Consider the following 55,134-nt stretch of genomic DNA (forward strand, 5'->3'; position numbering starts at 1 on the left):
CTTCGAGTCGGCGTCGGCCTTCTCCTCCACCTCGGCCTTCGAGTCGGCGTCGGCCTTCTCGTCCACCTCGGCCCTGGAACCGGCGTCGGCCTTCGAGTCGGCGTCGGCCTTCTCCTCCACCTCGGCCTTCGAGTCGGCGTCGGCCTTCTCGTCCACCTCGGCCCTGGAACCGGCGTCGGCCTTCGAACCGGCGTCGGTGTTCGTGGCCGGCTCCGGTGTGTTTGCAGTCGCGTCGGGCTCCTGACGCCGCTTCTCCGCGTCCGCGTCCGTGGCCGCCCCGCGTACCCATGCCGAGACCGCTTCGCGCAGGGCGGCGTCCTCCTTGGGCGTCTCCTGGGGTTCGGCGTCGGCCGTCTCAACTTCCGGCGGGGCGTCGGCCTGCGTCGGCTCGGTGGTCGCCGTCCGGCGTTTCACGTCCCGTACCGAAAGCACCTTCGTCGTGGTGTCCGTGCCACCGCTCGAGGAATCCTTTTCGCGGGCGACCGCGAGACGCGGATCGCGCGCCTCGGGAACCGAACCCGCGCTCCCCGACGTCGGTTCCGCCGACGACTCGCGCTGCTTCGACCTGTCGGGGGACTCGCCCGCCACCGATGCCTCCTCCATGCGCCGCACGCCTACACGCGCGCCCTGTCCGAACCATGTACCAGTGTCCTGTGTGAGGGCTTGGCCCCTGCGGTAGACGAGAACGACATACCTGCCGGTTCCCTCACGAACCGGTCACGCACCCTCGACAGACCAATGTGAGAGGGGTCACCCTGTCATTCATCCACGCGGGGAGGCATGGATGGGCAGGAGCCGCAGAACACTTCCGGAGGAGCTTCTGTTGCTGGCATTGGACCCGGCCACGGGTACCACTGCACAGCCGCAGTCGCTCGACCTCGGTCTGGCCGGAGCACAGCTAGTGGAGCTGGCGCTGGCCGGACGGATAGCCCCAGACGGGGATCGTATCGCCGTGGTGGTACCACGGCCGACAGGAGATCCGACTCTGGACTGCGCGTTGGAGTTGCTGCGAAGGCGCGGCGCTCCCGTGCGTGCCGTCCATTGGATCGGCGGGCCCCGGCTGGGGCTCCGCCAGACGTACCTCTCGCATCTGGAGCGGTGCGGCATGGTGCATGCCGTGGCCGGCCAGATGTGCGGAGTGCTGCCGACGACGCGCTATCAGGCGACGGACAACGAGATCAGCCGGGAGATCCGAGCCCGGCTGGATTCCGCGATCCGCACCGGTGTACCACCGGACCCGCGGACCGCGGCGCTCGCCGCCCTGGCGCACGCCGTCGGGCTCGGCAAGCATCTCTACCCCGGCAACGAGGGGCGTTCGTCCAGGTCCCGGCTGCGGGACCTGATCCGGCACGATCCGATGGGCGGGCTCGTCGCGCACGCCGTGATGGACGTGCAGAACGGTGCGGCCGCACAGCCGCGCCGTGGCCCGGCCTCGGCCGGCCGGCAGGCCGCGCCCGGACCCAGGCCCGCCGCGGAACCCGCACGCGGGGTTCCGATGCAGCCGCACCGCGGGTCCATGGCACGCGCCGTGGCCCACTGAGCCGTACCCCCGGTCCCCACACAGACCCGGTTCGGGAGCCGCTGGTTCGAGCGGGGCGGTGAGATCCCCATGATCTCGCCGCCCCGCTCGACTGCGTCCCCAGGAGCCCCTGTTGTTCGAGTCTGTGCCCGAACTGACGCGTACGCGCCGCATATCCACCGTTTGCCAGCGGTAGAAAGCCCCTTGGTGGCAGTCTGCTCAACAGCAGATACGCAAAGTGTTAAGCAACAGGCAGGCAGCCGGAGGTGCACGTCCCGTGGCGTCCAATGTCAATCCCACCGTCAGGCGACGCCGGCTGGGCCAGGAGCTGCGCAGGCTCCGTGAGCTCAAGGGCATGACGGCCGAAGAGGTGGCGGAGCGGCTGCTGGTGTCGCAGTCGAAGATCAGCCGGCTGGAGAACGGCCGGAGAAGCATCAGCCAGCGCGATGTGCGTGATCTGTGCGGGGTCTATGAGGTCGAGGACCAGCGGATCGTCGATTCGCTGATGGAGATGGCCCGGGACTCGCGGCAGCAGGGCTGGTGGCACACGTTCGGGGACATCCCGTACAGCGTGTACATCGGCCTGGAGACGGACGCGGAGTCGCTGCGGGTGTACGAACCACAGCTGGTGACCGGTCTGTTGCAGACCCGCGCCTACGCGGAGGCCCTGGTGCAGGGCGCGTTGCCGGAGACGTCGACGGCCGAGATCGAGAAGCGCGTACAGGTGCGCATGCGCCGACAGGAACGTATCACCGCCGAGAACAACCCGCTCCGGCTGTGGGTGGTGCTGGACGAGGCGGCGCTGCGCCGGGTCGTGGGCAGCAAGCTGGTGATGCGGGAACAGCTGGAGCACCTGATCGAGATGTCGCAGCTGCCGCACGTCACCGTGCAGGTGCTGCCCTTCGAGGTGGGCGCGCACCCGGGCCTCAACGGCCAGTACGCGATCCTGGAGTTCACGGACGCGGCCGACTCCAGTGTGGTGTACCTGGAGGGCGTCACCAGCGACCTGTACCTGGAGAAGGCGCAGGACGTGCAGAAGTACGCCGTGATGTACGAGCATCTGCGGGCACAGTCCCTCAATGTGGAGCAATCCCGGCAGTTCATTGCGGAACAGGCAAAAGCCTACGCGGAATGAGCTGTTGTGACAGAGGGCGCGGGATCGTACACCGTCGATCCACTCCAGTGGAAGGCTCACCTGGAATATGCCATCCGGTCGAGTGAACGACTCCTCCGGCGAGGGCAGTTGCCCGGTAGCGTCGATCACGCCAATCAGACGACAAGGTTGGCGTGAACCGCACTACCGCAACTCGCTACAGGAGTGGACATGGCACTGATTCAGGGCGCTTCGGAGACGTGGATGAAGTCCTCCTATTCCGCGGGCAACGGCGCCTGCGTCGAGGTCAAGTCGCCGACCACCGCCGAACTCGCCGTCCGCGACTCCAAGGTCCCCGAGGGCCCGATCCTGGCCTTCCCCGCCGACGCGTGGAACGCCTTCGTCACCTCGGTGAAGGCGTAAGGGGTCCTCCCTGACCCTCGTCCCTAGACACGCCGGACGACGCAGTCCGGCTACCACAACTGCACAGGCACCACCAGGAGAGCCCTCTCGACCAGTCGCCGTCCTTGCCGAGAGGGCACCTTCTGTTCAGGGCACGGTCACGCCGTCCCTGTGTACCGCGACACCGGGAACGCGACATCGCACACCGCGTCCTCGGGCCCAGCCGCCTCCCAGTCCGCGAAGTAGACCTCCCGGCAGGGGCCCGCCATCTCCAGGCCCTCCCCGGCCATCCACTGCTCCACCGCCTCGAAGGCGGCCAGGATCTGCGGGTGGGCCACCTGCGCCTTGGTGATCCGCGTGTAGGCCAGCCGCGCCGCCGGCTCCACCCGCACCCTCGTCTCCCAGGCACGGCCCTGCCGCTCGGCCCATTCCCGGGCCGCCGCTTCGTCGGCCACCGGTACACAGGACTCGGCCGGTCCGTCGCTCTCCATCGACACCTCGGCGTGGTAGACGACGTAGGGCGCACCCGTGACGCCCCCGCACTCCCGGGCGGCCGCCTCCAGCCGCCCCAGGGACGCGCCGATCCAGGTCGGCAGCTCGTCCGCCAGCGTGTGCCGCGACTCGGTGATCACGACCTGCGCCGGTACGTCCACGGTCTCGATCATGAACTTCTCGTACATCTCGGAGTTCCTCCCCGACAGTCGTCCACGGAGGTACTCGGCGAGGGTCCGCTGCCCGGCCACCCGGGCCTCCACGTCCGCCCAGTAGGCGGCGAGCCGGTCGGCGGCCTCGGTGCCCTCCACCCCGACCACCTCGGCGATCCGGGCGAGCGGCATGTCCAGCTGCCGCAGCATGGCCACCAGACGGGCGCGGTCGACCTGGTCGGCGCGGTAGTAGCGGTAGCCGCTGGTCTCGTCGACATGGGCCGGTGCCAGCAGGCCGAGCCGGTCGTACAGCCGCAGGGCCTTGGCCGACAGCCGGGCCCGCGCGGCGAACGCGCCGATGGTGAGCAGCTCCTCGTTCACCGTGCCATCCTCCGTCACCGGGCGGTTCCTCTCCGCCCGGTGACGAAGGACGTTCGTCCTTGTCCCAGGGACAAGGTCAAGCCGTGCTCAGCCGAGCCGGCCCTCGATGGCGGCGACGACCTCGGCCGACTCCGGCTCGGTCTGCGGCGAGAAGCGCGCCACGACCTCGCCGTCGCGGCCGATCAGGAACTTCTCGAAGTTCCAGCGGATGTCCCCGGTGTGGCCCTCGGCGTCGGCGAAGCCGACGAGCCGCTCGTACAGCGGGTGCCGGCCCTCGCCGTTCACCTCCACCTTCTCGGTCAGCGGGAAGGTCACGCCGTACGTCGCCGAGCAGAACTCGGCGATCTCCTCGGCGGTGCCGGGCTCCTGCCCGAGGAACTGGTTGCAGGGCACGCCCAGGACGGTGAAGCCCTGCTCGGCGTACCGCTCCTGGAGCTTCTCGAGGCCCGAGTACTGCGGGGTCAGACCGCACTTGGAGGCCACGTTCACGATGAGCACGGCCTTGCCCGCGTACTGCGGCAGGTTCGCGGAGCCGCCGGTGAGGGCTCCGATCTCGACATCCAGCACGTTGTGGTCAGTAGTCGTCATGCCCGGATGCTAGCCGCGGCGGGTTACGGACCCCTTGTCCGGCCTCGACCAGGAGGTCACCGGCGACGGTCCGCACGTACAGCACCGACCGCCCGGCCCGCCGCCGCTCCACCAGCCCCGCCTCCCGCAGCACCTTCAGATGCCGCCCGACCGAACCCAGCCCCTGCCCGGTCACGGCGGTCAGCTGGCTGGTGCTCATGGGGGAGCGCAGGAGCACGAGCACCCCGGCCCGGGCCGTCCCGAGCAGGGCGCCCAGACCTTCGGGCACCGCACGGGCGCCGACGCCGGCCAGGACACCGGTGCAGGGATAGACCACGGCGTACCGCTCCCGCTCCTCCCAGGACACCCACCCCGTCCGCTGCGCGGTCACCGGCACGAACACCAGCTCGGCGCCGGAGATCTCGCGCGGCGGATACTCGTGCGCGTTGACCTGGAACCGGTTGTCGCCGAGCCAGCGCGTCCCGCCCGGCCGCAGGGAGTCCAGCGCGCTCGCCCAGCCGCCCTGGCTCACCTGCGCGGTCCGCGCCACCACGTCCGCCTCCAGCACCCGCCGGCGCCGTCCCCAGGACGGCCGTACGGCCTGCGCCCATATCCACTCCAGCAGGACGGCCGCCCGCTCCGGCAGGTCGTCCCGGTCCAGTACGGCGGGCAGCGGACCGGCGAGGGAGGTGCGCAGGTGCGCGCGGGCGTCCGCGGGACGGGTGGCGCGGACCCGGGCGATCCCCTCCGGGAAGCTCTCGCCGTCGCGGGGTGCGGGCGTGAGGAAGTCGGCGATCCAGTCCCGGCCGAGCCCGGCCCGCACCAGCCGTGCCGTCACCGGGTCCGCGGCCAGCCGCGCCCGGTAGCCCGGCAGATGGGCGCGCAGCCACTCCTGCTCACCGGGGTGGGCGCCCTCGCCCGCGTGCAGCAGCTTCAGGCAGGCGAAGGTCTCGGCGAGCGGGGAGATGACGAACCGGCTGCGGGCGAGGGTGTCCGCGTTGAGCTGCCACCATCCCAAGGGATCCCCCCAACGGCCGGACGACCTTTCGCGGTACCGCGAAACAATAACGGGCCCGCGCCGGGCCGCCCGAGACTCCGGACATGCCCAGCTACCGATCCCTGTTCCGCACCCCGGAGTTCACCCCGCTGTTCCTCGGCGCCGCCGCCCAGAACGCCGCCGGGACCGTCGGGGGACTCGCCCTCGCCACGCTCGTCTACCGTGCGACCGGCTCCCCGCTGCTGTCGGCGGTGAGCATGTTCGGCCCCTCGCTGGCCCAGGTGCTGGGCGCGACCTTCCTGCTCTCCGGCGCCGACCGGCTGCCCCCGCGCACGGCCCTCGCCGCGATCGCGCTGACCTTCGCTGCCGGTACGGCGGTCCAGGCCCTGCCCGGCCTGCCGACCGGCGCCCTCTTCACCGTCGTACTGCTGCTGGGGCTGGTCGCCTCGCTCGGCGGCGGGGTCCGCTGGGGCCTGCTGAACGAGGTCCTCAGCAAGGACGGCTACCTCCCCGGCCGTTCGCTGTTCAACATGATGAGCGGTCTGATGCAGATCACCGGCTACGCCACCGGCGGCGCCCTGCTCGCCGCGTTCTCCCCGCGCGTCTGCCTGCTGCTCGCGGCGGCCCTGTATCTGACGGCCGGGCTCGTCCTGTGGCTCGGCCTGAGCAGCCGCCCGCCCCGGGCCGCGGGCCGCCCCTCCCCGTCGGCGACCTGGCGCACCAACGCCCTGCTGTGGTCCTCCCGGCCGCGCCGCCTCACCTATCTGGGGCTGTGGCTGCCCAACGGCATGGTCGTCGGCTGCGAGTCCCTCTATGTCTCGTACGCCCCGCACGCGGCCGGCACCCTGTTCGCCTGCGGGGCGTTCGGCATGTTCGCCGGGGACGTGACGGTCGGCCGGCTGCTGCGGCCCGCGGTGCGCCGCCGGCTGGCCACCCCGCTGCTGCTTCTGCTGGCGACGCCGTACCTGGTGTTCTTCGCGCACCCGCCGCTGCCCGTGGCGGCGATGTGCGTGACGGTCGCCTCCGCCGGTTTCGGCGCGAGCCTCGTCCAGCAGGAGCGGCTGATGGAGCTGACCCCCGGTGAACTGGCCGGGCAGGCCCTGGGGCTGCACTCGGCGGGCATGCTGAGCCTGCAGGGCCTGAGCGCCACACTGGCCGGGACGGTGGCCCAGGTCACCTCGCCCGCCGCTGCCATGACGGCGATGGCGGCGGGCTCGGTGTGCGTGACCCTGGCGCTGGCTACGGCTGCTCGACTGACTTTGGTGCGGCCTGCTGCCGGGCCTGCTCCGGAACGGTCTCCGTCCTGATCTCGGTGCCGATCTTCTGGGCGGCCCGGTCGAAGTACCGCAGCAGTTCGACGGGGAACGGCATCACCAGCGTGGAGTTCTTCTCGGCGGCCACCTCGACGACGGTCTGCAGCAGCCGCAGCTGCATGGCCTCGGGCGTGTCCGACATGATCCGCGAGGCGTTGGCGAGCTGCTGCGCGGCCTGGAACTCACCGTCGGCCGTGATGACCCGGGCCCGCCGCTCCCGCTCGGCCTCGGCCTGCCGCGACATGGACCGCTTCAGCGACTCCGGGAGCTGGACGTCCTTGATCTCGACCCGGTCGATGTGGACCCCCCCCAGCCGGCGGCCGGGCTGTCGATCATCAACGCGAGCCCCTCGTGCAGCCGTTCCCGGTCGCTGAGCAGGTCGTCCAGATCGCTCTTGCCGATGATGGACCGCAGGGAGGACTGGGCGACCTGCCCGACGGCGAAGACGTAGTCCTGCACCTCGATGGCCGCGCGCACCGGGTCGGTCACCCGGAAGTAGACGACGGCGTCCACCTTCACCGACACGTTGTCCCGGGTGATGCCCTCCTGGGTCGGCACCGGCATGGTCGCCACCTGTACGTTCACCTTGCGCATCCGGTCGGCGAACGGGACGAGGAAGGTGATGCCCGGCTGCCGGTAGCTGGGCAGCGCCTTCCCCCACCGGAACACGACCCCGCGCTCCACCTGGTTGACGACCCGCATCCCGCTCCTGAGCACGAGCAGCAGAAGCAGGACCACGACCACCACTGTGACGACGGTGCCTTCCATGGCACTCCCATCTCCGACGCGACGTCCGTCCGTCGCGGACATCGGGGAGGACACCGCGGCGGCCGGCGGATGCGCCCCGGGCGTCAGGGAAACGTGAAGAAAACGGCGGCGGTGTCGCCGGGGCGGCCGCGCGGCCGCCCCGGCGCCCCGGCACGCGGGCCGGGCTACGCCCGCCGGGCCCGCAGGATCCGGTCCATCCTGGCCTCCAGTTCGGTCCGCTCCCGCGCCGCGCGCTCCGCCTGGGCCCGCTGGTACTCGTGCTCCAGGCGGCGCATGCGGTCGGTGGCGTCCTGTTCCACCCGGTGGCGCTGCACCTCGTGCTCCAGCCGCGCGCAGGCCTGCTGCACCTGGAGTTCCTCGGCGTACAGCCGGCGGCTCGCCGTGCAGCGGGCGCCGAGGAGGGTGTCGTAGGTGGTGGCGCCGCTGAGCACCTTGGCCAGGACGGGCATGGCGTCCAGGCACAGCAGGAGCAGATGCAGGACGACCGTCAGGAAGAGGGCGAAGCCGTCCGACCGCGCGACCTCCTTCAGGCCGTGGGCCCGGGTGAGGATGCCGTCGGTGTCCAGGTCGGCGGCCCGTTGCCGGGTCTTGGTGTCGATGACCTTCTGCAGCAGCGGCTGGTAGTCGCCGGCCGCCTTGTCCTTGCGGGCGGCCAGGGTCTGGGACGTGCTGGTCAGGTCCGAGAGCTGCTTCTCGTACGTCTCGATCTTGCTGCTCGCGCGGTACTCGGAGGTGGCCTTGCGGGCCCGCTCGCAGGTGATGGTGACGTCCCGGACGCCGTTCCGCCAGATCCAGTACTTCGGGCCGCACAGCCGTTGCTCGGTGGCCATCTTGTCGCCGAGCGTCTTGTTGATCGCGTCGACCTGGGTCCGCAGCGCCGCCGCGCGGGCGGTGTTGCTCTCGATCTGCCGGGCCAGCTCCGCCGGCGAGCCCGCCACCTTCAGCTGGTAGCGGCCGCATGCGGGGCGGCCGGTGGTGGACGCGCCGTCCGTCGGGTTGCAGGAGACGAGCATGCCCCGGTACTCGGCCACCTTCTGCTCGTTGCCCACGGAGATCTCCTGGCGGATCTCCTTGTCGAAGATCTGGAAGAGGATCGGCTCGGCTATGAAGAGGCCGAGGAGCACCGAGAGAAAGAAGCGGATCCCCAGCGTCCATTTCTTGACCGTCGTGCCGTGGGTGCTGGAGACCAGCCAGCTGTCCAGGGCGAGGATCACCCAGAACCAGAGCACGGCCACGGCCATGACCGCCGGCAGCGGCAGGTCGGAGCGGAAGCTGGCGAGCGCCAGGGTCATGGAGAGCGCACCCAGCAGGGCCGTGTTCACCACGAGCGCGCCGTACCAGGTGTAGCGGGTGCGCTCCTCCGGCACCCAGGCGAGCAGCGGTTCCTCGATGCCGATCAGCCGGCGCAGCCGAGCCGCCGGACCGGGCACGAGCGGCGCCGGGCGGGCGGAACCCCGGTCGGCGTCGGCGGAGGCGTCGGCGGAAGCGCCGACCGAGGCATCGACGCAGGCATCGACGGAGGCGTCGGCGGCGACGTGGAGCGGGGTGTCAGTTGCCAAGGTGTGCCTCCTGGTTGGCGGGGTCGAAGCCGTCGTCGTCCTCGCCCTCGGGTGCGGCCGCCGCGTCCTTCGGGGCCTGCCGCGGGCTGCGGTGCAGCTCGCCCTTCACGTCCGCCGCGGGCGCCTCCCGCTGCCGCTGGTTGTACGACACGTCACCGACGCTGTTGATGAAGGCGCCCGCGTCGTAGGCCGTGCTGTCGAACAGCCCCCGGTCGATGGCCTGCCGGGTGAGGTCGGCGCGGGCCGCCAGCTGCTCCTTCGCCCACTCGCGCTCGTCCCGCTGCAGCCGCTCGGCGTCGGCGCGGTCCTCCTGGCGCCGGCGCAGCCGGTCCTCGTGGTCCAGGTCCCAGCGGCGGGCCTCCTCCGCGCGATCGGCGGCCGCCTCGTCGCGCTGCTCCCTGCGCTGCAGCTCCTTGCGCTGGTCGTCGCGCTCCACCTCCCAGCGGTGGTCGTCGCGGTCCAGGGTGCGCCGCCTCAGCTCCTCCTCGCGGTCGAAGCGGAGACGGTCGTCCTGGCGCGTGTGCCGGTCCTTCTCGGCCGCGTGCAGCCGCTTGAAGACCTCGTCGGCGTCGATGTCGCCGCTGCGCCAGGCCAGGAAGGCGGCGGCGAGCGGGTCGGAGCCGATCAGCTCGAAGTCCTGCCCGAGTTCGGCACGGGTGAACCGGTTGCGCTGCCCCTCCAGCGCGAGGTCGTGCTCCTGCTGCTCCGCGCCGCTGAGGCGCTCGTACCGGGTGCGCAGCGTGTCGAACTCCTGCCGGTTGCGCTCCTTGTCCAGCTCCTCCTCCTGCCGGTTGCGCTCCATGCGCAGCGCCTTCAGGTTGCGGATCTCCTCGCGCTTCAGCTCCAGCTCGGCCTCGCGCAGGGCCCGGTCCAGGGCCGCCTGCTGCTCCAGCTCCTCGCGCTGCCGGTCGCGCTCCCGCTCCCGGCGTTCGCGCGCCATGTCCTCGACGATCGCGGACATCTCCGCCGGCGTGAGGACCTCGATCAGGCCGTGCCGGGCCCGCATCCCGGACACGACGGCCGGGCGCATCTCGTGGTACGCGGTCAGCCGGGCGTCGATCCGGGCGCGTACGGCGGCGGAGTCGACGAACAGCAGATCGCTGCCGTCCTCGGTGAGCCCGGGCACCTCGCGCAGATGGGCGAGCAGCAGCGCCTCCACGTCGGTCACCCCGTCGCGCACCACGGCGCACGGGTCGGTGACCGTGCAGTAGAACCACGCCCGTACGGTGAACTCGCCCGCCTCCGCCGACGGGATCCGGGTCTCCACCAGCACGGGCACCTCGACCCGCCGGTCCACGACGGTGACCGAGCTGGCCCCCACCACCACCGGGTCGTCGGCGCCGAGCTGCCCCTGGTCCTCGACGTACTCCTCGCCGACCCGGAAGACCCGCACCTGGTGCGCGGCGAGCCGGGGCAGCTCGTCGTCGTCCCGCATCGCCCGTTTCTTCAGGATGCCGCCGCGTTTCTCCGGCCGCCCGTACTCCCGCTGCTCGACGAGCGGGTACCTCTCAGCCATGCCTGTCAGTCCTCCGTGCTCGGTACGGCGGTAAGGAAGGTGTCGATCAGGGGGGTGGTCACCTCGTCGGCACGCGCGGCGACCTGCCGGAGTGCCTTCTGCAGCTGCGGCCGGTCACCGCGGGGGAGGGCCGCACCGAGGGACCGGCCGAAGCGCCCGGCCACCTCCGTGGGGTCCGCCGCCACGGCCGGCAGGTCGCGCAGCGTGGCGTACAGACCGTGCACCGCCAGGGACCGGCGCGGCCGGTTCTCCAGCACGCCCGCCCACAACTCGCCGATCGTGTCCGTCTGCCGGGGCTCGCGCTCCAGGACCCCGGCGCACATCCGCCGGCCGGTGCGCGCGTCCCGCGCCCGCAGGACGGTCAGGACGGCGTCGAGGGTGTTCTCCTTGGGCTGCCCGGTCAGCGTGCCGCGCTGGGCCCGCAGCCGGTACGCGAGCGGCCGGAACACCGCGCCCGTGTCCTGCCCGCACTCCGCGAGGACCGCGACCAGACCCGCCAGCGCGAACGACGCGTCCACGGGCAGACCGCCGCGGCGGACGATCAGCCGCAGCAGGATGGTGACGGCGTCCGTGGGGAAGCGCACACCGAGCGCCCCGCTGAACGCCGCCGCGGCCGTCGAGCGCAGTGCCGGGTCGGGCGAGCGGGCCCAGTCGCGGGCGACACCCAGCGCGGTCGCGGCGAGGCTCTCGTCCAGGCACATGCACTGCAGCACCAGGGTGGCCGTGGACTGCCCGGCGGGGCCCGCGGCACCGCGCGCCCACGGGCGCAGGTAGTTGTCGGCGACCTCGTCGAAGGCGGGCCGGGTGAGCAGGGCGAGCCCCTGCGCGACGGACAGCTGCATCCCCAGGCCCGGCTGCGTGCCGATCAGTTCGGTCAGCCAGTCCCGTACGCCGTTCCAGAACGGTGTCGAGCGCTTGGTCCACAGCTCCTGCAGGGCCCACTGCCGGTAGTGGGAGTGTGGGAAGACCAGCGCGGTGCGGGTGAGCGCGCCGTCCTTGCGCTCCTCCACGCCGACCAGGGCATTGCGGCTCAGCGACTGCCGACGGTCGGCGGTCTGCCGGGCGGCCTCGGCCTGCTCCACCTCGCTGACCGGGGCCGGGAAGGCCGGGACCAGCCAGGACTCCAGCCGTTCCTGGCAGGTCTCGAAGTCGCGGTAGCCGGCGCCGTTGACGAAGGCCAGCGTGGTCACCTCGGCCCACTCCTGCGGCGTACGGTCGCGGGCGAACCAGTCGCGCACCGGCTGTGCCGCGCTGCTGCCGTACTCCTGCCAGACCCCGGCCGGTTCGGCGCCCCGCGCGATCCGCTCGGCGGCCGCGGCGACCTCGGCGATCCCGCACCCCGCGGGCATCAGGGCGACGGCCCGCTCGACGGCGTCCCGGGCGCACCCGGACCGCACCAGCCGCACCCGCAGCACGGCCGCGAGGTCGGGCAACCGCCAGGGCACGTGGCGCACGGACTCGACCGGGCCGCCGTCCGCCGGGTGCACGGTGGTGACGACCAGGTGGGCGCCGTGTTCGCGGACGGTGTCCCGCACCCGCCGCCAGTCGAAGTCCGCCGTCTGGGAGGCGTCCTCGTCCATCCGGTCGAGGAGCACATAGCCGACGCCCTTCTCGAACGCGACCCGCCCGCCCGCGAGGTCGTCCAGGCTGCGGCCCGGGGAGAGCACGACGTACTCCGTGCGCTCGGCGACCTCGGCGACGAGCGCCACCGCCGCGGACCGCTTGCCCGAGCCGGGCGGGCCGACCAGCACCACGACCCCGTCCCGCGCCAGCGCGTCCGCCGCCTCCTCGAAGCAGCGGGAGGGCTTGACGTACGGCGCGAGGATCGCGTCCGCCTCCCCGGCGTCGAGACGGCCGACGGCGCGCCGGCGGGCGTTGTCGGAGTCGGCCGTGCCGATGCCGAAGAGGGTCCGGGAGGCGTTGAGCTCTCCGTAGAAGAACTGGTTGACGTTGTTGTGGTGCACCTGGCCCGGGGGAGTGCCGGGGGCCGGGGCGGCCGCGTCCCGCTGCGGCTCGCCCTGGGGCTCCGCTTCCTCCGCGGCCGGCGGCTCGGGCGGGTCCGGCGGGGCCTTCGCCTCCGCCTCGCCCGGGGCGTCCGGCGCGTCCTGCGCCTCCCGTGCCCGCGGCCCGCCCTCACCCTCGGCGCTCTGCTCGCTGTGTTCCGTGTTCATCCTCAGCCGTCACTCAGGTCACTTGGAGATCCCGAAGACGGCTCCGTGGGCGTTGATGGTTCCGCCACTGAACACCTGAACTACCGTGTCCGAAGCGCGAGTTGGCGCACTGGGCGCATTCAGGGGGCGCGCGGAATCCGCCGTACCACCCCCCGCGCTCCCAGGCGCTCCCGTCGCGACCGCACCGCCGGCGTCCAGTGCGCCGCCCACGACCCCGCCGGCGCTCTCCCCGCCGAGGCCTTCGCCGCCGAGGTCGAGGGACTTCGCGTCGTACCCCGGCACCCAGATCCACGCCCGCCCCGCGTACTCCTTCTCCGCGATGCGCACCTCACGGAAGTCCTGCGCCCGGATGGTGGTGTACGCCTCGCCGATCACGTCGTTGAAGACGGTCGCGGAGACGGCGAGGGCCAGGCAGGCCTCCGGTGCCGCGGCCAGGGCCGCCCTGAGCACCTTGCTGTCGAGTATCCGGCCGATCTCGACCGGACCCCGGCCCTCGAAACCGTTGGCGGCCGGCGCGGCCGTACCGAAGTGCACGGCGGCCCGCAGCCGCAGCCACGCCTCGCGTACCCGGTTGCGGTTGAACTCGCGCAGCCCCGCGTCCAGATGGCGTATGAACGGGTCGACGAGGTCGGGCTCGGAAGCCCCCTCCGGCAGGACAGCGAACACCGAGTCCCCGCCGACCTGCGTCTCCCACCGCTCCCGCGCCAGTCCGGCCGCGACGGCCGCCTCGCCCAGCAACCGCTGAATGGCCTCCTGCAACTGCCGCTGCGTCACCACGTCGACGCCGCCGTACCCCTTCGCGTCGACCGCCAGCAGCAGTCTGCGACCGAACGTACCCATGCTCGAACTCCCCGCTCACTGAAGTGGAGCCGCCCCCCGGGACGGTGGGCCGGGCGCGCTCCGGAACACACCGGCGTCCGCTCCCCCGGTACGCGGACGCCGGTAAGCCAGTCGTACACGCCCCGTGCGCCGCGAACCCCGTCGAAATACGGGATGCGGAAAGATGCGGAAACATACCGGGGGCAACGCAAGTTACGGGCGGGTTCGGCCCGTTGGTGACCAAAGTGGCCCGTCGGCGCGGTGAAACCCGCAGAAATCCCGGGTCTTGCGACCCCTTTCCGGGCTCACTGGAGGTGACCCTCAGCCCACCGGCAGCCGAAGGAGCGAGCCGCATGCCGTCCACCGGTACCCGTGCGGACAGCCGTCCCGCGCAGTTCATGTTCACCTCCCTGCAGACCACCCACCAACACGCCGACACCAAGGCCGGGATCCTGGCCGCGGCCCAGGCCGCCCTGGTCGGCACGGCCGGTTCCTGGAGCCCGCCCGCCCTGCGCACCGCCCTGGCGGGCGGCGCGACGGGCGTGCTCGCCGGGGCCCTGCTGGCCCTCTTCCTGTGCGGGATGTTCGCCGGCGCCGGCTTCCTCGCCGCCACCTTGCGCCCCCGGGTGCTGCGCCCCACCGGCGCCAACCGCTACAGCTTCGTCCACCTCGCCTCGGGCCCCGACATCCTGCCCGCCCACCCCACCGGCGACGGCACCCCGGACCAGGAGCGCCGGGAACTGTCCCAGACGATCCGCTTCCTCTCCCAGGTGGCCGTCCACAAGTACCGCTGCGTCACCGCCGCGGTCACGTGCACGGCGGTGATGGGAGTGAGCGCGGGGTTGCTGGTGGTGCTGCGTCCGGTGCTGGGCTGAGGGGCGGACGGGTTCCGGGGCGGGGCCCAGCTGTCCGGTTGCCGGGGGGCCGGGCTGTGGAGGCGGGCGGACCGACTGCTGGGGCTCGAACTGCCGGTTGCCGGTGGACCGCTCTTGGATCCGGTGCGCGGCGAGTTGCCGGGTGGGGTGATCTCGGCGCCGGGCGGGGTGGTCTGGGCGTCGGCCGGTGAGCCCGCTGGATCGGTGAGCGGCATGACCGACAGCGGCGCGGCCGTCATCGGGCGCGGCGCGGTCGGCATGCGGCGCGACCCGGCTGACATGTGGCACAAATCGGCTGACATGGGGCGCGACTCGGTCGGCATGCGGCGCAGCTCAGCTGACACGGGGCACGGCTGTGCGGCCATGCGGCGCGGCTCAGCCGTCCGGTGGCAGGTCCGCCAGTTCCCTGAGGCGGGCCAGGTCCCGGATGACCGTCGAGCCGTACCCCGTCCTCAGCAGACCGTCCCGGCGCAGCTCGCGCAGCCCCTTGTGGACGGTCGTCTCGGCGGCACCGGTGAGCGCGGCCAGCTCCGGCTGGGTCAGCCGGCAGCCGAGGACGACGCCGTCCTCGACCGGATGGCCGTACGAGGTGCCCAGCTCCACCAACAGCCGGGCCAGCCGTACCTTCGCCGGATACCCCCGGAAGTCCAGCCGCCTGCGGTTGGCCCAGCGCAGCCGGTCGGCGATGATGCCGGTGAGGGTCAGGTGCACCTCCGGACGCCGGACCAACAGGGCGTGCAGCAGGCCCGGTTGCACCACCCGCGCGGACAGCGGGCCGCACGCCGTCACGGTGGCCGAACGCGGCGCCCCGTCCATGGCGGCCATCTCACCGACGCTGTCGCCGCCGACGCGGACCGCGAGCAGGGACTCCTCCCCGTTCTCCACGCGTGCCGTCACCTTGGCGAAGCCGGACAGCAGCAACAGCACGTGCCGGTCGCGGGCACCCTCGCTCAGCAGCACCTCGCCCGCCTCGTACCGCGTCGGCACGCCCAGTTCGAGCAACTCCTGCCGGGCCTCGGGCGACACCGCCCCCAGCAGACTGCGCGCGGGCCACTCCGCGGAGCTGTAGGCCATGGCAGGCTCCCTCCGGCCGGTCGGATCCGTTGTCCGTCGCCGCCCAGAATCCTGCCCGCTACCGCCCCCGGAGACAGGCGAATGCGCTATACGGCGCGAGTGCCTTGAGCGCCTCAGCAGAGACGGAGAGCGGGCGGGCCGGCAGGGAGGAAGGTGCTGCCGGGGCAGGAGACGGAAGGGGACGTCAGTTCTTGCTGCCGTCCACGATGACCGGCGTGCCGTTCGAGTCGGTACCGCACGGCACCGCGTACACCGGGTGGGCCTTCGCGGCCTCCTTGTATGCCTCCAGGCACTGGTTGTACAGCACCTTGTCGCTCAGCGACTTCTCGATGATCTTGTTGGCGCGGGCGACGCCCTCCGCCTCGATCCGCTTGCGCTCCGCCTCCGCCTTGGCCGTACGCGCCGCCTCGGTGGCCCGATCGGTGGCCTGCTCTTGCTGGATCTTCTTGTCTATCTGGTCCTGCAGCTTCTCCGACGGCCGCACATTGCGCAGGTTGACGGAGGTGACGTCGATCCCGCGTGGCGCCAGGCGCTTCTTGACGAGGTCGGCGATCTCCGCACCGATCTGCTCACGTGCGGATGCGTAACCCTCCTCGCTGGTGTGCTTCGCGAAGACGTTACGGATGATCTCGCGGCTGTCCGGCAGCACCAGCCGCTCCTCGACGGCTTCCTCGCTGCCCGCCAGCCGGTACAGCTCCACCGCCTTGGCCGGCACCACGGCCCACTTGATGGTGACGTCCGCGTACAGCACACCGCCCTGCGAGGAGCGGACCTCGACCACGTCCTTGTCGTTGAGGTTGAGGTCCACCGGCCGGGTGGAGAAGGCCGTGACGTCGGTGAACGGCGACCTGAAGTGGATACCGGAGGTCAGCGGCGTGCCGATCTTGCCGAAGGTCACCGGCACGCCCACCTCGTAGGCGCTCACGACGTGGACACAGGCGAAGGTGCCCGCCAGCACGCCCGCCACGGCGCTGAGCGCCGCCCCGAGCTTCCACCCCCGGGTGGTGCGGCCGCGGCCGACGAAGAAGAGCACCACTGCGGCTATGAGCAGCAGGATGGACAGCACGAACACGGATATCCCCCTCCGGAAACGTTTCCGCGCCACCTGGGCGCGGCCCCGGCGCATCGTAGCGACCTCCGGTGACGGCTGTACGAGCCCAGACAGAGAAAGAACCGCGGAGTCCCGTGAGCCTCGGTGAGCGCAGGATGACGAGGACCGGCACTACGTGCTCGCGGTAAGTCGCCGTCGTCCGCGGTCGTCGATGTCGCCTGCCGGCCCAACAGCTTCGGCACCGTGCAGCCTTGGTGCGGCTCGCTCGGTCGGCGGCCCAGACGCTTGCGGCGCTCTGCTTGGCTGCCGCGATGAGTTCTCCTCCTGCCAGGAAGGCTGTCGTTGGTCTGTATGGCCTGTCAGTGGCGACCGCTAGCGTTCTTGTGACCCGGTATCGCGGTGGGGCTGACTCGGAGGGGGGTCCTGGATGGGTGCCTCGGCCTGGGACTACTACGTGCCGTACCAGGAGGACCTCGGCGCCGCGCTGGAGGAGTTGCGGCACCGAGTGTTCTCCGCCGGCGACTACTTCTGGGTACGCGGCGCCGACGGGCTTCCCGAGGAGGATCGCCGCCCGCGACCTTTGACCCTGGACGAACTGTGGGCCGACGAGTGGACGCAGCACTCCGGCACCCACTCGGTGATCGATGTCTTCCACGTTCAGCGGGAAGACGAAGAGCCCGAGGCCTTTGCCGTACAGCCGGTGACGGCCGAGGAGGCCCGAAGGGTCACCGGCACCGAACGGCTGACCCGCGAACACGTGCCGGTGATCCAGGACCTCGCGCGCCGGCGCTGGTACGGCCGTTGCGCAGTGCTGCACGATGACCACGGGACGCCACAGGAGATCTACTTCTGGGGTTGGTCCGGAGACTGAGCCATCCACCTCAGGGGATCCGGCTGCGCGACGCCCGGCCCGGCACGGCCACTCTGCTCAGGTGCTGGTTCGGATCACTGCCCGCAGGCGCATCCAGCCGCTGCCGTGGTCTCCTCGGTGGCCTGGCTGGTGCAGCAGCCGTCGCCGGTGGCGCTGGGGTCGGCGCTCTTGCCGAGGGTGTCGGCGTCGGCCTTCACGACGTAGACCTCCCAAGGCTCCTTGCCGGGGCCGTGGACCCAGACCTTGTCCTGGAGGGCGTAGCAGCAGGAGGTGTCGTTCTCCTCGAAGGTGGCCAGGCCGGCGTCCTTGAGCCGGGTGGTGGCGGCGTCGACCTGGTCGGTGGAGTCGACCTCGACGCCGAGGTGGTCCAAGCAGGTCTCCTCGCCCGGCCGGCCCTCGATCAGGACGAGCTTGAGCGGGGGCTCGGTGATGGCGAAGTTGGCGTAGCCCTCGCGCCGCTTGGCCGGTTCGGTGCCGAACAGCTTCGAGTAGAAGGTGATCGACGCTTCCAGGTCACTGACGCGCAGGGCGAGCTGGGCACGGGACATGACACGACTCCCATCTGCTTACATTGATGTCTGTCGATACAGAGCTTGCGCCTTGGATCGAGAATCGTCAACATAGAAGCATGTCGAAGCAAGAACTGGTGGTGCTCGGGCAGGACACCCGGTCCGCTGCCTGCTGCCCGGGCCTGGTGACCGCACCCTTGGACGAGGACCAGGCGGCCGGCCTCGCGAAGATCTTCAAGGCGCTGGGCGACCCGGTGCGGCTGCGCTTGCTGTCGCTGATCGCATCGCGGGCTGGTGGCGAGGTCTGCGTGTGCGACCTGACCCCGGCCTTCGAGCTGTCCCAGCCGACGATCTCGCATCACCTCAAGCTGCTCCGACAGGCGGGCCTGATCGACTGCGAGCGCCGAGGCACCTGGGTCTACTACTGGGTGCTGCCTGGCACCCTGGACCAGCTCGCCGCGTTCCTCGCCACCGCGCAGAAGGCCGAGACGACCGCGTGAGCGCATCACTCGCGCGTCGCGCCCTCGCCGAAGCCGTGGGGTCGGCCGCCCTGGTCGCCGTGGTGGTCGGCTCCGGCATCCAGGCCACGGAGCTGACCCGTGACGTCGGCGTGCAACTGCTCGCCAACTCGCTGGCCACCGGGTTCGGGCTGGGCGTGCTCATCGCGCTGTTCGGATCGGTCTCCGGCGCGCACTTCAACCCGGTCGTCACGCTCGCGGCCTGGTTCACCGGCCGGCGCACCCCTGACGGGCCGACCCTTCGAGACGTGACCGCCTACCTCTCCGCCCAGACGGCCGGAGCGATCGGTGGCGCCGTCCTGGCCGATGCCATGTTCGCCGAGCCCCTGGTGCACTGGTCCAGCCACGACCGCTCCGCCGGTCACCTGTGGCTCGGCGAGCTGGTCGCGACCGCTGGTCTCGTCCTGCTGATCTTCGGCCTCGGACGTACCGGTCGCGCCCACTTCGCCCCGGTGGCCGTGGCGTCCTACATCGGCGCGGCGTACTGGTTCACGTCCTCCACGTCCTTCGCCAACCCCGCAGTCACCGTCGGCCGCGCCTTCACCGACACCTTCACCGGTATCGCGCCCGCCTCGGTCGGCCCGTTCATCGCGGCCCAAGTCGCCGGTGCCGTGGTCGGCCTGGGCCTGGCGGCCGCCGTGTTCGCACGGCCCGCACCCGCGACGATCGCCCCCGCCCCCGCCCAGGACGAAGCCGAACTCGCCGCCTCCCGCAGTTTCTGACCCGCCGCCCGGAAAGACACCCACCATGCCCTCTCCCACCGAGCGACCGTCCGTCTTGTTCGTCTGCGTCCACAACGCCGGGCGCTCGCAGATGGCGGCAGCCTTCCTCACCCACCTGGCAGGCGACCGCGTCGAGGTGCGCTCCGCCGGCTCCGCCCCTGCCGACACCGTGAACCCGGCCGTCGTCCAAGCCCTGGCAGAGCGGGGCATCGATATCTCGGCCGAGGTGCCCAAGGTGCTCACGGTGGAGGCGGTCCAGGCATCCGACATCGTGATCACGATGGGCTGCGGCGACACCTGCCCCGTCTTCCCCGGCAAGCGCTACCTCGACTGGGAACTCCCGGACCCGGCCGGGCAGGGAGTCGAGGCGGTCCGCCCGATCCGCGACGACATCGAGAAGCGCATCCGCGGCTTGGTCGACGAGATCGCCCCGGCGAGCTGACCATGGGCACGGCCACCGCATACCGCATCACCGCGATGGACGCCGAGCACGCACACCAGGTCCTGACGATCTACCGACTCGGCATCGACGAGGGCAACGCCACCTTCGAGACCACCGCCCCCACCTGGGAAGAATTCGACGCGGCCAAGCTCCCCCAGCACAGATACGTCGCCCTCGACGACTCGGGCAGGGTCCTGGGCTGGGTCGCTGCCGTGCCGGTCTCCGACCGATGCGCGTATGCCGGTGTCGTCGAACACTCGGTGTACGTCCACCCCGCCGCACGCGGCCATGGCATCGGCACCGCGCTGCTCCAGGAGCTGATCATGTCCACCGAAGCCGCCGGCATCTGGACGATCCAATCCGGCATCTTCCCCGAGAACACCAGCAGTCTCGCTCTGCACGCACGGGCCGGGTTCCGCATCATCGGCACGCGCGAACGCATCGGCCGGCATCACGGCGTATGGCGCGACGTCGTCCTGATCGAACGACGCAGCCTTGCCATCGCGTGAGAGCGGACGAGGACGGAGTCCCCTCTCAACGACGGCTCCTACCGTGATCCCGCAGCCGCGCGCGTGAAGTTCGCCGAGGTGGCGGAGTCCTGGCCGGCTGCGCAGATCCATCTCAAGCGTTCAACCGGGGCCGCCATCACGGCGTTCCCGACGTCCACGCAATCCCCAGGTGGGGCACCACTGCGCCGGACCGCATCCAGTTCGAGGACATCGCCGAGTGGCTCGCGGACCTGCTGTCCGGCGAGGCCACCGGCGGCAGAAGCGTACGGCCACCCCGTGAGCCGCCTCTTCAGAGCTTCCCGCCGATCTCGCACGCGCGGCACGGGGGCTGGCCGCAAGTGCACTGCATGAGGGCGTCGACGACCCCGCGGTCGTGGTAGAGGCACTCGTCTTTGCAGGTGTGCCGCGGAATGAACCCCGCGGGGATCTCGCCGGGCCACGGCTCGTGGCCGTCCCTGCACCGGGCGAACCGCTCGGGATCGGTGGAGTGCAGGTCGTGCATCTTCGACCGCGCCTCGTCCTCCAGGTGCCGCACGCGCTCCGCCAGGCTCTTGAGCTCGGCGGCGATGCCGGCGTAGTGGTCGGTGCCGGTCCTCACGTGTGCGGCCCGCAACGCCATCGCGGCGTTGCCGAGAAACCTGCTCGCATCCTGGAGGTCGGTCACGTGATGCATCTGAATGCCGTTCACGCCACGGACCCATACGGCGTCCATGCTGCTCACTGATCCACCTCCAAGAAGGAAAAACCTTATTTAAGGACATTAAGGACCCGGGTTGCGCCAGTCCAGGGGCTTGGAGGGTGATTCGGCCCACAGGAAGTGTGGGTGAGATGGATCTTCTTCCGTTCATCATCCACTTGACACGGAGATTTACGAGACGTCTCCTGGAAAGGACAAAGGAACGCGCCGGAGGCTGCTGATGGCAACCTACGAATATCGATGCACCCGCTGCGGAACCTTCGATGTGAAGTTGCCGATCGGCACGGCACCCAAGTCTTCGGGCTGTCCCGTTTGCGGAGGCACCGCACGGCGTGTGTACTCGGCCCCGTCTCTCGCGCGAACCTCAAAGGCGGTCGCCGCCGTCCATGCCCGCGAGGAGCAGTCCCGTGAGGCCCCGGAGGTGGTCTCCGAAGTGCCGCCCAGCAGGAGAGTGCGCAGGCAACCGCACCCCGCGCTCTCCAAGTTGCCCCGTCCCTGAAGGACTTGGGAGGTGCGTCCTGTGGCGAACGTGGGACTGCTCTTCGTCGGTGCGGTGCTCTTCCTGAACGGACTGCTCCTCCTCAAGAAGGTCGATCCCCGCTCGGCAGCGGTGTTCAACCTTTTCGTCGGTGCACTCCAGGTGCTGACGCCGACGTACCTCATCTTCGCCGCCGACAACGACCCCAAGAAGATTTTGGCGGCGTCCGGGATTTATCTCTTCGGATTCACCTACCTCTATGTGGGAATCTGTCTCCTGTCCGGTGTCGAAACCGATGGTGTCGGCTATTACTCGCTCTTTGTGGCAGTCGCCGCCCTGGGGTATTCGTTCGTCAATTTCCACCTCGCCAAGGACAACCCGTTCGGGGTGATCTGGCTCTACTGGGCGTTCCTGTGGTTCCTGTTCTTCCTGCTGCTCGGCCTCAAGTTGGACAGGCTCGGCGGCTACGTCGGCTGGGTCACGGCGATCGAGGGCTGGGTCACCGGCGTGATCCCCGCCGCTCTGCTGCTCTCCGGCTACTGGAAACACCCCGACGAGACCGCCATCGCACTGGGCGTCTTCGCCGTCGTCGTCTTCGCGGCGCTGTGGCCGCTCACCCGCGCATCGCGGCAACCAGCGCCCGCCACCACGACGCCGGCCGGCCCGGGTGCATCCGTGTGACCGATTCAGAAGGATCAAGGAAGCCGTCATGCCCGAAGTCAAGTTCACAGTGGACCAGAGCAAGTCCATGCGCGATCAGACCGTTCCGGGACACAACAGGTGGCATCCGGATGTTCCGGTCGCTGCCATGGTCCGCCCGGGGGACGAGTTCCGCATCGAATGCCGCGAATGGACCGACGCACAGATAGGCAACAACGACTCCGCCAACGACGTACGCGATGTCGACCTGAAGGCCACGCACATGCTGAGCGGGCCGATAGGCGTCGAAGGCGCGGAGCCGGGGGACCTGCTCGTCGTGGACATCCTCGACCTGGGGCCCGTACCGCAGCAGGTCGGGGCCGCACCCGGTCAGGGCTGGGGATACACCGGCGTCTTCGCCAAGGCCAACGGCGGAGGATTCCTGACCGACTACTTCCCGGACGCCTACAAGGCGATCTGGGACTTCCACGGTCAGCAGGCGGTGTCCAGGCACCTGCCCGGTGTCCGCTTCACCGGCATCACCCACCCCGGTCTCTTCGGCACCGCCCCTTCCGCGGACCTGCTGGCGAGCTGGAACAGGCGCGAGCAGGCGCTGATCGACACCGACCCCGACCGGATCCCTCCGCTGGGGCTCGCGCCCGATGCCGACGGGGGACTCGCGGGAAAGGCGACCGGATCGGATGCCCAGCGCATCCTCGAGGAAGGAGCACGCACCGTTCCCGCACGGGAGAACGGCGGCAACCACGACATCAAGAACTTCACGCGCGGCGCCCGGGTCTTCTACCCCGTCCACGTCAACGACGCCAAGCTGTCGGGCGGTGACCTGCACTTCAGCCAGGGAGACGGGGAGATCACCTTCTGCGGCGCCATCGAGATGGGCGGCTACATCGACTTCCACGTCGACCTGATCAAAGGCGGCATGGAGAAGTACGGCATCAACACCAACCCCGTCTTCATGCCGGGCAACGTCGAGCCGCGGTACTCGGAGTTCATGTCCTTCATCGGGATCTCCGTGGACCACGACACCGACACCAACTACTACATGGACGCGACGGTTGCCTTCCGCCGCGCCTGCCTCAACGCCGTCGAGTACCTGAAGAGGTTCGGCTACTCCGGAGAGCAGGCCTACCTGATCCTCGGCGCGGCCCCCATCGAGGGACGCATCAGCGGGATCGTGGACATTCCCAACGCCTGCTGCTCGCTGTACCTCCCCACCGCCATCTTCGATTTCGACGTCCGGCCCACCACCGCCGGCCCCACGACGGCCGACCGCGGCCAGTGCGCGGTCTCCACGGCCTGACCGGACACCGACGCCCGGCCGGACACCGACCGCAGGAGTTCAGCGGCTGGTGGCTCGCTGAGACTGGCGAGGCAAGCGAGGGAGGAGCGGATCCAGGAGAGGCGCTCGGTCCTGAGGGTGCGAGGCACCACTGCCGTCAAACCCTGCCGTCAAAGGCCCCGAACCAAGATCGGTCCGGGGCCTTTTCCCTGGTGCCCCCGGCAGGATTCGAACCTGCGACACTCGCTTTAGGAGTTCGATCTGCCCGCGGCTTGATCGCCCATCGCCTCGTGCGTCGGTGCTGTCCGCGACCGTTGTGTGTCGCCCTTGTTCGGGGTCGTTGATGTCAGCATTGGATGTCAGCGGAAGAGCTCCGGCACCGGACAGGCTTTCAAAGGCTCCTCCGGCCGGTCAGCCCGGCGCCATTACGGGCGCACCAACGGGCAGGAACAGACCGGGCCATGACGTCGCCAGCGTTCCCAACTGGCCGGCCGAAGGCTCAGTAGAACTTTCGGGAGGGCTGGGATGTCGGGCTGGGGCTGCCATCGGACTCGAGTCCGGCGACGCGCTGGTTGTAGTCGTCGACGCTGCCAGGCTTCAGCACGTAGTCCTCAATCTGGCCGTTCGACTGCGGCACCTGCAGAGTAAGAGCGTCGCCGTCGAGGGTGCCGGCGATGACCGTGCTACCTAGCGTCAACTTCACCGTGAGGGTGACCTTGGACCCCTTCAGCGTTCCCGTGACGACCGCACGCTGATGCTCCGGGCTGTGGTACTTCACCTCCGTCTCGTCGAGGGTGCCTGTGATGGTGCCGTTCTGCGTCTGGGTCTCAAGGAGGCTGACAGAGTTGTAGTCGCTGCCCACGAGCGTGTGGGGCAGCCCGGCGACCATCGCTGGCGCGATGGGCTCGGTACCGTGGCCGGAGCTTTTACCGGCGCCGCAGCCAACGGTTGTGAGTGCGCAGACGGCAGTGGCGGCGACGGCCGCACGTTTGTGAATCACGAAGCCCCCCAAGGCTGTTCAGTGCAGACTCTAGCCTCGGCAGGCCACGCCAGCAGGACGATCGACAACAGCCAGCAGGCCATGGGGCACCTCGGAGGGGTTTCTTCGAGGTGCCCCGCCGTAGGCCCGGCGGCCCTACACAAACCGGCGCATCCGTGGGTCCACCTTTCCCAGCGTGCACGCCCAGAACATCATGTCGATCATGCCGACGGTCAAGCGCAGCATCAGCCGAACCAGCGAGACCGCAAACCCCACCACTACCGGGCCGCTTTCCAGTCGGTGTCCAGGATCGCCGCATGCACAGCCGCGACGATCAAGGTGAACACCAGCACGCCACCCGACCAGTTCTTCGCGTTGCCAATCAGTGACGCGACCATCGGCGTCCCCCAGGCGAAGATGGCGTAAAGCGTGGGCACGTACATGGCGACGACCCGTCTCTTCGCCGCGATGAAGAACAACGGCGGCGCCAGCAAACCGGCAGACAGCACTACCACGACAACCCACACCACTTTGTGCAGCGTGGAGCCATACATGCGGGCTCGGATCGGCGCGTTGATGTACGGACTACTCATCGTCCCCCCAACTCAAGACAGAGACGCCAGTGTGACCCACAACACGACCGCCTGTGAGGAGATTGGCGAGGGCTTGCAAGACGTCCAAGGGCTCAGTGCTCCCAGGCGCCCGGCTTACTGTCCCGCCACTCCACCAAAGTTGGCGCAATGTGACAGGAGTCGGGAAGGCCGGGGACCAGCACAGCCCCGCACCGGAAGCACACGCACGGCGCTACGGATGGTGCCTCGTCGCTGGTTCGACGGAATGCAAGTCACGGTCCGGCTACGACGCCTTCACGCCACCCACACACACCGCATGATGCGTGCACTAGCCACAAATCATGGGGGGACCATGAGTGACGCCACACCACCACCCGCCTTCTTGCCGCCTCTCCCGCCCGAGCCGCCAACGCCAGCGAAGAAGAACCGCACCAACCTCGTGATCATCGGTGCCGCCGCCGCCGTGATCGCCGCTGTCGTAACCACGGGCATCGTGGTTGTGCAGTCCGGCGACGACCACAGCAAGCCGGCCGCCACCACCAAGACGACTACCCCGGCTAAGGACGTCGCGACCGCTGCCTCAGAAGACACCGAGCCGACTTACGACGAGGTCGACGCCGACAGCTTCATGATCAAGCTGCGCACCACCAAGCGGCAGTGCTTCGGGTCGGCTGGCTGCAACGTGACGGTCGAGCCGAACCTGACCTACCTGGGAGACAGTGAAGGCATCGACCCGGACGCCGTCTACGAGATCACCTATGAGATCCACGGCGACGAGTCTGGCCCGGTCATCGAGACGGCCGAGCTATCGGACCGGACGACTTTGAACTACACGCCGTCCATCATCAGCACTGCTTCCGCGGGTACGAAGGTGTCCGTAGAGATCACCGATGTCGCGGCGCAGGAGGGCTGAGGCGTCGCGTGTCAGACGTGTACAGGACTGGCCCCGGCGTCGGGGCGAGACCGTCGTCGTCCGCCTGGAGAAGGAGACCACCGCCGCAACCGCGAAGGAGTCGCATCGCGTTCTGCGCTCCGCGCTGTCCTCCGCCTGCCGTGAAGAGCTGATCACGCGCAACGTTGCCAAGCTGGTCGAGCCACCGCGCACGGACACCCCAGAGCTGCGTCCCTGGACTCTGGACGAGACGCTCGACTTCCTGGCGGCCTCCCGTAAGGACCCGCTCTATGCGGCCTTCGTGCTCGCTATCGCCATGGGGCTCCGCAGGGGAGAGATCGTCGGCCTCCGCTGGTCGGACGTCGACCTGGACAACCGTGTCCTCTACGTCCGTCACCAGGTCCAGCGTCGCCGTGGGGTCCTGTACGACGACGACCCGAAGAGCCGCCGCCGTCGCGCCATTCCGCTGCCCGCCCTCTGCATCGCGCCCCTGCGCTGGCACCGGATGCGGCAGGGAGCTGCCCGCGCCAAGGCGGGGGAGAGGTGGCACGAGTCGGACTATGTCTTCGCCACCCGGACCGGGCGCCCCGTCGAGCCGCGCAACCTCTACCGCTCCTTCACCCGCGTCGCCCAGTCCGCCGGCCTCCGCGTCATCCGGCTGCACGACGCTCGGCACGGCACGGCGACGCTCCTCACGGCGGCCGGAGTCGCGCCCCGCGTCGTGATGGAGATCCTGGGCCACTCCCAGATCAGCATCACCATGGACGTGTACACGCACGTCGTGCAGGACACCCAGCGCGAGGCCATGAGCCACATGGACAGGCTGCTGCGGAAGAGGCGCCCCGATCGCGGGTGACCGACCCCGTTGATGTCAGAAGTGGATGTCAAAGGCCCCGGACCAAGATCGGTCCGGGGCCTTTTCCCTTGTGCCCCCGGCAGGATTCGAACCTGCGACACCCGCTTTAGGAGAGCGGTGCTCTATCCCCTGAGCTACGAAGGCGGGGCTTGGGTGGAACTCGGTCAAGCCCTGAGCGATCCGGGTCGGGCTGCTGCGGTGACGTGCGGCGCGGAGGCCGCGTGGCACACAGCAGCGCCTGCCAGAGCGCTCGGTCCACAGGGTACCGGATCAGGGCTGGGGTGGGCGCTGATGTCTGTGAGGGTCATGCAGTGGGTGATCCAGCGTCATGCAGTGGGTGATCAGTGGGGGGTGTGATCACCGTCCTGGTTCCCGTGCGGGCGGCGGGGGCGTGTGGGCGGCGGCGGGTCACAGGGGCGGTACCGGTGTGAAGCGGGACGCGGTGCGTAGGTCGTCCTGGATTCGGTCGGCGGTCGCGCGCAGGTCGGGGAGCAGGTCGTGCACGCAGTCCTCCACGGTGCGCCGGGCCGCGTGGGTGGCGACGTTCACCGCGGCGACCGCCCGGCCCGCCCGGTCCCGTACCGGTACGGCGATCGACCGCAGCCCCGACTCCAGCTCCGCGTCGACGAGGGCGTACCCCTGGCTACGGATCTCGGCGAGCGCCGGGGACGGTGGTGCGGCGGTGTCGGCCAGCAGGACGCGGCCGAGGGAGGTCGCGGCGGCCGGCAACCGGGCGCCCACGGTGATGTGCACGGTCAGGACGCGGCTCGCGCCCGCCCCCGCCGTGTACTGGATCTCCGTACCCTCGCCCGTCAGTACCGCCAGCGCCGTCGGCTCGTGCAACCGGTCCGCGAGGTCCCGCAGATGGGGCTCGGCGAGGCGGGGCAGCGTGCTGCGCGACAGCGGCGGGAAACCCAGGTCGAGGACGCGCGGGGTGAGGGAGAAGGTGCGGTCGGGGCGGGCCGCCACCAGGCCGAGGTGCTCGTGGGTGAGCAGGGCCCGGCGGGCGGTGGCGCGGGACAGGCCGGTGGCCCGCGCCACCTCGGTCAGGGCGAGCGCCGGCCGGCCCTCGCCGAACGCGGTCAGCACGGTCAGTCCCCGGGCCAGGGACTCCACGAAGTCCCGGCCCAACTCGTGTTTGGAGGCGCTGGTCCACGCGGCCAGGCCGGTGGGCGGCGGCCCGGGCTCGGGCGGTGGCGCCGTGCGCAGCTCGGCCTCCATCGCCGCCACCGCCGTACGCAACCGGGGGAGCAGGGTGGTGTGCAGGCCGGCCGCCGAGTGCCTGCTGGTATGACTGACCACGCTCGCCACGCAGGCGACGCGGTCGGTGTCCGGTTCCCGTACCGGTACGGACACCGCGACCAGGCCCGGCTCGATCAGCTGGTCGTCCAGGGCCCAGCCGTCCCGCCCGGCCCGCGCCACACGCTCCGCGAAGTCGTCGGCGGCGGACGGGGAGCGGGGCGGTACGGCGGGGAAGGTCGCGTCCGCCGGGTCCTGGCGCCGCCGGGAACGCCACCGCTCCCAGTCCGTTTCCGTCCACTCGGCCGCGAACAGGGCGCCGGGCGCGGTGCGTTCGGCCGGGAGCAGGTCACCGATGCGGAAGCTCACGGACATCGCCCGGCGGCGGGTGGCCTGGTGGATGAAGCGGATGCCGTCGAGGTCGGCGACCGCGAGCGACACGGACTCGTCGAGTTCGTCGGCGAGGGCGTCGGCGTGCGCGCCGAGCAGTGCGGGCAGGCGCAGGGCGGCCAGGTAGGCGTTGCCCAGTTCCATCACGCGTGGGGTGAGGACGACGTCCCGGCCGTCGAGGCGGACGTGGCCCATGCGGGCCAGGGTCGCGGTGATCCGGTCGACCGTGGAACGGGCGAGCCCGGTGGCCCGCTCCAGCGCGCTCGGGCTCAGTGTGCCGCCCGCCTCCGTCAGCCGCCGCAGCACCCCGACGCCCCGCACCAGCGGCCCGACCACCTCGGCGGGCGGCCCGCTTGTCCGTGCCGGTGACGGGTCCGCCTCGGTGGGCGCCCCGACCGTCTCGGTGGCCGGTCCGATGCTGCCGACCGTCTCGGCCGACGGCCCGTCCTCGGCAGGGTCGCCGGAATCCTGGGCGGTCTTCGCGGGCATCGTCTCTCCGGTACGGCATACGGGCACGCCTACGGTAAACCCCGGCCGGCACCCATTCGGCAACCCCCGCCCTCACCCGCCGCCACATCCCGTCGGCATGCCCTCCGCGGACTCAGGCCGACATCCCTCCGCCAACCCCCGCCCTCACGCCCCGCCGCCACGCTCCTCCGCATGCTCGGGCCGACACCCCTCCAACCCAGCCCTCACCCGCCGCCAAGCCTCTCCGCGGACTCAGGCCAACACCCCCGCCACCCCCACCACCCCCGCCCCCTCCTCCCCCTACGCCGCCCCCCGCGTGACCCGCACCCGGTAGTTCCCCTCCTCGTCCGCCTTCAGTACCTGGACCGTGAGGGCGTGGCGGGGGTCCTTGAAGGTCTCGCCGGGGGAGAAGGGGGCGTCGGAGAGTTCGGCGTGGACGTTGGGGCTGCGGGTGCAGCCGCCGCTGCTCCGGTGGCTGTCGTAGACCGTGACCGGACCGCGTCCGGTGTCGACCGTGGCGTCGACCTTGTAGATCAGGATGCCCGGCCGGCACACCGTCTCGTCGTTGCCGCCCTGCGCGCGCAGCTCCAGCGCGTAGGCGGTCCGCGTGTCGATGGGTACGAGGATCAACTTCCCGCCGCCCGGCTTGTACAGCGGCGTCAGCATGTACTCCGCGCTCCCCGGCTTCGCGGCGCAGCCGATCTGGTCGCCGTCCAGCCAGCCCAGTTTCCACTTGTGCCAGCCGAGCAGGTCGTTGTTGGCGCCCCAGTCCTCGCTCATGATGTCCCAGTGCCCGACGGCGCCCCCGCCTTCCTGTGTGTACAGGTCGGGCAGGCCGAAGGTGTGGCCGTTCTCGTGCGGCAGCACGCGGTAGCCGGTGCGGGCGTAGGAGCCGGAGCCGTCGTCCTGGCGGGAGTAGACGAAGGAGGCGTTGGCGACGGGCACGCCGTCGGCGACCGGGGCCTCGTGGTTGCCGGCGAAGGTCACGGACAGCACGGTGTCCAGGGCGGAGGGTCCGGCGTTCGGGGTGACCAGCACGTTCAGCAGGTCGTACGAGCGGAAGTCCACCGTCGGGTCGGCGGCGGCCACGATGTCCTGCACCAGCTGCCGGTAGCCGGGGTCGAAGGGCGCGCCGCGCTCTATGCCGTACGCCTGGAATGTCTTCGGCATCCGCAACCAGGTGGTGATGGGTGTCTCGGGCCGGTAGTCGAGCCGGCCGTACGAGGCGTTGTGGAACCACTCCTGGGTCTGCGGGAAGAACTCGCTGAAGCGGTCCATGGCGTTGCCCTTGCCGGGCGCGTCGGAGAAGTCGACCATCAGGGTCAGGGCGCGGACCGTGCCCGTGGCGCGGGAGTAGCCGCGGGGGGTGGGGACGCCCTCGGTCATCTGCACGTCCAGACCGCTGCGGATCATGCAGGGGGAGAGCTTGGCGGAGCGGGCCAGGCCGATGGGCCCGGCGGTGGTGGGCGCCGGCAGATGTCCGGTCCCGGCCGAGGTGCTGACGGTGAGGGTCAGCGCGGTCACCACGGCGAGGGCGGCCACCCGGCGCGGGCGTATGCGGCGGCGAGGCGACTGCGGCTGCATGCATGGACCTCTCGCTCCACGGCAGCCGCCGATCTCCGGCTGCACCCTTGCGATCACCCTGTGTCGACGGGGTGGAGGGCGCGCGCTGGAGGAGACCGACCGTGGGAATGCCGGTCCGCAACGGGGTGAATCCCCGCGGATGATGAGTGTGGCTCAGGTCACAGCACTTCTTTTCGGCGGCGGGAAATAACCGGGGACCGTTTCCCCGTTTAGCCCTGTGTCCGAGCGAAACGGGGACTGCTTCCCCGGATCGCCCCCAACGCCTTCGAGGAGTACGCCGTGTCGACCGCGACCTCCCCCGCACCGCGCAAGGTGACCCGGCCGCGTGCCGACGCCGTGCGCAACCGGGAGCGGATCGTCACCGCCGCCCGGGAGATGTTCGTCGAGCACGGCCCGGATGTGCCGCTCGACGAGATCGCCCGCCGGGCGGGGGTGGGCAACGCCACGGTGTACCGCAACTTCCCGGACCGTGAGGCCCTGGTCCGCGAGGTCGTCTGCTCCGTCATGGACCGGACGGCCGAGGCGGCCGAGGTGGCCCTCACCGAGACCGGGGACGCCTTCGCAGCCCTGGAGCGCTTCGTGCACGTCGCCGCCGATGAGCGGATCAGCGCGCTGTGCCCGATGGTCTCCGCCACCTTCGACCAGCACCACCCCGACCTGGAAGCCTCCCGGGAGCGCGTCGAGCAGCTCGTCGAGGAGGTCATGGGCCGGGCCAAGGCGGCCGGGCAGCTCCGGGCCGATGTCGGCGTCGGTGATCTGCTGGTCGTCGTGGCCCAGCTGAGCCGGCCCCCGATGGGCACGGACTGCCTCCGGGGCGACCGCTTCGTCCACCGCCACCTTCAGTTGTTCCTCGACGGCCTGCGGGCTCCCGCCCGCTCCGCCCTGCCGGGCAGGGCCGTCACGCTCGAGGAGCTGCGCACGTCCTGATCCGTCAGTCCGGCACCGGCCGGTCCGACACCGATCGGCTCGGCACCGATCGGCGCCGACCGGTCCGGCACCGGCCGCTCCGGCACCGATTAGTCCGGCCCTCGACCACAGTCCGTCAACACCGGTGGCCTTTCCGGGTCCTGCCGTCTCCGTCTCCGTCTCCAGTCACGTCAGCTTTTCCTGTTCCGTTTTTCTCGCCTTTTTCCGTCACGAAGTCCCGAAGTGGGTACCTCCATGTCCGAAGCAGCCCTCAAGGCTCCCGGCGCCGCCGCACCGAGCGGTGACGCCAACCGCTGGAAAGCGCTCGTCTTCATCGCGCTCGCCCAGCTGATGGTCGTCCTCGACGCCACCATCGTGAACATCGCCCTGCCCTCCGCCCAGACGGATCTGGGCATATCCGACGGCAACCGGCAGTGGGTCGTCACCGCCTACGCCCTCGCCTTCGGCGGTCTGCTGCTCTTCGGCGGCCGTATCGCCGACCTGTGGGGCCGCAAGCGTGCCTTCGTCCTGGGTCTCGTCGGCTTCGCCGCCGCCTCAGCGCTCGGCGGTGCCGCGACCACCGGCGCGATGATGTTCGGCGCCCGCGCCCTGCAGGGTGTCTTCGGCGCCCTGCTCGCCCCGGCCGCCCTGTCGCTGCTCGCCGTGATGTTCACGGACGCCAAGGAGCGCGCCAAGGCGTTCGGCATCTACGGCGCGATCGCCGGTGGTGGCGGTGCCGTCGGTCTGATCCTCGGCGGTTTCCTCACCGAGTACCTGGACTGGCGCTGGACCTTCTTCGTGAACGTCCCGTTCGCCGTCGTCGCCGCGGCCGGCGCCTACTTCGTCATCCGTGAGCCGGAGGGCGGCCGCAACCGTTCCCCGCTCGACATCCCCGGCGTGATCCTGTCCACCCTCGGCCTGGTCGCGCTCGTCTACGGCTTCACGCGCGCCGAGTCCGACGGCTGGGGCGACGCCGTGACCGTGTCGATGTTCGTCGCGTCCGTGGTGCTGCTGCTCGCGTTCGTGGTCGTCGAGTCCCGGGTGAAGGCCCCGCTGCTGCCGCTGCGCGTGATCACCGACCGCAACCGCGGCGGCATCTACCTGTCCCTGGGGCTGGCCATCATCGGCATGTTCGGCCTGTTCCTCTTCCTGACCTACTACCTGCAGATCGTGAAGGGCTACTCGCCGGTGAAGACCGGCTTCGCCTTCCTGCCGATGATCGTGGGCATGATCACGGGTTCCACCCAGATCGGCACCCGGCTGATGACCCGGGTCGCGCCCCGGCTGCTGATGGGCCCGGGCTTCCTGGTCGCCGGGCTCGGCATGCTGCTGCTGACCCAGCTCGAGGTGGACTCCTCGTACGGCGCCCTGCTGCTGCCCGCGATGCTGCTGCTCGGCCTCGGCATGGGTACGGCGTTCATGCCGGCGATGTCCCTGGCCACCCAGGGCGTGGAGCCCCGGGACGCCGGTGTCGCCTCCGCGATGGTCAACACCTCGCAGCAGGTGGGCGGCGCGATCGGCACCGCCCTGCTGAACACGATCGCCGCGTCCGCGACCACCTCGTACATCAAGGACCACATCGCCGGCGCCGCCGCCAAGCCGCAGCAGGAGCTGGTGAAGCTCCAGGGCCAGGTGCACGGCTACAGCATGGCGATCTGGTTCGCCGTCGGCATCCTGGGCCTCGCCGCCCTGATCGCCTTCACCCTGGTCAACGCCGGCCGTCCGGACACCTCGCCGGTGGCCTCCGGCGACGGCGTCGAGGACGAGGTGCCGGTGCCGGTGGTGGCCCACTGACCGTGAGCCGTTAGCGGAGCCAGGGCAGGTCCGCACCCGCTTCGTTGGGCTGGAGGCCCTCGGCGACGATCTCCATGATCTCGCCGAGGGCCTTCTGCTGTTCGGGGGTGAGCCGGTCGAACAGCGCCTGCCGTACGGCGGTCACATGGCCGGGCGCGGTGCGCCGCAGCACCTCCACGCCCTCGTCGGTGAGCACCGCGAACTGGCCGCGCTTGTCGGAGGCGCAGTCCTCGCGGCGCACCCAGCCGTTCTTCTCCAGCCGGGCGATCGCGTGGGACAGCCGGGAGCGGGTGATCTTCGCCTGCATCGCCAGCTCGGTCATCCGCAGCCGGCGGCGCGGTGCCTCGGCGAGGCCGACGAGGAGGCCGTAGTAGATGTGCGGCATGCCCGCGTCGCGCTGCAGCTGCCGGTCGAGGTGGTCCTCCAGCAGGGTCGTGGCGTGCAAGTAGGCGCGCCAGACGCGCTGTTCCTCGTCGGTGAGCCAGCGGTGCCCCGCGGCGGAGTCCGGTGCCGTAGTCATGTGTCCCACTGTACGAGTCAGCTCCTTGAAATTTGAACAAGTCCGGCGTAAGCTCGCTAAGAGCTTGAGAGTTAAAGCATCGGGACGATCGGGAGCCGCGACCATGTCCGCCACCGCACAGGACGCCGCTCGGGAGGCCGCGCAGGGCGCCGCCCAGGAGCGCATGCCCGCCCTCTACCTCAGCCACGGCGCCCCGCCGCTCGCCGACGACCCGGTCTGGCCCGGCCAGCTCGCCGCCTGGTCCGCCGGCCTGCCCCGCCCCAAGGCCATCCTCATGGTCTCCGCCCACTGGGAGGAGGCCCCGCTCGCACTCGGCGCCGTGGAGACCGTCCCGCTGGTCTACGACTTCTGGGGTTTCCCCGAGCACTACTACCAGGTCCGGTACGCCGCTCCAGGCGCCCCCGAGCTGGCCGAGTCCGTCCGCAAACTGCTGCGCGCCCCCGGCATCCCCGTCCAGGACATCCCCGACCGCGGCCTCGACCACGGCGCCTACGTCCCCCTCGTCGAGATGTTCCCGGCCGCCGACATCCCCGTCCTGCAGATCTCCATGCCCACCCTCGACCCGGTCCGCCTCATGGACATCGGCCGCAAGCTCGCCCCCCTGCGGGACGAGGGCGTGCTGATCGTCGGCTCCGGCTTCTTCACCCACAACCTCGCCGCCCTCCGGTACGCCGGCAACGGCGTACCCAGCTGGTCCTCCGAGTTCGACGACTGGGGCAGGCGGGCACTCCAGGCCCGGGACTGGGACGCGCTGCTCGACTTCCTGAACAAGGCCCCGGCCGGCCGCTACGCCCACCCGCGCACCGAGCACTTCGCCCCGCTCTTCGTCACCATGGGCGCGGCGGAGGCGGGCGGCGAGCTGGACGCGCAGCGGTCCGTGATCGACGGGTTCTGGATGGGGATGGCCAAGCGGTCGGTGCAGTTCGGCTGACGGTTCGGCGGACCTCAGAGGTCCTTCTCGTACCAGGCCACGTCCCAGTAACGGCCGAACTTGCGGCCCACCTCGCGGTAGGTGCCGACGTACCGGAAGCCGAAGCGGGCGTGCAGCCGCGCGGAGGCCTCGTTGGGCTGGGCGATGCCCGCGTAGGCGCGGTGCACGTCCTCGTCCGCCAGCGCCTTGAAGAGGGCGTCGTAGAGCAGGCTGCCGATCCCGCGCCGGCCCGCACCCGGGGCGACGTACACAGAGGTCTCCACGGACGTGGCGTACGCCGGCTTCGGCCGGTAAGGACTGGATGTGGCGTAGCCCAGAATCTCCTGTGAGCGTGCGTCCGCGGCAACCAACAGCCGGTGCGGGCCGTCTTCCGGGTGGGAGAGCAGCCAAGGGCGGCGCTCTTCCGCAGTGAAGACCGCCGTGTCGAATGTGATGGCCGTCTCACGTACGTAGTGGTTGTACAGGGCCGTGAGGGGTTCCAGATCACCCTCGACTCCGGGCCTGACCTGCACCTCTGTATGTGCCGACGCCATCCTGCCTCCCGGTGTGGCGGACAGGGTACTGCATGATCAGAAAAATCGGGGTGCGGGTTGGGAATTCTGTCCGGATTCCAGTCGTTGTTTCCCACGGATGCAGGGCACTCGAGGAGAGTCCCGGAGACAGTCCCGGAGTGCCGAGCGTTCACAGGACCACCCGCAAGCCCACCATCGCAAGGGAGCACGCATGGCAACCCGTGCCGTCGCCCGTCGTCAGTCCGCCGCCGGCGAGACGGTCGACTCGGCAAGCAGTGTTCGCGCCCATGGCGGCGAGATCGCCGACCGCGACCTGGTCGGCATGTACCTCGACGAGATCGCGCGGACGCCGCTGCTCGACGCCGCCAAGGAGGTCGAGCTGTCCCAGACCATCGAGGCGGGTGTGTTCGCGCGGCAGGTCCTCGACGGGTACGAGAAGAGCGCCTCGGACGCCACCCGCGAGGAGCTGGAGGCGCTGGTCGCCGAGGGTGAGCGGGCCAAGGACGTCTTCATCCGCTCCAACCTCCGCCTGGTCGTCGCGGTCGCCCGGCGCTACCCGCGCAGTGGCCTGCCCCTGCTCGACCTGATCCAGGAGGGCAACGCCGGCCTGGTGCGCGCCGTCGAGAAGTTCGACTACCGCAAGGGCTTCAAGTTCTCGACGTACGCCACCTGGTGGATCCGTCAGGCCATCACCCGCTCCATCGCCGACCAGTCCCGCACGATCCGGCTCCCCGTCCACCTGGTGGAGGAGCTGGGCCGCATCCGCCGGGTGCAGCGCGAGTTCAACCGCGAGCACGGCCGCGACCCGGAGCCCGCGGAGATCGCCAAGGAGCTGGGCGCGACGCCGGAGCGCGTCATCGACGTCCTCGACTGGGCCCGTGACCCGGTCTCCCTGAACATGTCGGTGGACGACGAGGGCGAGACGCAGTTCGGTGACCTGCTGGAGGACACCTCGGCGGTCTCCCCCGAGCAGTCCGTCCTGACCCTGCTCCGCAGCGAGGAACTGGACGACCTGATCGGCCGCCTGGACCAGCGCACGGCCTCCATCATCAAGATGCGGTACGGCATCGAGGACGGCCGCGAGCGCACCCTGACCGAGGTGGGCAAGGAGCACGGCCTGACGCGTGAGCGCATCCGCCAGATCGAGAAGCACGCCCTGCTCGAACTGAAGAAGCTGGCCCGCGACACCGGCTTCGACGCGGCGGCGTAACGGACGCGGGCGGCAGCAGGGGGCGCACGGGGCCCGCGCGGTGCGCGCGCCCGGTGGCGAAAGACGGCGCAAACATGGCGTAGTCCCACCGCTTCAAGTCCCGGGCCCGGGGGAAAAACCCTTCCGGGCCCAGGAGCGGGGCCCCGGGAACCGCAGTCGCCGCACTCCCCACCTCGCCGCACCACTCACCATCCGTACCACCGGTCTCCGGACCGCCGGTCACACCCCGCACCACCGGCCGGTGCCCTTGCCGTCCCCCACGCGACATCGCACCCTGGCCGACCCCACGTGAGCCACGTCCCGCCGCAATCCCCCCCGGCGCCGGGACCTTCTAGAGCCGGGCTTCGGCGCCTACCCCCCAGGCGCCGGGGCCCGGCTCCTTCTGGTGGGGCACAGTGCGGCAGGCTGCTGATCGGCCACGAGGGGGGCATCAGAGAGGGGGCATTCGAGAGGGGGCGTCGGAGGCGGGCGCATCCGAGCGGGCGCGTCGGAGGCGGCGCATCGGAAACGGCGGTGTCGAAAACGGGCGTGTCCGAGATGGTGGACGCGTTGGAACGGCGGCCCACCCCGTACCTGAACCCCGGGGTGGACCGTCGGATGGCAGATTCTGCCACAGCGGCATAGCCTGCCGAGATGAGCGCCACCCGCAACACCGCCCACCAGCCGTTTTCCGCCTCCGCGCCGGTCTCCCTCACCGAACGCCGGAAGGCCGAGACCCGGATGGAGATCGCCCGGGCGGCGGCCCGCCTGTTCGTCCAGCAGGGACTGCGGGCCACCCGCGCCGAGGACATCGCCCAGGCCGCGGGCATCGCACCGCGCACCTTCTACCGCTACTTCGCCGGCAAGGAGGAAGCGGTCGCCCCCCTCTACGCGGCGGGCGCCCAGCGCTGGGCGGAAGCGGTCCGTGCGGCCCCGGCCCACCTCACCGTCCCGGAGGCACTGGAGCACGCCGTTCGCCACACCCTCAGCCCCGGAGCCGGCGTCTCCGCCGCGTCCTGGGAATGGGTCCGCACCCTGATCCGCCTGGCCGACACCAGCCCGGCCCTGCGCAAGGTCTGGGCGGAGGTGTGCCAGGCGTCGGAAGAAACGCTGGGCGAGATCCTCGCGACCCGGCTGTCCTCCCCCGCGAGCGCGGGCGGCGCGAGCGGAACGGGCGGCACCGGCACCGCCACGGACAACGTTGCCGCAACGCCGACCCCTGCCGGGGCCACCCCGGCCTCCGCCGAAGCCATCCCGGCCCCGGCCCCGGCCACCCCGGCCTCCGGCGAAGTCGCCCCGGCCCCTGCCGGCACGGCCCCAGCCCCCGCCGAGGTCGCCCAGGCCCCTGCCGACGTCGCCCCGGCCACGGCCGAGGTCGCCCAGGCCTCTGCCGACGTCGCCCCGGCCACGGCCGAGGTCGCCCAGGCCTCTGCCGACGTCACCCCGGCCACCGCAGAGGTCACCCAGACCTCCGCCGAGGTCACCCCGGCCCTCCGTTTCGCCGCGGCCGTGGCCGGCGCTGCCGTCCGTGTGGCCGTGGAGTGCTGGGCCGCCGGCACGGCCCCGCCTGTCGGCCCGGACGGCCCGGCGGCCCTGGCCCTGCGGAACCTGCGTGCCCTGCGGGGCTTCGGCTGGGACGCGGAAGGCTAGGCAGCCCCAGCGGGCGGTAAGGGCGGTCCTGCGCGCCGCGGGAGCCCCGGCCGCGGAAGGCGGCCGGGCGGCCCCAACGGGCGGTGGTGGCGGACCTGCGGTCCGCAGGAGCCCCGGCGCATCCCGGAGTGCTCGCGGACCGCCTCCGCTCACCCTCCCGCCCGGCTCAACCGCCCGCCCAGCTCCCGTACGCACACCGCCAGTTCCGCCGGCTCGCGGGGCGCCTCCGCGCTCGCCCTCCCGCCCAGCTCCCGTACGCGCACCGCCAGTTACGCAGCCTGGGCGGGCGGCCGCGGCCCCGTCGCGCATGCGCCCCCGGTCCGCGCGGAGCGCCTCCGCTCACCCTCCCGCCCGGCTCAACCGCCCGCCCAGCTCCCGTACGCACACCGCCAGTTCCGCAGGCTCGCGGACCGTGAACTCGCAACCCACCATCGCCAGCCGCACCGCCAGCCACTCCATGGCGCCGCCGGTGGTGCCGCGCAGGACGCAGCCGCCCCGACCGTCGTCCTCGGGTGCCCCGACCCATGCCGGTACCCGTGCGGAGACCCGCTCCGCCGGTGCGGCGAACCGCACCTCGAACGCGTAGGTCTCCTGCCGCCGGTGAATGGACTGCCGCAGATACTCGGCGGCGCTGCCCTCCGGCACCTCCCTCGGCGCGAACCGGACTCCGGTCGCGAACGGCGCGCTCACCCGGTCCACCCGGAAGGTGCGCCAGTCCGCGCGGTCGAGGTCGTAGGCGACCAGGTACCACCGCCGTCCGGTGGACACCAGCCGGTACGGTTCGGTCAGCCGTCGCGACTCGCCGCCGTCCTTGTCGCAGTAGGCGAACCGCAGCCGTTCCCTTCCCGCGACCGTCGAGGCCATCACGGTCAGCGTCTCCGGTGCGATGCTCGGCCCGTCCCCGCTGGTCAGCGGTGTGGTCGCGGCCTGCAGCGTGGCCACCCGGTGCCGCAGCCGGGCCGGCAGCACCTGCTCCAGCTTGGCCAGGGCCCGTACCGACGCCTCGTCCACGCCCTCCAGGGCGTGCCCGGCACCGGCGCGCAGCCCGACCGCGATCGCGACCGCCTCCTCGTCGTCCAGCACCAGCGGCGGCATCGCCGTGCCCGCGACCAGCCGGTACCCGCCGTCCGCACCCATCGTCGCCTGCACCGGATAGCCCAGCTCGCGCAGCCGGTCGATGTCCCGCCGCACGGTACGTCGGGAGACCCCGAGCCGTTCGGCCAGCTCACCGCCGGGCCACTCGCGCGGGGTCTGAAGGAGCGAGAGGAGTTGCAGGAGCCGGGCCGGGGTGTCCGTCGTCATGGGTACGAGAATGCCGCAGAAGTAGGACACGATCTGACCTAGTGGGGTCCTAGCGTGAGCGCATGACCACCACGGAACAGACGTACCCCGCTCGGACGGCCGCAGGCGACGGTGGTTCCCGGGGCGCCCCGGCCGACCGCCGTCGCTGGTTGGCCCTGGCGATCATCATGACCGCCGCCTTCATGGACCTGGTCGACGTCACGATCGTCAACATCGCCATCCCGTCGATCCAGCGGACGGCCCACGCCTCCGTCAGCCAGATCCAGTGGATAACGGCCGGGTACGCCCTCGCCTTCGCCGCCGGCCTGATCACCGGTGGCCGTCTCGGCGACATCCACGGCCGCCGGCGGCTGTTCCTGATCGGCATCGGCGGCTTCACCCTCGCCTCCGCGCTGTGCGGCTTCGCCGTGAACCCGGAGATGCTGGTCGCCTCGCGCATCCTGCAGGGCGGCATGGCGGCGATGATGGTGCCGCAGGTGCTGTCGATCGTGCACGCCACCTTCCCCGCCCACGAACGCGGCAAGGTCTTCGGCCTGTTCGGCGCGATCGTCGGCCTGGGCGCGGTCTCGGGGCCGCTGCTCGGCGCGCTGCTGACGGAGTGGAACCTGTTCGGGCTGGAGTGGCGGCCCATCTTCCTCATCAACCTGCCGGTGGGCATCGCCTCCTGGCTGCTGGGGCGCCGTTACATCACCGAGTCCCGCGCCCCGAAGGCGCTCAGGCTGGACCTCGTCGGTGTCGCGCTGGTCTCGCTGGGCCTGCTGATGCTGCTCTACCCGCTCACCCGCGGCCGCGAGCTGGGCTGGCCGCTGTGGGGTCACGTCTCCATGGCAGGCGCGGTCGGTGTCTTCGCGGCGCTGGTGGCGTACGAGCGACGCAAGGCGGCCCGGGACGGCTCCCCGCTGATCGAGCTGTCGCTGTTCCGCGTGAAGAGCTTCGCCGCAGGCATCGCCGTACAGACCGTCTTCGGTGTCGCGCTCGGCATCTTCTTCCTGGTCTGGACGCTGTACATGCAGATCGGCCTCGGCTGGAGGCCGCTGCGGGCCGGCCTGACCGGCGTGCCGTTCTCCCTCGCGGTGTCGACGGCGGCCGGGATGTCGGTGCAGAAGCTGGTCCCGCGGTTCGGCCGCAAGGTGCTCCAGGCGGGCGCGCTGATCATGGGCGCGGGCGTACTGCTCTACCTGTGGGAGGCCCACCGCTACGGCCTCGCCATCGCTCCCTGGCAGATGGCCTTCCCGCTGGTCGTGATGGGCATCGGCATGGGCCTGATCGTCGCCCCGCTGACCGACGCGGTGCTCTCGGAGGTGCCGCGCGAGCACGCCGGTTCCGCGTCGGGGCTGATCAACACCGTGCAGCAGATGGGCAACGCGCTCGGGCTCGGGCTGGTGTCGGTGGTGTTCTTCGGTCAGATCGGCGACCGGCTGACCCGGGCCCAGGTCGGCCCGGCCTTCGTGCACGCCTTCCAGCACGCGCTGTGGTGGGTCGCCGGGATCATGGGCGCGATCTTCGTGCTGATGTCCGCCCTGCCCAAGCGGCCGGCCCAGCATGTCGAGGGCGCCGCCGACGGGGAGCTCCCGGCGCCGGAGAAGGAGCGCGAACTCGTGTCCTGACCAGCGCGGTGGTCTGGCCAGGCAGGACTTTTCTCCCCGCGCGGCGAGGGGCCCGGTACCGAGCAGGTACCGGGCCCCCCCCTTGTGCTGCCCGGACAGAAACGGAAGTCCGTTCATGCCCGATTACAGCCCGAACCTGTTTACTTTCCCGAAGTCCGAGCGTAACCTCACGGTGAAACCACACGTTCGGGCATGAGTCGGAGGCGAACGGACATGTACGCACCGGAGCGGCAGCAGGAGATCCTTCGGATCGCCCGTGACGGCGGCCGGGTGGACGTGCTGTCGCTGGCCGAGGAGTTCCAGGTCACGGCGGAGACGATCCGCCGCGATCTGAAGGCCCTCGACCGCGCCGGTCTGGTCCGCCGGGTGCACGGTGGCGCCATCCCGGTCGGCCGCCTCGACTTCGAGCCGGACCTCACCGAGCGCGAGTCCACCGCCGCCGACGAGAAGGACCGCATCGCCAAGGTCGCCCTCGCCGAACTGCCGACCGAGGGCACGATGATCCTCGACGCCGGTACGACGGTGGCCCGGGTCGCCGCGGCACTCCCGCTGGAGGCCTCCCTCACCGTCGTCACGCACAGCCTGCCCATCGCCGCCCGCCTCGCCGACCACCCGGGCATCCAGCTCCACCTGGTCGGGGGGCGCGTACGGCACCGCACACGCGCCGCCGTGGACGCGTGGGCGCTCCGCGCGTACGGCGAGATCCGCGCGGACGTGCTGCTCGTGGCGGCGAACGGCTTCTCCGCCGAGCACGGTCTGACCACCCCCGACCTCGCCGAGGCCGCCGTCAAGCGGGCGGCGGTCGCCGCCGCCCGCCGAGTCGTCCTCCTCGCCGACTCCTCCAAGCACGGCCAGGAGCACTTCGCACGCTTCGGCGACCTGAGCGACGTGGACCTGCTGATCACCGACAGCGGGCTGAGCCCCGAAGACACCGCCGCCATCGAGCGCGGCGGCACGGAAGTAGTGCGCGCATGATCCTCACCGTCACCCCCAACCCCTCCCTCGACCGCACCTACGAGGTCCAGGCCCTGGAGCGCGGCGAAGTCATCCGCGCCGAGACCGAGCGCATGGACCCCGGGGGCAAGGGCGTGAACGTCTCGCGCGCCGTCGCCGCCGCCGGGCGGCGCACGGTCGCCGTCCTGCCCCTGGGTGGTGCGCCGGGCGCGCTGGTCGCCGACCTGCTCGCCGCGCAGGGCATCGAGGCCGCGCCGGTCGCGATCGCCGGAGCCACCCGCTCGAACATCGCGCTCGTGGAGTCCGACGGAGTACTCACGAAGATCAACGCGCCGGGCCCCGAACTGTCGGCGGCGGAGCAGGAACGCCTCCTGGACACCGTGCGCGCGCAGTCGCACGACGCCGACTGGATCGCGTGCTGCGGCAGCCTGCCCCGGGGGCTCGCGCCCTCGTGGTACGCCGACGTCGTCACACGGGCGCACGCCGGAGGCGCGCGCATCGCCCTGGACACCTCGGGGCGTGCGCTCCTGAGGGCGCTGCGCGCGCAGCCCGATGTGGTGAAGCCCAACGCCGAGGAGCTGGCACAGGCCGTCGGGCGCCCGCTGACGACCGTGGGCGACGCGCTGAAGGCGGCCGAGGAACTGCGCGGGATGGGCGCGCGCGCCGTGCTCGCGAGCCTGGGTGCCGACGGCCAGCTCCTCGTGGAGGAGACCGGGGCCTGGTTCGGCAGCGCGCGCGTGGACACCGTCCGCAGCAACGTGGGCGCCGGTGACTCCTCCCTGGCCGGCTTCCTCGTCGCCGGCGGCAGCGGCCCTGAGGCCCTCGCCTCCGCCGTCGCCCACGGCGCCGCCGCCGTCCAGCTCCCCGGCAGCGTGATGCCGACCCCGGCCGACCTGGACCCGGCCGCGGTCACCGTCACCGCCGAGATCCCGCTGGAACGCGAACTGACGGAGCCGGTGACATGAACGCCCTGACCCGATGCCGTACGACCGCTCCGTACCGGCCGTGGCGAGGCTCCCCGTTACTCGCCGCCGCTCCCGCACCCACCACCTCCCCCCACCGCACTGCCGTCCCCTCTCCCGCCCGCCCCTCCCCCCGGGCGATACGCGTGCATAGGAGCCCGCGATGAGCTACATGATCACCGCGGACCTGGTCGACCTCGACCTGTCCGCCGACACCAAGGAAGCGGCGGCGCGCGCCCTCGCCGAGCGCATGGTGGCCCAGGGCCGGGTGACCGACCTGGAGGGCTTCCTCGCCGACGTGGCCGCCCGCGAGGCCCAGATGCCGACCGGCCTCGACGGCGGCATCGGCATCCCGCACTGCCGCAGCGCCCATGTCACCGAGCCGACCCTCGCCTTCGGCCGCAGCGCCGCCGGCATCGACTTCGGTGCCGCGGACGGCCCGGCCGATCTGATCTTCCTGATCGCGGCTCCCGCCGGCGCCGACGACGCCCACCTGACGATCCTCTCCTCGCTGGCCCGCCAGCTGATGAACACCGAGTTCACCTCCGCGCTGCGCACAGCGGGCGACGCTCAGACGGCCGCGGCGCTGATCCGCGGGGACGAGGTGTCGGCAGAGAGCACGCCGGCCGCCGCGGCGAGCGCTGCCGAGAGCGCCGGCGGGGAAACGGACGCGGGGGAGCAGGGTGCTTCGAGCGCCGCTCAGGGCGCTGAGGGCGCTCAAGGCGCCGTGGGCGCCTCCCAGGACACCGCTGCGGCGTCGGTGGCGGCCTCCACCGACGCCGCGGCGGGCAGTACGGCGCCCGCGGCGGGCGCTCCCGCCCCGGCACAGGCCGAGGGCGCCGGCTCCGGCGAGCGCCCCTTCCGCGTCGTCGCCGTCACCTCCTGCCCTACCGGCATCGCCCACACCTACATGGCGGCCGAGTCCCTGGAGAACGCCGGCCGCGAGGCGGGCGTCGAACTGGTCGTCGAGACGCAGGGCTCGGCCGGTTTCACCCGGCTGGACCCGGCGGTGATCGCGGCGGCGGACGGCGTGATCTTCGCGCACGACGTCCCCGTACGCGACAAGGACCGCTTCGCGGGCAAGCCGACCGTCGACGTCGGAGTGAAGGCGGGCATCAACCGCCCCGCCGACCTGATCGCCGAGGTCCGCGGCAAGGCGGCGCGTGGCGAGACGAGCGCCCCGGCGGCGTCGGGCGGCACGCCTGTCGAGCGCGCGGGCGACTCCACCGAGGGCTACGGCACCAAGCTGCGCAAGTGGCTGATGTCCGGCGTCAGCTACATGGTTCCGTTCGTCGCCGCCGGCGGTCTCCTCATCGCCCTGGGCTTCGCGATCGGCGGCTACAAGATCAACAAGGCGCCGTCGGTGATGGACCACTTCGTGTGGACCCAGGCCGACAGCTGGGCCGCGCTGCTCTTCCAGATCGGCGTCGTCTCCTTCGGCTTCCTGGTCCCGGTCCTGGCCGGTTACATCGCGTACGGCATGGCGGACCGCCCCGGTCTCGTCCCGGGCTTCGTCGGCGGCGCGATCTCCGTCACCATCAACGCGGGCTTCCTCGGCGGCCTGGCCGCCGGTCTGATCGCCGGTGGCGTGGTGCTGTCGATCCAGAAAGTGAAGATCCCGGCCGCGGTGCGCGGCATCATGCCGGTGGTGGTGATCCCGCTGATCTCCGCGGCCATCGTCGGCTTCCTGATGTTCGTCGTGATCGGCAAGCCCATCGCCTCCGCACAGAAGGGCCTGACCGACTGGCTGAACGGCCTCACGGGCAGCAACGCCATCCTGCTGGGCGCCCTGCTCGGCCTGATGATGTGCTTCGACCTCGGCGGCCCGGTCAACAAGGTCGCCTACACCTTCGCCACGGCCGGCATCGCCGTCTCCGACCCCAGCGACTCGGCGATGAAGATCATGGCCGCGGTGATGGCGGCCGGCATGGTCCCGCCGCTGGCGATGGCCCTGGCCACCACCGTGCGCGGCAAGCTGTTCACCCGGACCGAGCGCGAGAACGGCAAGGCCGCCTGGGTGCTGGGTGCCTCCTTCATCTCCGAGGGCGCGATCCCGTTCGCGGCGGCGGACCCGCTGCGGGTCATCCCGTCCGCCATGGTGGGTGGCGCCCTCACCGGTGCCCTGTCCATGGTCTTCGGTGCCACCCTGCGCGCCCCGCACGGCGGCGTCTTCGTGGTCCCGCTGATCGGCAACCCGTTCCTGTACCTGGTCGCCATCGCGGCCGGAGTCTGCGCCACCACGGCCCTGGTGGTCCTTCTGAAGGGGATGCGCAAGCAGACCCCGGAGACCACCACCGCCGACCCCGCGGCCGACACGGCCACCACCCCGAAGGAGACCAAGCAGCCGGTGGCGGCCTGACCGCCGCTCAAACCCCCTGCGATTGTTGTCCCTTTGGTTCGCTGTGAGTTGTTCACGGCACCTGCGAGATACGTCACGGTCCGGGACCAAAGTCCCGGACCGTGGTGTGTACTGGGGCGCATGCCTGCGCACGTCCCGACTCTCCAGCTGATCGGCGTGGCCGTCCTCGCGGTGGCGGCCGCCGCCTGGGCCGTCGTCCTGTGGCGCCTGCTGCGCCGAACCGGTCTCAGGGCTCCCGCACGGCGCCGCGCCGCGCCCCTGCCGGCCCTGCCGCGCCAGCGCCGGATCGGCCCCCCGCAGGAGTCCGTCGAACTGACCCCCGCGGAACAGGACGCGTTCGCAGGCCTCGTACGGCAACTGGCCAACGGCTGACCGCCAGACGGCGCGCCCGCAGCCGCCGACCGAGGCGGGGGCAGGCGGTACGCCGCTCGAGGCGGGGGCAGGCGGTACGCCGGCGCTACCCCTGCCGCGCCGCGCGCTGCTCCATGGCCTGCCGGGCCGCGTCCTCGGACAGGTACACCTCGCACATGTGCCGCCCGTCGGGGGTGGCCGTGTGCTCGACCTCCCACAAGGAGACCTCACTGCCGCCCGGCAGCAGGAACGCGTGCTCGTACAGCGCGTAGCTCAGCCCCACGCGGCCGGCCCGCCCCGGCCGTCCGAACGCCTGCGTGATCTGGTGCGCGGTCGCCGTCGCCAGCAGCGCCGCCGTGTCCGCGCCGGGCCGGTCGGGGTTCTCCGCACGGCGCAGGAGCCGGCGCACGTGGTCCGCCGAGTCGTCGGAGGCGAACACATGCCGGGGCTCGGGAATCGCCCACAGCCGCATCAGCGCGGGCACCTCGAAGTCCGGCGCGTCCAAAGGCGGCCCCAGCCGTGCCGTGGCGGTCTGCAGCTCCTCCTGGTCGACATACACCTCGTGCTGCTGGGGGCCACCCGGAGTGGTGTTGTGCGCCAGCTCCCACAGCGTGACCGCCGAACCGTCGGCGAGCAGCCAGGTGTGCCGGTAGGTCTCACGGTGCAGCCCCGCGCTGTGGTGCGCGGAGTGCAGCGAACTGTCGTGCGCCAGCGCGCAGTCGAGTCGCCGTATCACGTCGTCGGGCAGCTCGAAGGAGTTCAGGGCACGGCCGAGGAGTCGCGCGAGGTGCTCCTCCGGAGACTCGGGCGACTCGGCTGGTTCGTACGCTGCGGTCTCGTACGGAACGCTCAAGGCTTCTCCCGGCGTTGCTGCATGTCACCTTGTGGGTGCATACCGTAGCCCCTCGGTCGGACATCATGTCCGCGAACCGAGAAAACGTACGTGCTGAAAACGCGCGGGCCGCGCGAAAAATTCCCGCGCGGCCCGTCGTCCGGTCAAAAGACGCCGCTCAGAGGGCGCTTCCCGCTGTCCAGGCGCTCCAGGACATGTTCCAGCCGTTGAGGCCGTTGTCCGGTGCCACCGTCGTGTCCGGGGAGTTCTTCACGATCACGACGTCCCCGATGAGCGAGTTGTCGAAGAACCACTTGGCCGACGTCGCGCCCTGCGCGCCCTGCACGTCCGCGAGGCCGACGCAGCCGTGGCTGGTGCCCTGGCGGCCGAAGGGCGGGTTGCCCTTGTCGTACCAGTAGTTGCCGTGGATGAACGTGCCGGACTGGCTCAGCCGCATCGCGTGCGGCACGTCCGGGATGTCGTACTCCCCGCCGAAGCCGACCGTCGAGCCGTTCATCCGGGTCTGCACGAACTTCTCGGAGATGACCATCTGCCCGTTGTACGTGGTGTGCTGCGGGCTGCCGGCGGAGATCGGCACCGACTTGATCGTCTTGCCGTCCCGCACCACCGTCATCGTCTGCGTGCCGGCGTCGACCGTGGAGACCTGCGACCGCCCGATGGTGAAGGAGACGGTCTTCTTCTGCACCCCGGACACGCCCTTGGCGCCCTGTACCCCGTCCAGGTCGATCCGCATCGTGACCTTGGATCCGGCCTTCCAGTACTCCTGCGGCCGGAAGTCCAGCCGCCGGTCCCCGAACCAGTGCCCGACCACCTGCTGACCGCTGTCGGCGTCGACCGTGATGTGCGACTGCACGGCCTTCTTGTCGGTGATCGACTTGTCGAAGGTGAACGACACCGGCATCCCCACCCCGACCGTGGTGCCGTTGTCCGGTGTGTAGGTGCCGATGAAGCTGTTGGCCGTGGTGACGGTGGTGAAGATGGAGTTGGCCGCCGCCGTGCGTCCGTCACCGTCCTGGGCGGTCGCGTCTATCTCGTACTTCGTCCCGCGCTCGAGCCGCTGCTTCGGCTTCCAGCTGCTGCCGTCCGCCGATATCGCCCCCGGCACGGACTGCCCCGACCCCGCCACGGTCATCTTCACGTCGGTCAGCCTGCCGCCGCTGACCTTCACCCCGGTCGCGTTGATGGACGCGTCCGTCGCGCCGTCCCGGGCCGAGATCACGATCTTCGCCGTCGATGTCTTGGGGGAGTTCTTGCCCCCCTTGCCGTCGTCGGTGGCGTTGGCGCTGCCGCCGCAGGCGGTCAGGGTGAGGGCGCCGACCATCAGGGCGGCACAGGCCCCCAGTGCGCGCCGCGCTGCAATGTCCGGCGTTGTCACGGGCTGCTCCAGGTTCTTGTGATGTGCGCGATCCGTTCCAGTGCGTGAGAAAAGAGGGCACTGGCGGGCGACTGGGTTCCCTCCGTCGCCCGTGAACGCCCGCACGTGACAGAACCGGGACAATCCATGCCGGTGGGCGCCCGCGTCCGGGCCTCCCGCACCACCCCTACTCCCCGCCGTACAACTCCCCGTAGGACGGCCACACTCCTCCCGGCCCCTCGACCGACTCGGCGGCGCGTACGGCCCGTACGATCGCGCGCGTCACGAGGTCCGCGCCCGCCGCGAGGAGGTCGTTGAGCGCCAAGGGGTGTGTGTCGAGCGGGTGCGTGCCGGTCGCCAGCGCGAACACCGTGTCGCCGTCGTGCAGGAGGTGCACGGGCCGTACGGCGCGTGCGATGCCGTCGTGCGCCGTGCCCGCCAGCTTCTGCGCCTGTGCCCGGGAGAGGTTCGCGTCGGTCGCGACCACCGCCAGCGTGGTGTTGAGCGGCGGCGCGTTGCGGGCGGCGACCTCGGCGAGCCGGCGACGGGCGGCCTCGTGCACGCGCGCCTGCGGATACTCCACCCGGCCGTGGAGCAACTCCCCGTACAGCGCCCCGGTTTCGGGATCCACCACCGATCCCGCGGCGTTCGCGACCACCAGCGCGGCCACGGTGATGCCCGAGCCGAGCACCGTGCTCGCGGTGCCCACCCCTCCCTTGAGCCCGCCCGCCACGGCGCCCGTGCCGGCGCCCACGCCCCCCTCGGGCACCCGAGCTCCCGGCGCGGTCGCCGCGGCGGCCTCCACCGCCGCGCGTCCCGTCGCGGCGTCCGGCCGCGCCCGGAAGTCGCCCCCGCGCCCCAGATCGAAGACGCACGCGGCGGGCACGACCGGCACGACGTGTGCCGGGTCCGTCCCCACCGGTACTCCCCGCCCCCGCTCTTCCAGCCAGGCCATCACGCCGGACGCGGCGTCGAGCCCGTACGCGCTGCCGCCGGTCAGCACGACCGCGTCGACCGTCTGCACCACATTGCGCGGGTCGAGCGCGTCGGTCTCCTTGGTGCCCGGCCCGCCGCCGCGCACGTCCACCGCGGCGACGGCCCCTCCCTCGGGAGCGAGGACGACCGTGGTGCCGGTGAGCCAACCGTCCCCGCTGCGGGTGGCGTGCCCCACCCGCAGCCCGGCGACGTCCGTCAATGCGTCAACTGTCATGGGCGTCAGTCTGGCCCAGTGCGCGACGCCTCCTGCGGCTCAGCCGGCCGGTGCGGTGAAGTCCGCCTCGCGGCCCCGGCCGGCCGTGCGGGCGGTCAGCACCACCCCGGTCGCCACCGCGGCCGAGGACACGAGCCCCGCCGCGAGCACCCCCCAGTCGCCCAGGAAGGTGCAGCAGATCACCAGCAGAGCGGTGACGGGCAGCACCGTCTGCTGAACGATGCCGATCTTGAAGTGCCGCGAGTGCAGGGCCCAGACCGTCAGCAGGTACAGAGCCGTCGGCAACGTCACGGCCGCCGAGGCGGACAGCGTGGAGATGTGCGCCTTGCCGACCGACTGTTCCACGGCCACCTCCAGACCCGCGCCGATCGCCGCGGCCGAGGCGAAGATCAGGTAGTGGCCGTAGCCCCACAGGAACGACTGCCGGTTGGAGCGCAGGTGGCCGTGGATGGGTACCACGAAGTAGATCCACCACGCGGAGAAGACGATCAGGAGCCCGCCCGCCGCGATGGGCACCAACTCGCCGAGCGCGTCATGCTCGTCCACGGCCGATTTCACGGCGATCGTGGCCGCGGCGATCGTCTCGCCGAGCACGATGATCGTGAACAGGCCGTACCGCTCGGCGATGTGACGCGGATGCCAGGAGGTCCCGTGGGCCCTCTCGGCGAACAGCGGTACGCACAGTTCCGCGATCACCATCACGAGGAACGCCCAGGACCGGGCGGGCTCGGGCAGCAGGATCAACCCGAGCCAGCCGACCAGGCACAGCAGCACACCGGAGACGTACCGGAGCGCCATGGTCCGCTCCGCGCCCGAGGCCGGTCTCGCGGCTCTCAGCCACTGAGCGGCCATCGCCAGCCGCATGATCACGTAACCGAGCCAGACGATCAGGTAGTCGTGGTGCTCGAAGGCCCGGGAGACACCGGCGGCCAGGACCAGGACGCCGGCGATCTGCACCAGGGTGACGACCCGGTAGAGCGGGTCGTCGTTGTCGTACGCCGAGGCGAACCAGGTGAAGTTCATCCAGGCCCACCAGATGGAGAAGAACACCATCGCGTAGCTGAGGATCCCGGGGCCCGGATGCCCTTCGGCGACGGCGTGCACCAGTTGCGCGCCCGCCTGCGCGACCGCCACGACGAAACAGAGGTCGAAGAAGAGCTCCAGCGGGGAGGAGACCCGGTGCACCTCGTCGCGCCCGCGCGCGGTGAGCCGCCGCAGGAGGCCGGACGACTGCGGTGCGCTCGAGGAGGCCGGCGCCGGAGTGGAACTGGACGTCATGCCTCTTAGAACAGCAGAAAAATCTTGTGAACGGGCTCACAAGCGATCGGGGTGCGGAGTCGGCACTCCGTCGGCCCGCCGCTGCGGGGCCGTACCCTTGGGGCATGAGCACCGCCCCGGAACCCGAGCCGCGCGACCCGAAGCCCGCGCTGGTCTTCGACGACCCGCTGGACCAGCAGTCCTCGGACGACACCGACCGCGGATGGGGCGAGCGCCCGGCCGGCGACAGCGCCGCCGACCTGAAGCGCTTCCTCGACGAGAAGCCGCCCCACCACCTCTGAGCCGTCCGCGGGTGCGTCGCTAGCGCTCGTCGTGGCCGGAGGCGCGCTGCGCGACCAGCGCGTCGCGGATCTCCTTGAGCACCTCCAGCTCGGACACCTCGATGACCTCCTTCGTGCCCTCCCGCGCCGCCTTGCGGGCCGCCTGCCGGGCCAGGTACTTCGCCATCGGCAGGACCATCAGGAAGTACACCACCGCCGCGGTGATCACGAAGGTGAGCGTCGCGCCGAGGACAGAGCCCCACAGGATCGGCACCCCGCTCTTGACCGAGCCGTCCGCGCCCACCTGGCACGGGTCCTTCAGGCACGAGCTGTAGTTGTCCAGGTTCTGCGTGCCGATCGCGCCGACCAGCGGGTTGATGATCCCCTTCACCAGCGAGTTGACGATGTTCGTGAAGGCCGCGCCGATGACCACCGCGACTGCCAGATCGACGACGTTGCCGCGCATCAGGAAGGCCTTGAAGCCCTGCCAGACGCTCGGTTCCTTCTTCGCGCTCACCTCGCGGACTCTCCTCGCATGCACAGGGTGTGGAATGGGGCCCTCCGCAACCTACGGCACGGTGCGGCCAGGGCACCCCATTCTGTAACTCGATCGAGGGACTTGACAGCAAGCTGCAGGGAAAAGCCACCAGAAGGTTCAGCACAGCGTCACCGCCAGTCGCGCCGTGTTGCTCGCGCCGACCAGCCGTGCCGCGGTGGCGCGTGGCACCGACAGCACGACCAACGCCCCGCTCTCGGCGGCGCCTTCCAGAGGCTCCGGCACCTTCGTCACCCGTACACCGCGCGCCAGTACCCGCGCACCGCCCCCGGTCGACGGGTCCTGCGCGGCGATGACGTCGACGCGGTCGCCGGCGCGCAGGAGCCGGACCGTGGCGGCGTCGGCGATCCGCACCGGCGCCGTCACCACGTCCACCGCGGTGTGCCGGCGTACCGGCTCCGCGACCGGGTGCCCGCGGGCCCGCTCCGACCGGTGCGGTTCCGTCGCGGTGCGCGGTCCCGCGGCCACCAGCGCGGCGGCCGTCACCGCGAGGCCGGCCGCGATGGCCCGCCTGCGATGCCGTACGAACCGTTGCAGCTGATACCGCCCGCCGCGCACGCGCACCGGAGCGAACTGCGGTACCTCACAGGTGGCCGGGGCGTCCGTGCCCAGCGGACGCGGGAGACGGAGGGGAGGGGGGAACGGGGAAGCGGCGGGCGGGCCGGAAAGGGGTGAGGGGAGCAAGTGGGAGGACGGGGTGGGGGACGACGAGGGCGAAGGCACGGGAATCACCGCCTGCGACGAGGAGTTCGGCTTGCTCTGCCACGATGACGCCTCGCGCCGAATCCCGTCGGAGCCGGTGGACCACGGGCGGATTGTGGACAACCCGCCCGCCCGAACGGGGAATTCCGCTCGGTTGTCCCCAGGCGGCCTACGGCAGCTCGAACCCCGGGTCCATGCCGCCGAGCGCGTTCACGCACAGGCAGTCCCGTGCCGCGGTCTCCGGCAGCGCCGCCACCGCGTCGAACAGCACTCCGCGCATCCGGTCCACGTTGGCCGCGAACACGCGCAGCACCTCCTCGTGGGAGACGCCCTCGCCGGTCTCGGCGCCCGCGTCCAGATCGGTGACCAGGGTCAGCGACGTGTAGCACAGCTCCAGTTCCCGGGCGAGCGCCGCTTCGGGGTGACCGGTCATGCCCACGACCGACCAGCCCTGCGCCTGGTGCCACAACGATTCGGCACGGGTCGAGAAGCGCGGCCCCTCGACGACGACCAGGGTGCCGCCGTCCACCGGCTCCCAGTCCCGCCCGCGCGCCGCCTTCAGCGCGGCCGACCGTCCGGTGGGGCAGTAGGGGTCGGCCACGGACACGTGCACGACGTTCGGCACGGTGCCGTCGGGCAGCGGCAGCCCGTCGAAGTACGTCTGCGCCCGGGACTTCGTACGGTCCACCAGCTGGTCGGGTACCAGCAGCGTGCCGGGGCCGTACTCGGGACGCAGCCCGCCCACCGCGCACGGGCCGAGGACCTGGCGGACCCCGAGTGAGCGCAGGGCCCACAGGTTGGCCCGGTAGTTGATGCGGTGCGGCGGCAGGTGGTGGCCGCGGCCGTGCCGGGGCAGGAAGGCCACCCGTCGGCCCGCGATCTCGCCGAGGAAGAGGGAGTCGCTGGGCGGCCCGTAGGGGGTGTCCACCTCGACCTCGGTCACGTCGTCGAGGAACGAGTAGAAGCCCGAGCCGCCGATTACGCCGATCTCTGCGTTCGCCATGACCAGCACATTAGCGGGCCCGGGGGAACACGGGGCAGCCGGTGCGGGACATGCCGAAGACCCCGCCGTCGTACGACGGCAGGGCCCGGGGTGAGAGGTCTCAGGCGGCGGAGCTGCTGGCGGAGCTCGACGACGACGTCGACGAAGAGGTCGACGAGGACGAGGACGACTTCGAGTCGGACGACGACGAGCTGGACTTGGTGGCGGGGCTGCTGCTCGACGTGGAACCGCGCGAGTCGTTGCGGTAGAAGCCGGAGCCCTTGAAGACGATGCCGACCGCGGAGAACACCTTCTTCAGGCGGCCACCGCAGTTGGGGCACTCGGTCAGAGCGTCGTCGGTGAACTTCTGCACCGCCTCGAGGCCCTCGCCGCACTCGGTGCACTGGTACTGGTAGGTCGGCACTGTCTTCCTCCTGGCACTCTCACTCAATGAGTGCTAACGAGGGTCCATAGTGACGTATTCCCGGGGATCAGTCCACCGTGACCGGCACGCGGTGACCGACGCCACGTGCGACGGTCCGGTTCAGGTGCTGGGCGACCAGCAGCGAGCGCAGCGCCACCAGGGTCACCAGCGCGAGCACCGTGCCCGCCATGGGCACCAGGAATCCCGCGCCGTCCCACAACCGGTCCTCCAGCTGTCCGGCGACCGTGACGGCGGCCGCCTGGCCGAGTGCGACAGCGCCGGTCAGCCAGGTGAAGGCCTCGGTGCGGGCACCGGCCGGGACCAGGCCCTCGACCAGCGTGTAGCCGGTGATCAGCGCCGGGGCGATGCACATGCCGACCAGCAGGCCGAGGCCGGCCAGGAGCAGCACCGAATGCGCCGTCCACAGGGCGGAGGCGGTCAGCGCGAGCGCCGTGTAGCCGATGACCAGGCGCCGCTGGGGGGCGGCCTTCCAGGCGATGGCGCCGCAGGCGATGCCGGAGAGCATGTTGCCGGCCGCGAAGACGCCGTACAGGACGCCGTTCAGGCCGGGCTCGCCGATCGAGTCGGTGAACGCGGCCAGCGACACCTGCATCCCGCCGAAGACGGACCCGATGCCCAGGAACGTCACGATCAGCACACGCACGCCCGGGACGCGCAGGGCCGAGGCGTGCTGCACGCGCGCGTGCCCGCTCTCGGCACCCACCGGCGGTTGCGTGCCCTTCTGCGCGGCGAACAGCAGGCCGCCGACAAGGGTCAGCGCGGCCTCCGTGACCAGGCCCGCCGACGGCGTCACAGCGGTGCACAGGGCGGTCGCCAGCAGTGGGCCGAAGACGAAGGTCAGCTCGTCCGTGACCGACTCGAACGCCGCCGCGGTGGTCATCAGGGGCGAGCCCTGCAGCTTCACGCCCCAGCGCGCACGCACCATCGGGCCGACCTGCGGCACCGAGGCACCGGTGGGGACGGCCGCCACGAACAATGCCCACAGGGGCGCGTGGGCCAGCGCGAGTGCCGTCAGGGACAGGCCCGCCAGCGTGTGCACCAGGACGCCGGGGATCAGCACGGCGCGCTGGCCGTAGCGGTCGGCGAGGCGGCCGCTGTACGGGGCGAACAGCGCCATGGAGACACCGGTGGCGGCCGCGGCGGCGCCCGCGGCGCCGTACGAGCCGGTGGTGTGCTGGACGAGCAGCACGATGGAGATCGTGAGCATCGCGAACGGCTGGCGTGCCGCGAAGCCGGGGAGCAGGAACGTCCAGGCGCCGCGGGTGCGCAGCAGCTGTCCGTATCCCGGGCGGGACGGCGCCGACGGGTTCTCCGCCGGCTCGGTGGTGACCGTGGACGCCACGGCCCGTGCCTTTCTACCGCCTGGTAGCGCGCCCGTGCGGGGGGCGCCGAGAGCTGTCCTCTTGCGCGGAACTGCGGTAGATACCGGTGCCGCTGCCAAGGGCGTTCCGGCCGCCATACGGTCGCGCCAGCTCTGCATCAGGCAGAGTTGGTTCGATCAGGGTGCGCCTTCATGGTACAGGGATCATTGCCTCGTACGGCTGTGAAAGTGAGCACCATGGACGGGGTCACCTGGGATTTCCCGGGCGATCAACGGTGGGGTGCAGCCCTCAACGCGAGCTGCCCGCGCCGCCCGTGCCCAGCCACCCCGCCAGCTTGCCGCCGTGGGCCACCGCGCGCAGGCGCCGTTCCGCCGCGTCGCGGACCGGGTCGGTGGCGACGACCAGCAGCTCGTCCCCCCGCCGCAGCACGGTCGTAGGCAAGGGAACGAACGATTTCCCTTCGCGCACGACGAGGGTGACGGCGGCGCCCGACGGCAGCCGTAGCTCGTGGACCTCCACGCCGTGCATCCGGGAGCCCTCGGGGACGGAGATGGACAGCAGGTGCCCGCGCAGCCGCTCCAGGGGCGCCGACTCGATGCCGAGGTCGGAGGCCTCGCCCTGCTCGCCCAGGCGCAGCTTGCGCGCCAGCCAGGGCAGCGTCGGCCCCTGGACCAGGGTGTAGACGACGACCAGGACGAAGACGATGTTGAAGATGCGGCGG

At 71.2% G+C, this 55,134-nt stretch carries 52 protein-coding genes, 1 tRNA gene and 5 pseudogenes (1 of these 58 only partly in view); 27 read left to right on the forward strand and 31 right to left on the reverse strand.

The features are described from left to right. Nucleotides 1–603 (reverse strand): annotated as a pseudogene (locus ACGFRF_RS12190) (D-alanyl-D-alanine carboxypeptidase); the annotation flags it as partial. Between the two features lie 181 nt (nt 604–784). Between ACGFRF_RS12190 and ACGFRF_RS12195 the strand changes: the two are divergent. The 3 genes from ACGFRF_RS12195 to ACGFRF_RS12205 all read left to right on the forward strand — a co-directional run bounded on the left by ACGFRF_RS12195 (nt 785) and on the right by ACGFRF_RS12205 (nt 3,035). Continuing rightward, a complete protein-coding gene (locus ACGFRF_RS12195) occupies nt 785–1,540 on the forward strand; it encodes a GPP34 family phosphoprotein (RefSeq protein WP_393738830.1) in 756 nt (251 codons plus the stop codon). A gap of 256 nt (nt 1,541–1,796) precedes the next feature. Beyond that, entirely contained in the window at nt 1,797–2,654 is an 858-nt protein-coding gene (locus ACGFRF_RS12200) for a helix-turn-helix domain-containing protein (protein WP_393738832.1), read from the forward strand. A gap of 189 nt (nt 2,655–2,843) precedes the next feature. Beyond that, the gene (locus ACGFRF_RS12205) at nt 2,844–3,035 is read left to right on the forward strand and encodes a DUF397 domain-containing protein (RefSeq protein WP_393738834.1); all 192 of its coding nucleotides are present in this window, start codon (nt 2,844–2,846) and stop codon (nt 3,033–3,035) included. Nucleotides 3,036–3,172: 137 nt separating this feature from the next. On the opposite strand, the gene ACGFRF_RS12210 is transcribed toward ACGFRF_RS12205, so the two are convergent. From ACGFRF_RS12210 to ACGFRF_RS12220, 3 genes are all read right to left on the reverse strand, one after another. Further along, nucleotides 3,173–4,057 (reverse strand): MerR family transcriptional regulator, encoded by an 885-nt coding sequence (locus ACGFRF_RS12210; RefSeq protein ID WP_393738836.1) that lies wholly within the window; start codon nt 4,055–4,057, stop codon nt 3,173–3,175. A 69-nt stretch (nt 4,058–4,126) separates the two neighbouring features. After that, nucleotides 4,127–4,627 carry a glutathione peroxidase gene (locus ACGFRF_RS12215; RefSeq protein ID WP_393738837.1) on the reverse strand — a complete coding sequence of 167 codons (501 nt, stop codon included), beginning with the start codon at nt 4,625–4,627 and terminating at the stop codon, nt 4,127–4,129. Further along, entirely contained in the window at nt 4,614–5,624 is a 1,011-nt protein-coding gene (locus tag ACGFRF_RS12220; RefSeq protein ID WP_393738839.1) for an ArsR family transcriptional regulator, read from the reverse strand. The genes ACGFRF_RS12215 and ACGFRF_RS12220 overlap by 14 nt, the downstream gene beginning before the upstream one ends. Nucleotides 5,625–5,707: 83 nt before the next feature. Here ACGFRF_RS12220 and ACGFRF_RS12225 point away from each other — a divergent pair, with 83 nt between their 5' ends. Continuing rightward, nucleotides 5,708–6,910 (forward strand): MFS transporter, encoded by a 1,203-nt coding sequence (locus ACGFRF_RS12225; protein ID WP_393738841.1) that lies wholly within the window; start codon nt 5,708–5,710, stop codon nt 6,908–6,910. Here ACGFRF_RS12225 and ACGFRF_RS12230 read toward each other — a convergent pair. From ACGFRF_RS12230 to ACGFRF_RS12250, 5 genes and pseudogenes are all read right to left on the reverse strand, one after another. Then, nucleotides 6,843–7,684, reverse strand: a pseudogene (locus ACGFRF_RS12230) (slipin family protein). The gene ACGFRF_RS12225 and the pseudogene ACGFRF_RS12230 sit on opposite strands and share 68 nt — an antisense overlap. A gap of 164 nt (nt 7,685–7,848) precedes the next feature. Next, the gene (locus tag ACGFRF_RS12235; RefSeq protein WP_393738843.1) at nt 7,849–9,243 is read right to left on the reverse strand and encodes a DUF4407 domain-containing protein; all 1,395 of its coding nucleotides are present in this window, start codon (nt 9,241–9,243) and stop codon (nt 7,849–7,851) included. Then, complete coding sequence (locus ACGFRF_RS12240) at nt 9,233–10,759, reverse strand: hypothetical protein (RefSeq protein WP_393738845.1); 1,527 nt, start codon at nt 10,757–10,759, stop codon at nt 9,233–9,235. The genes ACGFRF_RS12235 and ACGFRF_RS12240 overlap by 11 nt, the downstream gene beginning before the upstream one ends. A gap of 5 nt (nt 10,760–10,764) precedes the next feature. Continuing rightward, on the reverse strand, nt 10,765–12,930 hold the full coding sequence (locus ACGFRF_RS12245; protein WP_393738847.1) for a hypothetical protein: 2,166 nt from the start codon (nt 12,928–12,930) through the stop codon (nt 10,765–10,767). 18 nt (nt 12,931–12,948) lie between these two features. Continuing rightward, entirely contained in the window at nt 12,949–13,770 is an 822-nt protein-coding gene (locus ACGFRF_RS12250) for a hypothetical protein (RefSeq protein WP_393738849.1), read from the reverse strand. 332 nt (nt 13,771–14,102) lie between these two features. Between ACGFRF_RS12250 and ACGFRF_RS12255 the strand changes: the two genes are divergently transcribed. Then, the gene (locus ACGFRF_RS12255; protein ID WP_393738851.1) at nt 14,103–14,624 is read left to right on the forward strand and encodes a Pycsar system effector family protein; all 522 of its coding nucleotides are present in this window, start codon (nt 14,103–14,105) and stop codon (nt 14,622–14,624) included. A gap of 375 nt (nt 14,625–14,999) precedes the next feature. Here ACGFRF_RS12255 and ACGFRF_RS12260 read toward each other — a convergent pair whose 3' ends face one another. Both ACGFRF_RS12260 and ACGFRF_RS12265 read right to left on the reverse strand, forming a co-directional pair. Beyond that, the gene (locus tag ACGFRF_RS12260) at nt 15,000–15,698 is read right to left on the reverse strand and encodes a Crp/Fnr family transcriptional regulator (RefSeq protein ID WP_393738853.1); all 699 of its coding nucleotides are present in this window, start codon (nt 15,696–15,698) and stop codon (nt 15,000–15,002) included. A gap of 184 nt (nt 15,699–15,882) precedes the next feature. Next, nucleotides 15,883–16,770: a prohibitin family protein gene (locus ACGFRF_RS12265; protein ID WP_393738855.1), complete on the reverse strand. Its 888-nt coding sequence runs from the start codon at nt 16,768–16,770 to the stop codon at nt 15,883–15,885. A gap of 406 nt (nt 16,771–17,176) precedes the next feature. Here ACGFRF_RS12265 and ACGFRF_RS12270 point away from each other — a divergent pair, with 406 nt between their 5' ends. After that, nucleotides 17,177–17,620, forward strand: a complete 444-nt coding sequence (locus ACGFRF_RS12270; RefSeq protein WP_393738857.1) for a hypothetical protein — start codon at nt 17,177–17,179, stop codon at nt 17,618–17,620. Between the two features lie 74 nt (nt 17,621–17,694). Here ACGFRF_RS12270 and ACGFRF_RS12275 read toward each other — a convergent pair whose 3' ends face one another. After that, complete coding sequence (locus tag ACGFRF_RS12275) at nt 17,695–18,168, reverse strand: ArsI/CadI family heavy metal resistance metalloenzyme (RefSeq protein ID WP_393738859.1); 474 nt, start codon at nt 18,166–18,168, stop codon at nt 17,695–17,697. Between the two features lie 80 nt (nt 18,169–18,248). Here ACGFRF_RS12275 and ACGFRF_RS12280 point away from each other — a divergent pair, with 80 nt between their 5' ends. The 4 genes from ACGFRF_RS12280 to ACGFRF_RS12295 are packed head-to-tail and all read left to right on the forward strand — an operon-like array spanning nt 18,249 to nt 20,320. Further along, nucleotides 18,249–18,629, forward strand: a complete 381-nt coding sequence (locus ACGFRF_RS12280) for an ArsR/SmtB family transcription factor (RefSeq protein WP_393738861.1) — start codon at nt 18,249–18,251, stop codon at nt 18,627–18,629. Continuing rightward, entirely contained in the window at nt 18,626–19,369 is a 744-nt protein-coding gene (locus ACGFRF_RS12285) for an aquaporin (RefSeq protein ID WP_393738863.1), read from the forward strand. Before ACGFRF_RS12280 ends, ACGFRF_RS12285 begins: the two co-directional genes overlap by 4 nt. Nucleotides 19,370–19,394: 25 nt before the next feature. Continuing rightward, on the forward strand, nt 19,395–19,811 hold the full coding sequence (locus ACGFRF_RS12290) for an arsenate reductase ArsC (RefSeq protein ID WP_393738864.1): 417 nt from the start codon (nt 19,395–19,397) through the stop codon (nt 19,809–19,811). Nucleotides 19,812–19,813: 2 nt separating this feature from the next. Then, entirely contained in the window at nt 19,814–20,320 is a 507-nt protein-coding gene (locus ACGFRF_RS12295; RefSeq protein WP_393738866.1) for a GNAT family N-acetyltransferase, read from the forward strand. A gap of 289 nt (nt 20,321–20,609) precedes the next feature. On the opposite strand, the gene ACGFRF_RS12300 is transcribed toward ACGFRF_RS12295, so the two are convergent. After that, nucleotides 20,610–21,032, reverse strand: a complete 423-nt coding sequence (locus ACGFRF_RS12300; protein ID WP_393739349.1) for a hypothetical protein — start codon at nt 21,030–21,032, stop codon at nt 20,610–20,612. Between the two features lie 205 nt (nt 21,033–21,237). Here ACGFRF_RS12300 and ACGFRF_RS12305 point away from each other — a divergent pair, with 205 nt between their 5' ends. From ACGFRF_RS12305 to fmdA, 3 genes are read left to right on the forward strand one after another with little or no spacing between them, the layout of a single operon-like run. Then, complete coding sequence (locus ACGFRF_RS12305) at nt 21,238–21,516, forward strand: FmdB family zinc ribbon protein (RefSeq protein ID WP_393738868.1); 279 nt, start codon at nt 21,238–21,240, stop codon at nt 21,514–21,516. A 21-nt stretch (nt 21,517–21,537) separates the two neighbouring features. Continuing rightward, nucleotides 21,538–22,176, forward strand: a complete 639-nt coding sequence (locus tag ACGFRF_RS12310; RefSeq protein WP_393738870.1) for an AmiS/UreI family transporter — start codon at nt 21,538–21,540, stop codon at nt 22,174–22,176. A gap of 28 nt (nt 22,177–22,204) precedes the next feature. Beyond that, nucleotides 22,205–23,455: a formamidase gene (gene fmdA / locus ACGFRF_RS12315; protein WP_393738872.1), complete on the forward strand. Its 1,251-nt coding sequence runs from the start codon at nt 22,205–22,207 to the stop codon at nt 23,453–23,455. A gap of 478 nt (nt 23,456–23,933) precedes the next feature. Here fmdA and ACGFRF_RS12320 read toward each other — a convergent pair whose 3' ends face one another. Continuing rightward, nucleotides 23,934–24,434, reverse strand: coding sequence for a hypothetical protein (locus ACGFRF_RS12320; RefSeq protein ID WP_393738874.1), 501 nt, complete (start codon nt 24,432–24,434; stop codon nt 23,934–23,936). Nucleotides 24,435–24,691: 257 nt separating this feature from the next. Continuing rightward, nucleotides 24,692–25,006, reverse strand: a complete 315-nt coding sequence (locus ACGFRF_RS12325) for a hypothetical protein (protein ID WP_354888579.1) — start codon at nt 25,004–25,006, stop codon at nt 24,692–24,694. 331 nt (nt 25,007–25,337) lie between these two features. Here ACGFRF_RS12325 and ACGFRF_RS12330 point away from each other — a divergent pair, with 331 nt between their 5' ends. After that, nucleotides 25,338–25,898, forward strand: coding sequence for a hypothetical protein (locus ACGFRF_RS12330; protein ID WP_354888576.1), 561 nt, complete (start codon nt 25,338–25,340; stop codon nt 25,896–25,898). A gap of 55 nt (nt 25,899–25,953) precedes the next feature. Continuing rightward, nucleotides 25,954–26,733, forward strand: a pseudogene (locus ACGFRF_RS12335) (tyrosine-type recombinase/integrase); the annotation flags it as partial. A 71-nt stretch (nt 26,734–26,804) separates the two neighbouring features. Here ACGFRF_RS12335 and ACGFRF_RS12340 read toward each other — a convergent pair. The 3 genes from ACGFRF_RS12340 to ACGFRF_RS12350 form a co-directional block, all read right to left on the reverse strand. Beyond that, nucleotides 26,805–26,877 (reverse strand) — tRNA-Arg (locus ACGFRF_RS12340). A 264-nt stretch (nt 26,878–27,141) separates the two neighbouring features. Further along, the gene (locus tag ACGFRF_RS12345; protein WP_393738876.1) at nt 27,142–28,851 is read right to left on the reverse strand and encodes an IclR family transcriptional regulator C-terminal domain-containing protein; all 1,710 of its coding nucleotides are present in this window, start codon (nt 28,849–28,851) and stop codon (nt 27,142–27,144) included. A gap of 279 nt (nt 28,852–29,130) precedes the next feature. Next, nucleotides 29,131–30,414, reverse strand: a complete 1,284-nt coding sequence (locus tag ACGFRF_RS12350) for a M6 family metalloprotease domain-containing protein (protein WP_393738878.1) — start codon at nt 30,412–30,414, stop codon at nt 29,131–29,133. A 279-nt stretch (nt 30,415–30,693) separates the two neighbouring features. On the opposite strand from ACGFRF_RS12350, the gene ACGFRF_RS12355 reads away from it, so the two are divergent. Both ACGFRF_RS12355 and ACGFRF_RS12360 read left to right on the forward strand, forming a co-directional pair. Continuing rightward, nucleotides 30,694–31,341 (forward strand): TetR/AcrR family transcriptional regulator, encoded by a 648-nt coding sequence (locus ACGFRF_RS12355; protein ID WP_393738880.1) that lies wholly within the window; start codon nt 30,694–30,696, stop codon nt 31,339–31,341. A gap of 234 nt (nt 31,342–31,575) precedes the next feature. Then, on the forward strand, nt 31,576–33,114 hold the full coding sequence (locus ACGFRF_RS12360) for an MFS transporter (RefSeq protein ID WP_393738881.1): 1,539 nt from the start codon (nt 31,576–31,578) through the stop codon (nt 33,112–33,114). Between the two features lie 10 nt (nt 33,115–33,124). Here ACGFRF_RS12360 and ACGFRF_RS12365 read toward each other — a convergent pair whose 3' ends face one another. Next, nucleotides 33,125–33,634: a MarR family winged helix-turn-helix transcriptional regulator gene (locus ACGFRF_RS12365; RefSeq protein WP_393738883.1), complete on the reverse strand. Its 510-nt coding sequence runs from the start codon at nt 33,632–33,634 to the stop codon at nt 33,125–33,127. Nucleotides 33,635–33,797: 163 nt separating this feature from the next. Between ACGFRF_RS12365 and ACGFRF_RS12370 the strand changes: the two genes are divergently transcribed. Beyond that, a complete protein-coding gene (locus ACGFRF_RS12370) occupies nt 33,798–34,565 on the forward strand; it encodes a dioxygenase (RefSeq protein ID WP_393739351.1) in 768 nt (255 codons plus the stop codon). A gap of 14 nt (nt 34,566–34,579) precedes the next feature. Here the strand turns inward: ACGFRF_RS12370 and ACGFRF_RS12375 are convergent, their stop codons facing one another. Next, nucleotides 34,580–35,098 carry a GNAT family N-acetyltransferase gene (locus tag ACGFRF_RS12375; RefSeq protein WP_393738885.1) on the reverse strand — a complete coding sequence of 173 codons (519 nt, stop codon included), beginning with the start codon at nt 35,096–35,098 and terminating at the stop codon, nt 34,580–34,582. 190 nt (nt 35,099–35,288) lie between these two features. Here ACGFRF_RS12375 and ACGFRF_RS12380 point away from each other — a divergent pair, with 190 nt between their 5' ends. The 3 genes and pseudogenes from ACGFRF_RS12380 to ACGFRF_RS12390 all read left to right on the forward strand — a co-directional run. Further along, complete coding sequence (locus tag ACGFRF_RS12380; RefSeq protein WP_393738887.1) at nt 35,289–36,287, forward strand: RNA polymerase sigma factor RpoD/SigA; 999 nt, start codon at nt 35,289–35,291, stop codon at nt 36,285–36,287. A 720-nt stretch (nt 36,288–37,007) separates the two neighbouring features. Beyond that, a pseudogene (locus tag ACGFRF_RS12385) lies at nt 37,008–37,400 on the forward strand (TetR/AcrR family transcriptional regulator); the annotation flags it as partial. 348 nt (nt 37,401–37,748) lie between these two features. Then, a pseudogene (locus ACGFRF_RS12390) lies at nt 37,749–37,916 on the forward strand (TetR family transcriptional regulator); the annotation flags it as partial. 339 nt (nt 37,917–38,255) lie between these two features. Here ACGFRF_RS12390 and ACGFRF_RS12395 read toward each other — a convergent pair. Beyond that, entirely contained in the window at nt 38,256–39,218 is a 963-nt protein-coding gene (locus ACGFRF_RS12395) for a helix-turn-helix transcriptional regulator (RefSeq protein WP_393738889.1), read from the reverse strand. 62 nt (nt 39,219–39,280) lie between these two features. Between ACGFRF_RS12395 and ACGFRF_RS12400 the strand changes: the two genes are divergently transcribed. From ACGFRF_RS12400 to ACGFRF_RS12420, 5 genes are all read left to right on the forward strand, one after another. After that, nucleotides 39,281–40,825 (forward strand): MFS transporter, encoded by a 1,545-nt coding sequence (locus tag ACGFRF_RS12400; RefSeq protein WP_393738891.1) that lies wholly within the window; start codon nt 39,281–39,283, stop codon nt 40,823–40,825. A gap of 213 nt (nt 40,826–41,038) precedes the next feature. Further along, nucleotides 41,039–41,800 (forward strand): DeoR/GlpR family DNA-binding transcription regulator, encoded by a 762-nt coding sequence (locus ACGFRF_RS12405; RefSeq protein WP_393739353.1) that lies wholly within the window; start codon nt 41,039–41,041, stop codon nt 41,798–41,800. Next, nucleotides 41,797–42,744, forward strand: coding sequence for a 1-phosphofructokinase (gene pfkB / locus ACGFRF_RS12410; protein WP_393738893.1), 948 nt, complete (start codon nt 41,797–41,799; stop codon nt 42,742–42,744). The genes ACGFRF_RS12405 and pfkB overlap by 4 nt, the downstream gene beginning before the upstream one ends. Nucleotides 42,745–42,904: 160 nt before the next feature. After that, nucleotides 42,905–45,100 (forward strand): fructose-specific PTS transporter subunit EIIC, encoded by a 2,196-nt coding sequence (locus ACGFRF_RS12415; RefSeq protein WP_393738895.1) that lies wholly within the window; start codon nt 42,905–42,907, stop codon nt 45,098–45,100. Nucleotides 45,101–45,220: 120 nt separating this feature from the next. After that, a complete protein-coding gene (locus ACGFRF_RS12420; RefSeq protein ID WP_393738897.1) occupies nt 45,221–45,472 on the forward strand; it encodes a hypothetical protein in 252 nt (83 codons plus the stop codon). Nucleotides 45,473–45,557: 85 nt separating this feature from the next. On the opposite strand, the gene ACGFRF_RS12425 is transcribed toward ACGFRF_RS12420, so the two are convergent. The 4 genes from ACGFRF_RS12425 to ACGFRF_RS12440 form a co-directional block, all read right to left on the reverse strand. Then, complete coding sequence (locus tag ACGFRF_RS12425; protein ID WP_393738899.1) at nt 45,558–46,304, reverse strand: DUF6227 family protein; 747 nt, start codon at nt 46,302–46,304, stop codon at nt 45,558–45,560. 157 nt (nt 46,305–46,461) lie between these two features. Then, on the reverse strand, nt 46,462–47,679 hold the full coding sequence (locus tag ACGFRF_RS12430) for an Ig-like domain-containing protein (protein WP_393738901.1): 1,218 nt from the start codon (nt 47,677–47,679) through the stop codon (nt 46,462–46,464). A 166-nt stretch (nt 47,680–47,845) separates the two neighbouring features. Then, nucleotides 47,846–48,868 (reverse strand): P1 family peptidase, encoded by a 1,023-nt coding sequence (locus ACGFRF_RS12435; RefSeq protein ID WP_393738903.1) that lies wholly within the window; start codon nt 48,866–48,868, stop codon nt 47,846–47,848. A 39-nt stretch (nt 48,869–48,907) separates the two neighbouring features. Then, nucleotides 48,908–50,146, reverse strand: coding sequence for a low temperature requirement protein A (locus tag ACGFRF_RS12440; protein ID WP_393738905.1), 1,239 nt, complete (start codon nt 50,144–50,146; stop codon nt 48,908–48,910). A 104-nt stretch (nt 50,147–50,250) separates the two neighbouring features. Between ACGFRF_RS12440 and ACGFRF_RS12445 the strand changes: the two genes are divergently transcribed. Beyond that, nucleotides 50,251–50,427: a hypothetical protein gene (locus ACGFRF_RS12445; protein ID WP_393738907.1), complete on the forward strand. Its 177-nt coding sequence runs from the start codon at nt 50,251–50,253 to the stop codon at nt 50,425–50,427. 19 nt (nt 50,428–50,446) lie between these two features. Here ACGFRF_RS12445 and mscL read toward each other — a convergent pair whose 3' ends face one another. The 6 genes from mscL to ACGFRF_RS12475 all read right to left on the reverse strand — a co-directional run. Further along, nucleotides 50,447–50,923 (reverse strand): large conductance mechanosensitive channel protein MscL, encoded by a 477-nt coding sequence (mscL, locus tag ACGFRF_RS12450; protein WP_393738909.1) that lies wholly within the window; start codon nt 50,921–50,923, stop codon nt 50,447–50,449. A 138-nt stretch (nt 50,924–51,061) separates the two neighbouring features. Further along, nucleotides 51,062–51,646: a hypothetical protein gene (locus tag ACGFRF_RS12455; RefSeq protein ID WP_393739355.1), complete on the reverse strand. Its 585-nt coding sequence runs from the start codon at nt 51,644–51,646 to the stop codon at nt 51,062–51,064. A 187-nt stretch (nt 51,647–51,833) separates the two neighbouring features. Then, nucleotides 51,834–52,667 carry an S-methyl-5'-thioadenosine phosphorylase gene (locus tag ACGFRF_RS12460; protein ID WP_393738911.1) on the reverse strand — a complete coding sequence of 278 codons (834 nt, stop codon included), beginning with the start codon at nt 52,665–52,667 and terminating at the stop codon, nt 51,834–51,836. Between the two features lie 100 nt (nt 52,668–52,767). After that, nucleotides 52,768–53,070, reverse strand: a complete 303-nt coding sequence (locus ACGFRF_RS12465) for an FmdB family zinc ribbon protein (RefSeq protein WP_393738913.1) — start codon at nt 53,068–53,070, stop codon at nt 52,768–52,770. 67 nt (nt 53,071–53,137) lie between these two features. Continuing rightward, nucleotides 53,138–54,433, reverse strand: coding sequence for an MFS transporter (locus ACGFRF_RS12470; protein WP_393738915.1), 1,296 nt, complete (start codon nt 54,431–54,433; stop codon nt 53,138–53,140). Nucleotides 54,434–54,701: 268 nt separating this feature from the next. Next, nucleotides 54,702–55,134: the 3' end of a potassium/proton antiporter gene (locus tag ACGFRF_RS12475; RefSeq protein WP_393739357.1), read on the reverse strand. Its footprint extends 1,073 nt past the window's final position; 433 of the gene's 1,506 nt are visible here — the last part of the coding sequence; the start codon falls outside the window, past its right edge; it ends in the stop codon at nt 54,702–54,704.

The sequence above is a fragment of the Streptomyces sp. NPDC048521 genome (assembly GCF_043199855.1).
Lineage (GTDB): Bacteria > Actinomycetota > Actinomycetes > Streptomycetales > Streptomycetaceae > Streptomyces.

Bases quoted from the DNA above. Each gene is read 5' to 3' on its own strand.
- ACGFRF_RS12195 (WP_393738830.1), top strand. From the start codon at position 785: ATGGGCAGGAGCCGCAGAACACTTCCGGAGGAGCTTCTGTTGCTGGCA.
- ACGFRF_RS12205 (WP_393738834.1), top strand. From the start codon at position 2,844: ATGGCACTGATTCAGGGCGCTTCGGAGACGTGGATGAAGTCCTCCTAT.
- ACGFRF_RS12215 (WP_393738837.1), bottom strand. From the start codon at position 4,627: ATGACGACTACTGACCACAACGTGCTGGATGTCGAGATCGGAGCCCTC.
- ACGFRF_RS12225 (WP_393738841.1), top strand. From the start codon at position 5,708: ATGCCCAGCTACCGATCCCTGTTCCGCACCCCGGAGTTCACCCCGCTG.
- ACGFRF_RS12240 (WP_393738845.1), bottom strand. From the start codon at position 10,759: ATGGCTGAGAGGTACCCGCTCGTCGAGCAGCGGGAGTACGGGCGGCCG.
- ACGFRF_RS12245 (WP_393738847.1), bottom strand. From the start codon at position 12,930: ATGAACACGGAACACAGCGAGCAGAGCGCCGAGGGTGAGGGCGGGCCG.
- ACGFRF_RS12250 (WP_393738849.1), bottom strand. From the start codon at position 13,770: ATGGGTACGTTCGGTCGCAGACTGCTGCTGGCGGTCGACGCGAAGGGG.
- ACGFRF_RS12255 (WP_393738851.1), top strand. From the start codon at position 14,103: ATGCCGTCCACCGGTACCCGTGCGGACAGCCGTCCCGCGCAGTTCATG.
- ACGFRF_RS12260 (WP_393738853.1), bottom strand. From the start codon at position 15,698: ATGGCCTACAGCTCCGCGGAGTGGCCCGCGCGCAGTCTGCTGGGGGCG.
- ACGFRF_RS12270 (WP_393738857.1), top strand. From the start codon at position 17,177: ATGGGTGCCTCGGCCTGGGACTACTACGTGCCGTACCAGGAGGACCTC.
- ACGFRF_RS12275 (WP_393738859.1), bottom strand. From the start codon at position 18,168: ATGTCCCGTGCCCAGCTCGCCCTGCGCGTCAGTGACCTGGAAGCGTCG.
- ACGFRF_RS12280 (WP_393738861.1), top strand. From the start codon at position 18,249: ATGTCGAAGCAAGAACTGGTGGTGCTCGGGCAGGACACCCGGTCCGCT.
- ACGFRF_RS12290 (WP_393738864.1), top strand. From the start codon at position 19,395: ATGCCCTCTCCCACCGAGCGACCGTCCGTCTTGTTCGTCTGCGTCCAC.
- ACGFRF_RS12295 (WP_393738866.1), top strand. From the start codon at position 19,814: ATGGGCACGGCCACCGCATACCGCATCACCGCGATGGACGCCGAGCAC.
- ACGFRF_RS12300 (WP_393739349.1), bottom strand. From the start codon at position 21,032: ATGGACGCCGTATGGGTCCGTGGCGTGAACGGCATTCAGATGCATCAC.
- ACGFRF_RS12305 (WP_393738868.1), top strand. From the start codon at position 21,238: ATGGCAACCTACGAATATCGATGCACCCGCTGCGGAACCTTCGATGTG.
- fmdA (WP_393738872.1), top strand. From the start codon at position 22,205: ATGCCCGAAGTCAAGTTCACAGTGGACCAGAGCAAGTCCATGCGCGAT.
- ACGFRF_RS12325 (WP_354888579.1), bottom strand. From the start codon at position 25,006: ATGAGTAGTCCGTACATCAACGCGCCGATCCGAGCCCGCATGTATGGC.
- ACGFRF_RS12330 (WP_354888576.1), top strand. From the start codon at position 25,338: ATGAGTGACGCCACACCACCACCCGCCTTCTTGCCGCCTCTCCCGCCC.
- ACGFRF_RS12345 (WP_393738876.1), bottom strand. From the start codon at position 28,851: ATGCCCGCGAAGACCGCCCAGGATTCCGGCGACCCTGCCGAGGACGGG.
- ACGFRF_RS12350 (WP_393738878.1), bottom strand. From the start codon at position 30,414: ATGCAGCCGCAGTCGCCTCGCCGCCGCATACGCCCGCGCCGGGTGGCC.
- ACGFRF_RS12360 (WP_393738881.1), top strand. From the start codon at position 31,576: ATGTCCGAAGCAGCCCTCAAGGCTCCCGGCGCCGCCGCACCGAGCGGT.
- ACGFRF_RS12365 (WP_393738883.1), bottom strand. From the start codon at position 33,634: ATGACTACGGCACCGGACTCCGCCGCGGGGCACCGCTGGCTCACCGAC.
- ACGFRF_RS12370 (WP_393739351.1), top strand. From the start codon at position 33,798: ATGCCCGCCCTCTACCTCAGCCACGGCGCCCCGCCGCTCGCCGACGAC.
- ACGFRF_RS12375 (WP_393738885.1), bottom strand. From the start codon at position 35,098: ATGGCGTCGGCACATACAGAGGTGCAGGTCAGGCCCGGAGTCGAGGGT.
- ACGFRF_RS12380 (WP_393738887.1), top strand. From the start codon at position 35,289: ATGGCAACCCGTGCCGTCGCCCGTCGTCAGTCCGCCGCCGGCGAGACG.
- ACGFRF_RS12395 (WP_393738889.1), bottom strand. From the start codon at position 39,218: ATGACGACGGACACCCCGGCCCGGCTCCTGCAACTCCTCTCGCTCCTT.
- ACGFRF_RS12400 (WP_393738891.1), top strand. From the start codon at position 39,281: ATGACCACCACGGAACAGACGTACCCCGCTCGGACGGCCGCAGGCGAC.
- ACGFRF_RS12405 (WP_393739353.1), top strand. From the start codon at position 41,039: ATGTACGCACCGGAGCGGCAGCAGGAGATCCTTCGGATCGCCCGTGAC.
- pfkB (WP_393738893.1), top strand. From the start codon at position 41,797: ATGATCCTCACCGTCACCCCCAACCCCTCCCTCGACCGCACCTACGAG.
- ACGFRF_RS12415 (WP_393738895.1), top strand. From the start codon at position 42,905: ATGAGCTACATGATCACCGCGGACCTGGTCGACCTCGACCTGTCCGCC.
- ACGFRF_RS12420 (WP_393738897.1), top strand. From the start codon at position 45,221: ATGCCTGCGCACGTCCCGACTCTCCAGCTGATCGGCGTGGCCGTCCTC.
- ACGFRF_RS12435 (WP_393738903.1), bottom strand. From the start codon at position 48,868: ATGACAGTTGACGCATTGACGGACGTCGCCGGGCTGCGGGTGGGGCAC.
- ACGFRF_RS12440 (WP_393738905.1), bottom strand. From the start codon at position 50,146: ATGACGTCCAGTTCCACTCCGGCGCCGGCCTCCTCGAGCGCACCGCAG.
- ACGFRF_RS12445 (WP_393738907.1), top strand. From the start codon at position 50,251: ATGAGCACCGCCCCGGAACCCGAGCCGCGCGACCCGAAGCCCGCGCTG.
- ACGFRF_RS12460 (WP_393738911.1), bottom strand. From the start codon at position 52,667: ATGGCGAACGCAGAGATCGGCGTAATCGGCGGCTCGGGCTTCTACTCG.